This is a genomic window from Magnetospirillum sp. SS-4 (assembly GCF_902729425.1).
Lineage (GTDB): Bacteria > Pseudomonadota > Alphaproteobacteria > Rhodospirillales > Magnetospirillaceae > Phaeospirillum.
Genome location: NZ_LR746530.1, coordinates 203,180 through 257,657 on the forward strand (window position 1 = coordinate 203,180; position 54,478 = coordinate 257,657).

61 protein-coding genes (2 of these 61 cut by a window edge) are annotated in these 54,478 nt (G+C 67.9%); 26 read left to right on the plus strand and 35 right to left on the minus strand.

Annotation, left to right across the window (positions count from 1 at the left end):
* The 7 genes from MTBSS4_RS19540 to MTBSS4_RS19570 all read right to left on the minus strand — a co-directional run.
* A protein-coding gene (locus tag MTBSS4_RS19540) for a [protein-PII] uridylyltransferase (protein WP_173985038.1) crosses the window boundary here: on the minus strand, positions 1-1,672 show its 5' portion. 1,091 nt of this gene lie to the left of the window's left edge; 1,672 of the gene's 2,763 nt are visible here — the first part of the coding sequence; it begins with the start codon at positions 1,670-1,672; the stop codon falls past the left edge of the window.
* 117 nt (positions 1,673-1,789) lie between these two features.
* Positions 1,790-2,794, minus strand: coding sequence for an inorganic phosphate transporter (locus MTBSS4_RS19545; protein ID WP_173985039.1), 1,005 nt, complete (start codon positions 2,792-2,794; stop codon positions 1,790-1,792).
* A gap of 3 nt (positions 2,795-2,797) precedes the next feature.
* A complete protein-coding gene (locus tag MTBSS4_RS19550; RefSeq protein WP_173985040.1) occupies positions 2,798-3,439 on the minus strand; it encodes a DUF47 domain-containing protein in 642 nt (213 codons plus the stop codon).
* 86 nt (positions 3,440-3,525) lie between these two features.
* Positions 3,526-5,301 carry a single-stranded-DNA-specific exonuclease RecJ gene (gene recJ / locus MTBSS4_RS19555; protein WP_173985041.1) on the minus strand — a complete coding sequence of 592 codons (1,776 nt, stop codon included), beginning with the start codon at positions 5,299-5,301 and terminating at the stop codon, positions 3,526-3,528.
* Complete coding sequence (gene glpX / locus MTBSS4_RS19560; RefSeq protein WP_173985042.1) at positions 5,298-6,287, minus strand: class II fructose-bisphosphatase; 990 nt, start codon at positions 6,285-6,287, stop codon at positions 5,298-5,300. The genes recJ and glpX overlap by 4 nt, the downstream gene beginning before the upstream one ends.
* A 21-nt stretch (positions 6,288-6,308) precedes the next feature.
* Positions 6,309-7,595: a homoserine dehydrogenase gene (locus MTBSS4_RS19565; protein WP_173985043.1), complete on the minus strand. Its 1,287-nt coding sequence runs from the start codon at positions 7,593-7,595 to the stop codon at positions 6,309-6,311.
* Positions 7,596-7,705: 110 nt separating this feature from the next.
* The gene (locus tag MTBSS4_RS19570; RefSeq protein ID WP_173985044.1) at positions 7,706-8,821 is read right to left on the minus strand and encodes a hypothetical protein; all 1,116 of its coding nucleotides are present in this window, start codon (positions 8,819-8,821) and stop codon (positions 7,706-7,708) included.
* 215 nt (positions 8,822-9,036) lie between these two features.
* Here MTBSS4_RS19570 and MTBSS4_RS19575 point away from each other — a divergent pair, with 215 nt between their 5' ends.
* Entirely contained in the window at positions 9,037-10,833 is a 1,797-nt protein-coding gene (locus MTBSS4_RS19575; protein WP_173985045.1) for an alpha/beta hydrolase, read from the plus strand.
* A 42-nt stretch (positions 10,834-10,875) separates the two neighbouring features.
* On the opposite strand, the gene MTBSS4_RS19580 is transcribed toward MTBSS4_RS19575, so the two are convergent.
* Positions 10,876-11,847: an NADPH:quinone oxidoreductase family protein gene (locus MTBSS4_RS19580; RefSeq protein WP_173985046.1), complete on the minus strand. Its 972-nt coding sequence runs from the start codon at positions 11,845-11,847 to the stop codon at positions 10,876-10,878.
* A gap of 12 nt (positions 11,848-11,859) precedes the next feature.
* Positions 11,860-12,690: a hypothetical protein gene (locus tag MTBSS4_RS19585; RefSeq protein WP_173985047.1), complete on the minus strand. Its 831-nt coding sequence runs from the start codon at positions 12,688-12,690 to the stop codon at positions 11,860-11,862.
* 97 nt (positions 12,691-12,787) lie between these two features.
* Between MTBSS4_RS19585 and MTBSS4_RS19590 the strand changes: the two genes are divergently transcribed.
* Positions 12,788-13,042: a hypothetical protein gene (locus tag MTBSS4_RS19590; protein ID WP_173985048.1), complete on the plus strand. Its 255-nt coding sequence runs from the start codon at positions 12,788-12,790 to the stop codon at positions 13,040-13,042.
* 12 nt (positions 13,043-13,054) lie between these two features.
* On the opposite strand, the gene dnaQ is transcribed toward MTBSS4_RS19590, so the two are convergent.
* Genes dnaQ through MTBSS4_RS19615 form a run of 5 tightly spaced genes read right to left on the minus strand, consistent with a single transcriptional unit; the run spans position 13,055 to position 16,593 of the window.
* The gene (gene dnaQ / locus MTBSS4_RS19595) at positions 13,055-13,741 is read right to left on the minus strand and encodes a DNA polymerase III subunit epsilon (protein ID WP_173985049.1); all 687 of its coding nucleotides are present in this window, start codon (positions 13,739-13,741) and stop codon (positions 13,055-13,057) included.
* A complete protein-coding gene (gene coaE, locus MTBSS4_RS19600; protein ID WP_173985050.1) occupies positions 13,741-14,337 on the minus strand; it encodes a dephospho-CoA kinase in 597 nt (198 codons plus the stop codon). Before coaE ends, dnaQ begins: the two co-directional genes overlap by 1 nt.
* Positions 14,334-15,170, minus strand: a complete 837-nt coding sequence (locus tag MTBSS4_RS19605; RefSeq protein ID WP_173985051.1) for a shikimate dehydrogenase — start codon at positions 15,168-15,170, stop codon at positions 14,334-14,336. The genes coaE and MTBSS4_RS19605 overlap by 4 nt, the downstream gene beginning before the upstream one ends.
* Complete coding sequence (locus MTBSS4_RS19610; protein ID WP_173985052.1) at positions 15,167-15,757, minus strand: Maf family protein; 591 nt, start codon at positions 15,755-15,757, stop codon at positions 15,167-15,169. The genes MTBSS4_RS19605 and MTBSS4_RS19610 overlap by 4 nt, the downstream gene beginning before the upstream one ends.
* Complete coding sequence (locus MTBSS4_RS19615; protein ID WP_173985053.1) at positions 15,754-16,593, minus strand: pyruvate, water dikinase regulatory protein; 840 nt, start codon at positions 16,591-16,593, stop codon at positions 15,754-15,756. The genes MTBSS4_RS19610 and MTBSS4_RS19615 overlap by 4 nt, the downstream gene beginning before the upstream one ends.
* A 393-nt stretch (positions 16,594-16,986) precedes the next feature.
* On the opposite strand from MTBSS4_RS19615, the gene hemE reads away from it, so the two are divergent.
* From hemE to rho, 4 genes are all read left to right on the plus strand, one after another.
* The gene (hemE, locus tag MTBSS4_RS19620) at positions 16,987-18,039 is read left to right on the plus strand and encodes a uroporphyrinogen decarboxylase (RefSeq protein WP_254432667.1); all 1,053 of its coding nucleotides are present in this window, start codon (positions 16,987-16,989) and stop codon (positions 18,037-18,039) included.
* Positions 18,027-19,040: a ferrochelatase gene (gene hemH / locus MTBSS4_RS19625; protein WP_173985054.1), complete on the plus strand. Its 1,014-nt coding sequence runs from the start codon at positions 18,027-18,029 to the stop codon at positions 19,038-19,040. The genes hemE and hemH overlap by 13 nt, the downstream gene beginning before the upstream one ends.
* Positions 19,034-19,480 (plus strand): protoporphyrinogen oxidase HemJ, encoded by a 447-nt coding sequence (hemJ, locus tag MTBSS4_RS19630; protein WP_173985055.1) that lies wholly within the window; start codon positions 19,034-19,036, stop codon positions 19,478-19,480. The genes hemH and hemJ overlap by 7 nt, the downstream gene beginning before the upstream one ends.
* 199 nt (positions 19,481-19,679) lie before the next feature.
* On the plus strand, positions 19,680-20,936 hold the full coding sequence (gene rho / locus MTBSS4_RS19635; protein ID WP_173985056.1) for a transcription termination factor Rho: 1,257 nt from the start codon (positions 19,680-19,682) through the stop codon (positions 20,934-20,936).
* 43 nt (positions 20,937-20,979) lie between these two features.
* Here the strand turns inward: rho and scpB are convergent, their stop codons facing one another.
* Genes scpB through MTBSS4_RS19660 form a run of 5 tightly spaced genes read right to left on the minus strand, consistent with a single transcriptional unit; the run spans position 20,980 to position 25,644 of the window.
* The gene (gene scpB / locus MTBSS4_RS19640; protein ID WP_173985057.1) at positions 20,980-21,759 is read right to left on the minus strand and encodes a methylmalonyl-CoA decarboxylase; all 780 of its coding nucleotides are present in this window, start codon (positions 21,757-21,759) and stop codon (positions 20,980-20,982) included.
* 20 nt (positions 21,760-21,779) lie between these two features.
* Positions 21,780-22,166 carry a hypothetical protein gene (locus MTBSS4_RS19645; protein WP_254432668.1) on the minus strand — a complete coding sequence of 129 codons (387 nt, stop codon included), beginning with the start codon at positions 22,164-22,166 and terminating at the stop codon, positions 21,780-21,782.
* Positions 22,167-22,222: 56 nt separating this feature from the next.
* On the minus strand, positions 22,223-23,200 hold the full coding sequence (locus MTBSS4_RS19650; protein WP_173985058.1) for a quinone oxidoreductase: 978 nt from the start codon (positions 23,198-23,200) through the stop codon (positions 22,223-22,225).
* Positions 23,197-23,646: a methylated-DNA--[protein]-cysteine S-methyltransferase gene (locus tag MTBSS4_RS19655; RefSeq protein ID WP_173985059.1), complete on the minus strand. Its 450-nt coding sequence runs from the start codon at positions 23,644-23,646 to the stop codon at positions 23,197-23,199. The genes MTBSS4_RS19650 and MTBSS4_RS19655 overlap by 4 nt, the downstream gene beginning before the upstream one ends.
* A gap of 33 nt (positions 23,647-23,679) precedes the next feature.
* Complete coding sequence (locus tag MTBSS4_RS19660) at positions 23,680-25,644, minus strand: thioredoxin domain-containing protein (RefSeq protein ID WP_173985060.1); 1,965 nt, start codon at positions 25,642-25,644, stop codon at positions 23,680-23,682.
* An 86-nt stretch (positions 25,645-25,730) separates the two neighbouring features.
* Between MTBSS4_RS19660 and MTBSS4_RS19665 the strand changes: the two genes are divergently transcribed.
* From MTBSS4_RS19665 to MTBSS4_RS19705, 9 genes are all read left to right on the plus strand, one after another.
* The gene (locus MTBSS4_RS19665) at positions 25,731-25,979 is read left to right on the plus strand and encodes a DUF6489 family protein (RefSeq protein WP_173985061.1); all 249 of its coding nucleotides are present in this window, start codon (positions 25,731-25,733) and stop codon (positions 25,977-25,979) included.
* Between the two features lie 2 nt (positions 25,980-25,981).
* Positions 25,982-26,329, plus strand: coding sequence for a ferredoxin (locus MTBSS4_RS19670; protein ID WP_173985062.1), 348 nt, complete (start codon positions 25,982-25,984; stop codon positions 26,327-26,329).
* Entirely contained in the window at positions 26,326-27,636 is a 1,311-nt protein-coding gene (gene mnmE, locus MTBSS4_RS19675; RefSeq protein WP_173985063.1) for a tRNA uridine-5-carboxymethylaminomethyl(34) synthesis GTPase MnmE, read from the plus strand. Before MTBSS4_RS19670 ends, mnmE begins: the two co-directional genes overlap by 4 nt.
* A gap of 50 nt (positions 27,637-27,686) precedes the next feature.
* Positions 27,687-29,528 (plus strand): tRNA uridine-5-carboxymethylaminomethyl(34) synthesis enzyme MnmG, encoded by a 1,842-nt coding sequence (mnmG, locus tag MTBSS4_RS19680; protein WP_173985179.1) that lies wholly within the window; start codon positions 27,687-27,689, stop codon positions 29,526-29,528.
* Between the two features lie 14 nt (positions 29,529-29,542).
* Positions 29,543-30,136, plus strand: coding sequence for a 16S rRNA (guanine(527)-N(7))-methyltransferase RsmG (gene rsmG, locus MTBSS4_RS19685; RefSeq protein ID WP_173985064.1), 594 nt, complete (start codon positions 29,543-29,545; stop codon positions 30,134-30,136).
* Positions 30,123-30,935 (plus strand): ParA family protein, encoded by an 813-nt coding sequence (locus MTBSS4_RS19690; RefSeq protein WP_173985065.1) that lies wholly within the window; start codon positions 30,123-30,125, stop codon positions 30,933-30,935. The genes rsmG and MTBSS4_RS19690 overlap by 14 nt, the downstream gene beginning before the upstream one ends.
* A gap of 4 nt (positions 30,936-30,939) precedes the next feature.
* Positions 30,940-31,884: a ParB/RepB/Spo0J family partition protein gene (locus MTBSS4_RS19695; protein WP_173985066.1), complete on the plus strand. Its 945-nt coding sequence runs from the start codon at positions 30,940-30,942 to the stop codon at positions 31,882-31,884.
* Positions 31,885-31,987: 103 nt separating this feature from the next.
* On the plus strand, positions 31,988-32,344 hold the full coding sequence (locus MTBSS4_RS19700; RefSeq protein ID WP_173985067.1) for a hypothetical protein: 357 nt from the start codon (positions 31,988-31,990) through the stop codon (positions 32,342-32,344).
* 6 nt (positions 32,345-32,350) lie between these two features.
* Positions 32,351-32,836 carry a YchJ family protein gene (locus tag MTBSS4_RS19705; RefSeq protein WP_173985068.1) on the plus strand — a complete coding sequence of 162 codons (486 nt, stop codon included), beginning with the start codon at positions 32,351-32,353 and terminating at the stop codon, positions 32,834-32,836.
* Between the two features lie 22 nt (positions 32,837-32,858).
* On the opposite strand, the gene cobO is transcribed toward MTBSS4_RS19705, so the two are convergent.
* Positions 32,859-33,464 (minus strand): cob(I)yrinic acid a,c-diamide adenosyltransferase, encoded by a 606-nt coding sequence (gene cobO, locus MTBSS4_RS19710; RefSeq protein ID WP_217425586.1) that lies wholly within the window; start codon positions 33,462-33,464, stop codon positions 32,859-32,861.
* Between the two features lie 152 nt (positions 33,465-33,616).
* On the opposite strand from cobO, the gene pstB reads away from it, so the two are divergent.
* Positions 33,617-34,381 (plus strand): phosphate ABC transporter ATP-binding protein PstB, encoded by a 765-nt coding sequence (gene pstB, locus MTBSS4_RS19715; protein ID WP_254432669.1) that lies wholly within the window; start codon positions 33,617-33,619, stop codon positions 34,379-34,381.
* Positions 34,382-34,392: 11 nt separating this feature from the next.
* The gene (gene phoU / locus MTBSS4_RS19720) at positions 34,393-35,100 is read left to right on the plus strand and encodes a phosphate signaling complex protein PhoU (protein WP_173985070.1); all 708 of its coding nucleotides are present in this window, start codon (positions 34,393-34,395) and stop codon (positions 35,098-35,100) included.
* Here phoU and MTBSS4_RS19725 read toward each other — a convergent pair whose 3' ends face one another.
* The 4 genes from MTBSS4_RS19725 to MTBSS4_RS19740 form a co-directional block, all read right to left on the minus strand.
* A complete protein-coding gene (locus MTBSS4_RS19725) occupies positions 35,101-35,901 on the minus strand; it encodes a 1-acyl-sn-glycerol-3-phosphate acyltransferase (protein WP_173985071.1) in 801 nt (266 codons plus the stop codon).
* Positions 35,898-36,716 carry a GNAT family N-acetyltransferase gene (locus tag MTBSS4_RS19730; RefSeq protein ID WP_173985072.1) on the minus strand — a complete coding sequence of 273 codons (819 nt, stop codon included), beginning with the start codon at positions 36,714-36,716 and terminating at the stop codon, positions 35,898-35,900. Before MTBSS4_RS19730 ends, MTBSS4_RS19725 begins: the two co-directional genes overlap by 4 nt.
* A gap of 26 nt (positions 36,717-36,742) precedes the next feature.
* Positions 36,743-37,174 (minus strand): Fur family transcriptional regulator, encoded by a 432-nt coding sequence (locus MTBSS4_RS19735; protein WP_173985073.1) that lies wholly within the window; start codon positions 37,172-37,174, stop codon positions 36,743-36,745.
* 104 nt (positions 37,175-37,278) lie between these two features.
* Complete coding sequence (locus MTBSS4_RS19740; protein WP_173985074.1) at positions 37,279-37,698, minus strand: MucR family transcriptional regulator; 420 nt, start codon at positions 37,696-37,698, stop codon at positions 37,279-37,281.
* A 97-nt stretch (positions 37,699-37,795) separates the two neighbouring features.
* Between MTBSS4_RS19740 and MTBSS4_RS19745 the strand changes: the two genes are divergently transcribed.
* Entirely contained in the window at positions 37,796-38,044 is a 249-nt protein-coding gene (locus MTBSS4_RS19745; RefSeq protein ID WP_173985075.1) for a sulfurtransferase TusA family protein, read from the plus strand.
* Between the two features lie 31 nt (positions 38,045-38,075).
* Here MTBSS4_RS19745 and MTBSS4_RS19750 read toward each other — a convergent pair whose 3' ends face one another.
* Together MTBSS4_RS19750 and tsaB are read right to left on the minus strand one after the other, a co-directional pair.
* Positions 38,076-38,528 (minus strand): GNAT family N-acetyltransferase, encoded by a 453-nt coding sequence (locus tag MTBSS4_RS19750; protein WP_254432670.1) that lies wholly within the window; start codon positions 38,526-38,528, stop codon positions 38,076-38,078.
* Entirely contained in the window at positions 38,525-39,172 is a 648-nt protein-coding gene (tsaB, locus tag MTBSS4_RS19755) for a tRNA (adenosine(37)-N6)-threonylcarbamoyltransferase complex dimerization subunit type 1 TsaB (protein ID WP_173985076.1), read from the minus strand. The genes MTBSS4_RS19750 and tsaB overlap by 4 nt, the downstream gene beginning before the upstream one ends.
* Positions 39,173-39,212: 40 nt before the next feature.
* On the opposite strand from tsaB, the gene ddpX reads away from it, so the two are divergent.
* Positions 39,213-39,788: a D-alanyl-D-alanine dipeptidase gene (gene ddpX / locus MTBSS4_RS19760; RefSeq protein WP_173985077.1), complete on the plus strand. Its 576-nt coding sequence runs from the start codon at positions 39,213-39,215 to the stop codon at positions 39,786-39,788.
* Between the two features lie 2 nt (positions 39,789-39,790).
* Here ddpX and rdgB read toward each other — a convergent pair whose 3' ends face one another.
* Together rdgB and rph are read right to left on the minus strand one after the other, a co-directional pair.
* A complete protein-coding gene (gene rdgB, locus MTBSS4_RS19765) occupies positions 39,791-40,393 on the minus strand; it encodes an RdgB/HAM1 family non-canonical purine NTP pyrophosphatase (protein ID WP_173985078.1) in 603 nt (200 codons plus the stop codon).
* Positions 40,390-41,109: a ribonuclease PH gene (gene rph, locus MTBSS4_RS19770; RefSeq protein ID WP_173985079.1), complete on the minus strand. Its 720-nt coding sequence runs from the start codon at positions 41,107-41,109 to the stop codon at positions 40,390-40,392. The genes rdgB and rph overlap by 4 nt, the downstream gene beginning before the upstream one ends.
* Before the next feature lie 139 nt (positions 41,110-41,248).
* Here rph and hrcA point away from each other — a divergent pair, with 139 nt between their 5' ends.
* Both hrcA and grpE read left to right on the plus strand, forming a co-directional pair.
* Positions 41,249-42,310 (plus strand): heat-inducible transcriptional repressor HrcA, encoded by a 1,062-nt coding sequence (gene hrcA / locus MTBSS4_RS19775; protein ID WP_173985080.1) that lies wholly within the window; start codon positions 41,249-41,251, stop codon positions 42,308-42,310.
* A gap of 20 nt (positions 42,311-42,330) precedes the next feature.
* Positions 42,331-42,927, plus strand: a complete 597-nt coding sequence (gene grpE, locus MTBSS4_RS19780; protein WP_173985081.1) for a nucleotide exchange factor GrpE — start codon at positions 42,331-42,333, stop codon at positions 42,925-42,927.
* Between the two features lie 27 nt (positions 42,928-42,954).
* On the opposite strand, the gene MTBSS4_RS19785 is transcribed toward grpE, so the two are convergent.
* The 5 genes from MTBSS4_RS19785 to MTBSS4_RS19805 are packed head-to-tail and all read right to left on the minus strand — an operon-like array spanning position 42,955 to position 49,156.
* Positions 42,955-44,358 carry a mannose-1-phosphate guanylyltransferase/mannose-6-phosphate isomerase gene (locus tag MTBSS4_RS19785; protein WP_173985082.1) on the minus strand — a complete coding sequence of 468 codons (1,404 nt, stop codon included), beginning with the start codon at positions 44,356-44,358 and terminating at the stop codon, positions 42,955-42,957.
* Positions 44,355-45,314 (minus strand): NAD-dependent epimerase/dehydratase family protein, encoded by a 960-nt coding sequence (locus MTBSS4_RS19790; RefSeq protein WP_173985083.1) that lies wholly within the window; start codon positions 45,312-45,314, stop codon positions 44,355-44,357. Before MTBSS4_RS19790 ends, MTBSS4_RS19785 begins: the two co-directional genes overlap by 4 nt.
* Complete coding sequence (locus MTBSS4_RS19795; protein WP_173985084.1) at positions 45,311-46,288, minus strand: glycosyltransferase family 4 protein; 978 nt, start codon at positions 46,286-46,288, stop codon at positions 45,311-45,313. The genes MTBSS4_RS19790 and MTBSS4_RS19795 overlap by 4 nt, the downstream gene beginning before the upstream one ends.
* The gene (locus MTBSS4_RS19800) at positions 46,285-48,447 is read right to left on the minus strand and encodes a bi-domain-containing oxidoreductase (RefSeq protein ID WP_173985085.1); all 2,163 of its coding nucleotides are present in this window, start codon (positions 48,445-48,447) and stop codon (positions 46,285-46,287) included. The genes MTBSS4_RS19795 and MTBSS4_RS19800 overlap by 4 nt, the downstream gene beginning before the upstream one ends.
* A gap of 25 nt (positions 48,448-48,472) precedes the next feature.
* Positions 48,473-49,156, minus strand: a complete 684-nt coding sequence (locus MTBSS4_RS19805) for a YggS family pyridoxal phosphate-dependent enzyme (protein WP_173985086.1) — start codon at positions 49,154-49,156, stop codon at positions 48,473-48,475.
* Between the two features lie 30 nt (positions 49,157-49,186).
* Here MTBSS4_RS19805 and MTBSS4_RS19810 point away from each other — a divergent pair, with 30 nt between their 5' ends.
* A complete protein-coding gene (locus MTBSS4_RS19810) occupies positions 49,187-49,798 on the plus strand; it encodes a thiamine phosphate synthase (RefSeq protein WP_173985087.1) in 612 nt (203 codons plus the stop codon).
* Here MTBSS4_RS19810 and ribA read toward each other — a convergent pair.
* Positions 49,790-50,902, minus strand: coding sequence for a GTP cyclohydrolase II (gene ribA / locus MTBSS4_RS19815; protein ID WP_173985088.1), 1,113 nt, complete (start codon positions 50,900-50,902; stop codon positions 49,790-49,792). The two genes, MTBSS4_RS19810 and ribA, sit on opposite strands and share 9 nt — an antisense overlap.
* Positions 50,903-51,056: 154 nt before the next feature.
* Here ribA and MTBSS4_RS19820 point away from each other — a divergent pair, with 154 nt between their 5' ends.
* A complete protein-coding gene (locus MTBSS4_RS19820; protein WP_173985089.1) occupies positions 51,057-51,710 on the plus strand; it encodes a response regulator transcription factor in 654 nt (217 codons plus the stop codon).
* Here the strand turns inward: MTBSS4_RS19820 and MTBSS4_RS19825 are convergent.
* Entirely contained in the window at positions 51,705-52,496 is a 792-nt protein-coding gene (locus MTBSS4_RS19825; protein WP_254432671.1) for an exodeoxyribonuclease III, read from the minus strand. The genes MTBSS4_RS19820 and MTBSS4_RS19825 overlap by 6 nt on opposite strands.
* 512 nt (positions 52,497-53,008) lie before the next feature.
* Between MTBSS4_RS19825 and MTBSS4_RS19830 the strand changes: the two genes are divergently transcribed.
* The 3 genes from MTBSS4_RS19830 to leuS all read left to right on the plus strand — a co-directional run.
* A complete protein-coding gene (locus tag MTBSS4_RS19830; RefSeq protein WP_173985091.1) occupies positions 53,009-53,347 on the plus strand; it encodes a P-II family nitrogen regulator in 339 nt (112 codons plus the stop codon).
* Between the two features lie 218 nt (positions 53,348-53,565).
* Complete coding sequence (locus tag MTBSS4_RS19835; protein WP_173985092.1) at positions 53,566-54,093, plus strand: DUF3576 domain-containing protein; 528 nt, start codon at positions 53,566-53,568, stop codon at positions 54,091-54,093.
* A gap of 38 nt (positions 54,094-54,131) precedes the next feature.
* Positions 54,132-54,478, plus strand: partial view of a leucine--tRNA ligase gene (gene leuS, locus MTBSS4_RS19840; RefSeq protein ID WP_173985093.1) — the 5' end (the start) only. It continues 2,242 nt past the right edge of the window; 347 of the gene's 2,589 nt are visible here — the first part of the coding sequence; its start codon is at positions 54,132-54,134; the stop codon falls past the right edge of the window.

Below are 54,478 nucleotides of genomic sequence, written 5' to 3' on the forward strand. Positions count from 1 at the left end.
GGCGCGGCCCCAGCTTCAGCGCCACCTCGGCTCCCAGCACCGAATGGTCGCCGTTGCGGCCCTTGGCGATGTCGTGCAGGAAGGCGGCGACATAAAGCGCCCGGCGCGACGCCACCTGGTGGATGACCTCGCTGCTGGCCGGCGCCTCGGCGGTCAGCTCGCCGGCCTCGATGGAATGCAGGATACCCAGCGCCTGCACCGTATGCTCGTCGACGGTGAAGACGTGGTACATGTCGTATTGCATCTGCGCCACCACCCGCCCGAAATCGGGGATGAACCGGCCCAGAACTCCGGCCTCGTTCATGTGGCGCAGCGCCACCTCGGGATTCTTGCGCGACGTCAGCATCTCGATGAACAGGCGGTTGGCGTCCGGGTCGGCGCGAAGGGCGGAATCGATACGCTTCAGCGAACGGTGCACCCGGTCCAGCGCCTTGGGATGGATGTCGACCTCGTGCTCCAGGGCGGTGTGGAACAGGCGGATCATCGCCACCGGATCGGTCTCGAACTGGTCGTCGCGGGCGGTGTCCAGGCGGCCGCCCTCGACGATGAAGCCGGCGATGGAGGCGCGGCGCGAAAACAGGCGGGACAGCTGAAGCCGCCGGGGCTTGCGCTTGTGCTGCTCCTCGGCCAGGGCGCAGAACAACCGGGTCAGGTCGCCCACGTCCTTGGCGATCAGGAAATAGTGCTTCATGAACCGCTCGACGCCCCTGGACCCGCCGCGGTCGGCGTAATGCATGCGCGAGGCGATTTCCTGCTGCACGTCGAAGGTCAGGCGGTCCTCGGGCCGGTCGGTCAGGTAGTGCAGATGGCAGCGCACCGTCCACAGGAACGTCTGGGCCTTGGCGAAGCCCTTGGCCGCCGGACGCGAGATGATGCCGGCCTCGGCCAGTTCGGCGATGTCGTTGATGCGGTACATGTACTTGGCGATCCAGTACAGCGTGTGCAGGTCGCGCAGACCACCCTTGCCCTCCTTGACGTTGGGTTCCAGCACATAGCGCGAATCGCCCATCTGGGAATGGCGGGCATCGCGTTCGGCCAGCTTGGACTCGACGAATTCCACCGCCGTGTTCGCCATGATCTCGGTGCGGTAGCGGTTCCACAAATCGCGGAACAGCGCCTGATCCCCCCATAGCCAGCGCATCTCCAGCAGCGCGGTGCGGATGGTGAGATCGTCCCTGGCGTTGCGGATGCACTCTTCGGCCGAACGGGTGGAGTGACCGACCTTCAACCCCACGTCCCACAGCATGTAGAGGATGTATTCCACCACCTGTTCGTGATAGGGCACCCGCTTGTAGGGCAACAGGAACAACAGGTCGATGTCGGAATGGGGCGACAGCTCGCCGCGGCCGTAACCGCCCACCGCAACCAGGCTCATGGCCTCGCCCGAGGTCCGCACGCCTTGGGGAAATTCATGGTCGGCGGCGAAATCGTGGACCAGACGGACCAGCTGATCGATCAGGAAACAGGTCTCGCGCACCGTGGCGGCGCCGTCGCCGTGGCCGTCGAAGCGGCGCCGGACCTCGCCGCGGCCGCGGGCCAGCACCTGCTTGAACAGGTCCAGCACCTTCATCCGGCGCTTGTTCTTGGGCAGGTCCAGGGCCGCGAGCCCGGCTAGGTCGGCGATGACGGCCCGACGGTCGATGATGGCGCGCTGGTCGGCGATCTTGATCATGGCGGGAAAACACGACGACGTTGAGCCGGAGCCTTCGAGTATAGAAGGCGGTCGCGTTCCGCCGCCAGACCTATTCGAAGGCAGTCAGGTCGATTGCCCAAGGAGTGGGCAATCGTCTCACCACCACGAGGTGGACAGCCAATAGAACAGGGCGGCGATGCTGCCCGCCGCCGGAATGGTCAGCACCCAGGCGATGACGATGTTGCCGGCCACATGCCAGCGCACCGCCGACAGCTTGCGGGCGGCGCCGACTCCGACGATGGCGCCGGTGATGGTGTGGGTGGTCGACACCGGGATGCCCATCCAGGTCGCGGCGAACAGGGTGATGGCGCCCCCGGTTTCGGCACAGAAGCCCTGGACCGGCTTCAGGTCGGTGATCTTGGACCCCATGGTCTTGACGATGCGCCAGCCGCCGAACAGGGTGCCGAGACCCATGGCCAGCTGGCAGGTGATCGCCACCCACAGCGGCACATGGAACTGAGGGCCCAGCATTCCCTGGCTGAACAGCAGCACGGCGATGATGCCCATGGTCTTCTGGGCGTCGTTGCCGCCATGGCCGAGCGAATACATGGCGGCCGAGAAGAATTGCAATATCCGGAATCGGGAATCCACCGCGAACGGCGGGATGCGGCGGCATATCCACGAGACCGACAAGATCAGCAGCATGGCCAGGATCAGCCCGACCAGCGGCGACAGCACGATGGCGGATCCGGTCTTGATCAGGCCGGTGGGAACCAGCGACGCGACCCCGCCCTTGGTGACGCCGGCGCCGACGATGCCGCCGATCAGGGCGTGCGAGCTGGACGACGGAATCCCCAGCAGCCAGGTGATGATGTTCCAGGCGATGGCCCCCATCAGGGCGCCGAAGATCACATGGGTATCGATGATGCCGGGCGAGACGATGCCGGTTCCCACCGTCTTGGCGACGCTGTGGGTGAAGAACAGGATGGCGATGGTGTTGAAGAACGCCGCCCAGACGACGGCATAGGACGGCGGCAGCACCCGTGTCGCCACCACGGTGGCGATGGAATTGGCGGCGTCGTGCAGGCCGTTCAGGAAGTCGAACGCCAGCGCCACGATCACCAGGGCGACGATGATCGGAAAAGCGACCGAGGCCTCCATGGCCTACACCTGCTCGATGACGATGGTCTCGATGACGTTGGCGACGTCGTCGAACCGGTCCGACACCTTTTCCAGCCGCTGATAGATCTCCTTGCGGGTGATCAGCCTGACCGGGTCCTTCTCGGTGGCGAACAGGGCGCGCAACCCCTCGTGCTGACGGGCGTCGGCGGCGCTTTCCTGGCGGCCGATGTCGTCGCACAGCTTGTTGATGGCCTCGGAATTGCGCGAGATGCCGTCCAGCAGCGGAATGGCCTGTTCCAGCAGGCGGGCGCATTCGACGATACCGGCGGCCAAGGCCCGCATGTCGGGATTGAATTCGCGCACGCCGTACAGGTCGATGCGCTGCGCCACGTCCTCGATGCCGTCCACGGTGTCGTCCATGGTGGTGATCAGGCCGTGAATCTGGTCGCGGTCGAAGGGGGTGATGAAGCTGCGGTGCAGTTCCAGCAGGGTCTTGCGGGTGATGGCGTCGGCCTCGCCCTCGTAGGCGCAGATCTGGCGGAAGTGAAGCGCCATGTCGGCGCCTTCCGCCATCATCTTCTCCAGTTCCCGGGCGGCGGCGTGAACCTTGGCCGCATGCTCGATGAAAAGCTCGACGAACTTCCCTTCCTTGGGCATCAAGGAGCGGAACAGGCGGAAGAACATCGGAATCGTCCCCGGCAATTTGCGCTGCGCCCGTAACCGGGCGCCGCTTCATTACCATAGATGACGGTTTTGTTACACCGGCTTTCTCAGCGGGCCGGGGCGGCGTCGTCCACCACCAGCTGAACGCTGGACAGTCCCTGCCAGGAATCGACCCGCAGGGCGCCGGCCAGATGGAAGCTGGCGCCCGACGACGACAGCAGGGCGTGACCCATCTCGCTGTCGGCGGCGCGAAAGGCGATGGCCTTGAGCCGCTTGCCGCCGGCCCCGGCCAGCATCAGTCGGACATGACCCGATCCGACCACGTCGGCCTTGGCGATGCGGGCCGCCGAGATGGCGAAGCGCGGTTCGGGATTGCCGGAACCGAACGGTCCCACCTGAGCCAGGGTCTCCACCAGATCGACCGAGGCCGCGCCGGCATCCAGGGCCCCGTCGAGTTCCAGCAGCGGCACCAGCTCGCCGCTCAACTGCGCCCGCAGTCTGGCGGCGACAAAAGCCTGAAACTCGCCCAGCCGCTCGCGCGACAAGGCGAAACCGGCGGCCATGGCGTGACCGCCGCCGGCCTTGAGCAGGCCGGCCTGACGCGCCGCGATGACGGCGGCGCCGAGATCGAGGCCGGCGACCGAGCGGCCCGAGCCCTTGCCCTCGCCGCCCTCCAGCGCCACCACGCAGGCGGCGCGGCCGTAGCGTTCCTTCAGCCGGCCGGCGACGATGCCGATCACCCCCTGGTGCCAGCCCTCCCCCGCCGCCACCAGCAGCGGGCTGCCGTCGTCGGGCCGCGATTCCACCTGCTCGATGGCGTCGCGCAGCACCGCCGCCTCGATTTCCTGGCGATCCTTGTTGTAGCCGTCCAGCTGGCGGGCGAGTTCGACGGCCTCGGCCGCATCCGTGGTCGACAGCAGCCGGGTTCCCAGCTTGGCCTCGCCCACCCGGCCGCCGGCATTGACCCTCGGCCCCATGATATAGCCGAGGTGGTAGGCGCCGGGCGTCTCCTTGACGGCGGCGATGTCGGCCAGGGCGGCAAGGCCGGCGTTGCCGCGCCGGGCCATGACCTTGAGTCCCTGGGTGACCAGCGCCCGGTTGACCCCCACCAGCGGCACCACGTCGCACACCGTGCCCAGCGCCACCAGGTCGAGCCAGCGCATCAGGTCGGGCGCCGGCCGCGCCGCGAACCGTCCGGCCTGCTTCAGGCCGCGATTGAGTCCGACCGCCAGCAGGAACGCCACGCCCACCGCGGCCAGATGGCCGTGCGGGCTGTCCTCGTCCAGGCGGTTGGGATTGATCACCGCCAGCGCCCGGGGCAGCGCCGCCTCGGCGACGTGGTGATCCACCACGATCATGTCGAGCCCGGCCTCGGCGGCGGCGGCCAGCGGCTCGAAGGCGGTGGTGCCGCAATCCACCGTCACCACCACCCCGGCGCCCTCGGCCTTGAGGCGCAGCAGCGCGGCGGCGTTGGGGCCATATCCCTCCTTCATGCGGTCGGGAATGTAGACCCGCGTCCGGGCGCCGGCCGCATCCAGATAATTCTTGAGCAGCGCCGACGAGGTGGCGCCGTCCACGTCGTAATCGCCGAAGATGCCGATCAGCTCGTCGCCGACCACGGCGGCCACCAGCCGCTCCACCGCCCGGTCCATGTCCCTGAGATGCGAGGGATCGGGCAGCAGGTCGCGCAGCGTCGGATTGAGGAAGGCCTCGGCCTCGTCCAGCCCCACGCCCCGCGCCGCCAGGACGCGGCCGACCACCTCGGGCAGGGCGTGGCGCTGCGACAGGGCGAGGGCCAGACGCTCGTCGCCGGGCCGCGCCTGCCAGCGCCGGCCGGTCAGCGAGCGCTCGACGCCCAGGAAGGCGGCCGGCGGCGGCGTCATGGCAGCAGATGGCTGCGGTCGAGATCGTGCTGAACCGTAAGATGGCGAATGGTGCCGGTCACCGAACGCATCACCAGCGAATGACTGACGGCGCGGTTGCCGGGCAGCAGCCTGGCCCCCTTCAGCACATGGCCGTCGGTGATGCCGGTGGCGGCGAACATGACGTCGCCCCGGACCATCTCGTCGATGTCCCAGTTGCGGCGGGGATCGGCGATGCCGATCTTGCGCAGCATCCGGTTGTCGTCCTCGGTCCGGGCGAGAAAACGGCACTGCATCCGCCCGCCCAGGCATTTGAGGCCGGCGGCGGCCAGCACGCCCTGGGCGGCACCGCCCGATCCCATGTAGACGTCGATGCCGCTTTCCGGCAGACCGGCGGCCAGCGCGCCCGACATGTCGCCGTCGTCGAACAGCATCACCCGGGCGCCGGCGGCGTAAAGCCGTTCGATCAGGTCGGCATGGCGCGGCCGGTCCAGCACGCTGACCGTCAGATCGGTGACGGCGCGGCCCTTGGCCTCGGCGATGCGGGCCAGATTCTCCTCCGGCGAGCAATCCAGGTCGATCACCCCGGTTGGAACCTCGGCCCCCACCGCGATCTTGTCCATGTAGGAATGCTGCGGCACCTTGAGGAACGATCCCTCTTCGGTCATGGCCACCACCGACAGGGCATTGTGGGCGCCCCGCGCGCAGATGGAACGGCCCTCCAGCGCCGTCAGGACGATGTCCACCTTGGGACCGCTGCCGGTGCCGACCTTCTCGTCGGTATGCAGCGGCTGGCTGGCGTCGTCGCCCTCGCCGTTGACGATCACCCCGTCCATGGTCAGACGGTTCAGCGCGGTGCGCATGGCGGCGCAGGCGGCCTCGTCAGCGCTTTTCTCATCGCCGCGCCCGGCATGGCGGGCGGCGGCCAGGGCGCTGGCCTCGGTGACCCGCACCACCTCAAGGGCCAGATTGCGGTCGAGAATCGCGGACACGGAAGATTCGGCCATCACAACCTCCCGAACGGGCTCTTACAGATTCTCGATACGGATCACCTGGAGATCGGCAACCGAAGCCAGCGCCCTGATGCGGCCGATGGCCTTCAGCATGGCGGCCTCGCCGGTCTCGTGGACGGTCATCACCACCGGCACGGTCTCGGACGGGGCCCGGCCACGCTGGATGATCTGCTCCATGGACACCTTCTCGTCGCGGAGCGCGGCGGCGATGTCGGCGAACACCCCCGGTTCGTCCCTGACCATCAGGCGGATGTAATAGGCGCTGCGGTGAGCGCCGGCGGCGGCGGTCGGCAGCGACGCCAGCCGTTCCACCGGCACGCCGAAGGCCGGCATGGTCCGGCCGCGGGCCAGATCCATCAGGTCGGCCGCCACCGCCGACGCGGTGGGCCGCGCCCCGGCGCCGCGGCCTTCCAGCACGGTGCGGCCGACGAAGTCGCCCTCGGTGACGATGGCGTTGAACGGGCCGTTGACGTGGGCCAGCGGAAACGACAGCGGCACCATGGCGGGATAAACACGGGCCTCGATTCCGGATTCGGTCAGGCCGGCGACGCCCAGCAGCTTGATGCGGTAGCCCAGTTCGTCGGCATAGCGGATATCCAGCGCCGAGACATGGCGGATGCCCTCGCACGCCACCCGGTCGAGATCGATCGGGGTGGCGAAGGCGAGACTGACCAGGATGGCCAGCTTGTGGGCGGTGTCGATACCGTCGATGTCGAAGCTGGGATCGGCCTCGGCATAGCCCAGCGCCTGGGCCTCGGCCAGCACGTCGGCGAAGTCGCGTCCCGAATCGCGCATAGTCGACAAGATGTAGTTGCAGGTGCCGTTGAGGATGCCCATCACCTTGGTGACCCGATTGCCGGCCAGACCTTCGCGCAGCGACTTGATGATGGGGATGCCGCCGCCCACCGAGGCCTCGAACCCGATGTTCGCGCCGGTGGATTCGGCCAGCCGCGCCAGCTCGATTCCATGATGGGCGATCATCGCCTTGTTGGCGGTCACCACCGAGCGGCCGCGCCCCAGCGCCATCCTGACCACGTCGAGGGCAATGCCATCGGCGCCGCCGATCAGCTCGACCAGCACGTCGTAATCGCACTCGCGCGCCATGACGCGGGCGTCCTCGAAGAACGGCACGCCGTCCAGCGGCAATTCCGGCGGCCGGACCAGGGCGGCGGCCCCCACCACGGCCAGCGGACGGCCGGCGCGGGCGGCCAGCAGGTCCGCCTGATCGTGCAGAAGCTGGACGGTGCCGCCGCCGACGGTTCCCAGACCGGCGACGGCGATTTTCAGGGGGGCTTTATTCATGATTCACATCCCTCGGGCACCGGGTTGGCGCAGGGGTTCAAGATAACGGCATCCGCCGACGGGCGAGGCGGAAGCCGCGTGATCCGGTGGAAAGTCCCGATCCATCTCGTTCAGTACTCGATGGAAATCCTGGCGCCACTGTCGTCGGGACCGCCGGACAGGCCGGCCGAATCGGAAGCGGTCACCACCTTGCGGGCCGGCACCCCCAGGCTGGCCAGGGTCCGGGCCACCGTCCGGGCGCGGGCACCGGCCACCATTTCCGGGCTCAGGCCGACAAAGGAGACGGCCCCGGGCGAGGACAGGCCAAGCACGCGGACCACGCCGCCGGTACGCTTTTGCAGCTGGGCGACCTCGCGCAGGGCGGCGCGGTCGGATTCGGTCAGGTCGCCGTCCTTGCCGAACTGGACCGAGGCCACCTGGAACGAGGCGGCCGGTCCCGACGGAATGACCGCGCCCTTGGCGCCCCGGGCGGTCTTGACCCCCTTGGGGGGAATCAGCTGCGGCGCCGCGGCGCCATGGTCGACGGCGTGACCGGCCGGCATGGCGTTGCCGTAGCCGGCGGCATAGCTGACCGGCGCCCCCGCCGGAACCGCATAGGTGTGAACCGGCTGATTGTAGGACGATTCCGGCCGCGACGGCGGAACCGCGGCGAAGGGATCGTTCTTGTTGGTGGCGGCGGCGGACTGGGCCAGCCGCTGCTGATAGTGGTCTTGCAGCAGCGAGCGGCGGGTCGGCACCGTCTCGGGAATCTCGGGACGTGGCGGCGGGCCTCCCATGGCGACCTGCGGCGGCGCCTGGGGGCCGTCGTCACGCGCCGTGGCCATCGGCCGGTCCAGCGACGGAACGCCCTGGGCCGTCTGGGTCGTGGCCGGCGGCGTCTTGCGCGCCAGCTGCTTGGTGGGGGACGGCTCGCGCTTCACCGCTTCGGCATACTTGGAATTATCCCGATCGGCGACCAGGCCCTTGGCCAGCTCCTTGCGCCCGGTCGCGGCGGCCGGCTGGGAATTGACGCTGGGGAAGCTGCCGTCGGGCCGGCGGGGCGAGGCGACCTCGGGTTCCTCGTCATCGCTGAAGCTATCGGCGACCCCCTTGTACCACTCGACGGGATTGACCGCATCGGGAACCCAGGAACAGCCGGCGATCAGCGCGACCGCGACAACGCTTTTCCCGACGATGATGGCGCGCCCCTCGTGACGCCGGCGCCAAGCCTCGATGCAATCGATCATGGACGAACTGCAGCCCCCGGTATCGAGATTATATTTTGATCGGACCGATTTTTACGGCAAGTTCACGTTTATCAGGCCATGGATCGAAAGTATATAGAACTATGGCACGGGCCGAATGGGATTGGGGGTGCACCAGTTCCCATCGGCCGAATCCCGCGAAACGGCACGCCGCCGGCCGGGATTACACTCTGGATGCACCGTAATGAGGGGTACTTATGGCCGAACAGACGGGTACCGAAACCAAGATGGTCGATCCGGCCGAACTTTCCAAGGCGATGACCAGCATCGCCGAGCGCAGCCAGCGCATCGTCACCGATTTCCTGACTCGCCAGGCCTCGGACCCCAATTTCGGGTCCGCCGATCCTCTCAACATCGGCAACGCCTTCCTCGAGATGACGGCCAAGCTGATGAGCGATCCCGCCAAGATGGTCGAGGCCAATCTCAGCCTGTGGCAGGACTACATGACCTTGTGGCAGAACACCGCCCGGCGAATGCTGGGCGAGACGCCCGAGCCGGTGGTCAGGCCCGATTCGGCCGATCGCCGGTTCAAGGACGAGATGTGGGAGCAAAACGAGATCTTCGACTTCATCAAGCAGTCCTACCTGCTGTCGGCCCGCTGGATGCAGGGCGTGGTGAAGGATGTGGAGGGCCTCGACGACCACACCGCCAAGAAGCTGGATTTCTATACCCGCCAGTTCGTCGACGCCATGGCGCCGACCAATTTCGTCGCCACCAATCCCGAGGTGCTGCGCGCCACCGTCGAGACGCGGGGCGAAAACCTGCTGAAGGGCCTCAACAACCTGCTGGACGACCTGGAACGCGGCAAGGGCAACCTCGCCATCAAGATGACCGATTACGACGCCTTCAAGGTGGGCGAGAACATCGCCGTCACCCCCGGCAAGGTGGTCTACCAGAACGACCTGATCCAGCTGCTGCAATACACGCCCGCCACCGAACAGGCGTTCGAGAAGCCGCTGCTGATCGTACCGCCGTGGATCAACAAGTTCTACATTCTCGATCTCAGGCCGAAGAACTCGTTCATCAAGTGGGCGGTGGACCAGGGTCATACCGTGTTCGTCATCTCGTGGGTCAATCCCGACGAATCGCTGGCCGACAAGGATTTCACCTCCTACCTGAAGGAAGGCACCCTGGCCGCGCTCGACGCCATCGGAAAGGCCACCGGCGCCAAGCAGGTAAACGCCATCGGCTATTGCCTGGGCGGAACCCTGCTGACCTGCACCCTGGCCTACATGGCGGCCAAGAACGACGACCGCATCGCGTCGGCCACCTTCTTCACCACCATGAGCGACTTCAAGGAACCGGGCGAACTGGGCGTCTTCATCGACGAGGAACAGCTGACCGCCCTGGAAAGCAAGATGGCCGAGACCGGCTATCTCGACGGCCGCGACATGGCGACCACCTTCAACATGATGCGGGCCAACGACCTGATCTGGTCGTTCGTGGTCAACAACTACCTGCTGGGCAAGGACCCGTTCCCGTTCGACCTGCTGTACTGGAATTCGGATTCCACCCGCATGCCGGCCGCCATGCACAGCTTCTACCTTCGCAAGATGTACCAGGAAAACAAGCTGATCGAGCCGGGCGGCATCGAGCTGGCCGGGGTCAAGATCGACCTGACCACCATCAAGACCCCCATCTACATGCTGTCGACCCGCGAGGACCATATCGCGCCGTGGCAGAGCACCTATGCCATGACCCAGCACGTCTCCGGCCCGGTGAAGTTCGTGCTGTCGGCCTCGGGCCATATCGCCGGCGTGGTCAATCCCCCCGCCGCCAACAAGTATTGCTATTGGACCAATGCCAAGAAGCCCAAGAATCCCGAGGTCTGGCTGGCCGGCGCCGCCGAGCAGCCCGGATCGTGGTGGACCGACTGGCAGGCCTGGGTCTCCAAGTTCGCGGGCAAGCCGGTCCCGGCCCGGGTGCCGGGGTCGGGCAAGCTGAAGGCGATTGAGGACGCGCCCGGCTCCTACGTCAAGAACCGGCTGGTGTAGAGCGCGGCGAAGCCGGCGCCGGATTACTCCGGCGCCGGTTTTCTATGCGCCGGTGGTCAGCACGATCTTGCCGGTGGCGGCGCGGGTCTTCAGCATGTCGATGGCGGCCACCGCCTCGTCCAGCCCCATCACCTTCGAGACATGGGGGCAGAGCCGGCCCGCCGCCCACCACTCCAACGCCTCGGCCATGGATTCCCGCACCATGTCCGGCGCCAGGCCGCGATAGGCGCCCCAGTAATAGCCGATCACCGTGACGTTCTTGACCAGCAGGATGTTGGCGGGAATCTGCGGCACCGTGCCGCTGGCGAAACCGATGATCAGGATGCGGCCGTCGGCGGCGATGCAGCGCAGCGAGGCGTCGAACACGGCGCCGCCCACCGGGTCGTAGATCACGTCGGCCCCCCGGCCGCCGGTCAGGGCCTTGACCCGCTCGCGGATATCCTCGGCCTTGTAGTCGATGCCGAAATCGGCGCCATGCTCCAGCGCCACCTTGACCTTGTCCGGCCCGCCGGCGGTGCCGATGACGGTGGCGCCCAGCGCCTTGCCCACCTCGACGGCGGTCAGGCCGACACCGCCGGCAGCGCCGTGCACCACCAGAATCTCGCCCGGCCCAAGGCCGGCCTTTTTCAGTCCGAGATGCGAGGTGCCGTAGGCCACCGGGAAACCGGCGGCGGTAACGAAATCCAGGGCGTCGGGCAGGATGTGGACGTCGGTCCAGTGAGCCACCGCCTCCTCGGCGAAGGCGCCGCCGGTGACGTTGGCCATCACCCGGTCGCCGGGCCGGCACGACGTCACCCCCTCGGCCACCTCGACCACCACCCCGGACAATTCCATCCCCGGCACGAAGGGGGGCTCCATCTTTTCCTGATACTTGCCGCCGGTGATCAGGGAATCGGCGAAATTGACCCCGGCGGCGTGGACCTTGACGCGCACGCCGCCATTGATCATGGCGGGCGAGGGAAATTCGGTCACGACCAGGGGCTGGCCGAACGCGGGGCAGATGACGGCTTTCATGGGAGAGGTCTCTTAGATGGTGGGACGGCCGGGGGCCAGTTTCTGGAACTGCCAGGATTGCTTCAACATAGTGAACAAGATGATCTCGGTCAGCTGGTTGCGGCTCATGCCGCCGGCCAGTTGGCCGCGGGCGTGGCGAACCAGGTCGGGATGGGCCTTGGGCGAGGACAGCAGGTTGGTCACCAGCTCCTTGCGCACCAGCGGCGGGTATTTGAGAATCTCGGCGAACAGCGACAGCTTGACCGCCACCGGGATGTATTCGCTGACGAACAGGCGGTCGACGCACAGGGCGTAGATGCCGAAATCCAGCTTGCCGGCGACGTTGCGGGTGAAGTCGAGGAATTCGTCCAGGAAGGCCCCTTCGGAAATCCGCTTCTCGGTCAGCATCCTGATGATGTCGAGAAAGGCGCGGTAGCGGACGCGGGCCGGACCGATGGTGCCGCCCAGTTCGGCCGCCAGTTCGCGAATCTGGGAGTCGCGGAAATTGGCGGCGATCAGCGCCTCGGCCGAGTCGCGGACCGATTCGTCGAAGGCGGTTTCCTCGATCAGCTGGAACAGTCGCTCGTACTTGTGGCGGTCGCGCGGCTTGACCTTGTTGGCCGCCACCGACAGCGGAATGATGGCGGCGCGGGCCACCTGACCGTCGCGGGCGACGATGGCCGCCATGGTCATGGCGGTATAGTCGACGATGCTGCCGTTCAGCAGGTCGTCGGTAATGACCAGCCGCTCGCCCGGCGCCATGCTGAGATTGGTGTTGAGCGCGCCGCATTCCATGAAATGGCTGGCCAGATCGGTCGGTCTGGCGAGCAGGGGATCGGCGATGGGGGCGGATGCGGCGACCATTGGCCCATTGAGCCACAAGATCGAGTGGTGGGCAAGGATATTGGCGCAGCATCTTCTTTCCCACTGCGGGAGAAGGTGCTAGGATGGCCCGTTTATCGTGCGGCGGGGTCTTGCGGACATGGTGGATGTTTCTCGTGGAATCGGCTCGGCGGGGCTGGGCGGCCCGGCCGGCGGCATTCGCGATTCCTTCAACCGCGAGTCGCGGCCGGCCCGCGACGTCGCCGCCATCGGTCCCGGCCTCGGCGCGTCTCCCAACGGTCCGCGCGGCCGGCGCATGCTGGCCCCCGACACTCCGCTGGACAGCCTGGACCGCGGCGCGCCGCGCGGCACCTATATCGACCTTCTGATATAGGGCTCGACGCTCCTATTCCTTCAGCCAGATCGCGTTCTTCAGCTTGCCGACGAAGGCGGCGTGCGCCGCCGTCTCGGCCTCGGTCGGGGCATGCGGCCGGGGAGGGCGGGCCTGGCGCGGAGCGCGGGGCGAACCGTTGGCGGCCGAACCGCCGTCGCCCTTGCCCATCGCCAGTTCCAGGCCGGGTTGACGGCCGCCGATCAGCTGAAGATAGACCTCGGCCAGCAATTCGGCGTCCAGCAGCGCCCCGTGATGGGTGCGGTGGGTATTGTCGATCTCGAACCGGCGGCACAGGGCGTCCAGGTTGGCCTGGGCGCCGGGAAAGCGCTTGCGCGCCATGGCGACGGTATCGATGGAACGGCTCATGGGCAGGGTGGGAAAGCCCAGCCGCGTCAGTTCGGCGTTGATGAACCGCATGTCGAATTCGGCATTATGGATCACCAGCGGCGAATCGGCGATGAAGTCCAGGAAATCGGCCACCACCTCGGCGAAGACCGGCTTGTCCGACAAGAAGGCCGCCGAAAGGCCATGGACCTTGAAGGCTTCTTCCGGCATGTCGCGTTCGGGATTGAGATAACGGTGGAACACCTCGCCGGTGGGCAGGTGGTTCATCAGTTCGACACAGCCGATTTCCACCATGCGGTGCCCGGTCAGGGGATCAAAGCCGGTGGTTTCGGTATCCAGCACGATCTCGCGCATCAACATTCCCCTTCCCACATCCGCTTCACCATCCGCTTCAGCCGGCGAATGGCGAACGGCCGGCCCAGGCCGGTCTGTATCACGAAATCGGCCCGCCTGCGTTTCTCCGGGTCCGGCATCTGCTTGGCGCGGATGGCGGCCAGCCGCTCCGCGGTCATGCCCGGCCGCGCCAGCACCCGCTGCGCCTGGAGAAAGGCCGGGCAACTCACCACCGCCACCTTGTCGCAGCGGCGGCCGCCGCCGCTTTCGAACAGCAGCGGGACGTCCAGCACCACCAGGCGGACATGGCGGCGGCGCTGGCGGGCCAGGAACTCCCGCTCGGCGCGGCGCACCAGCGGGTGGACGATGGCTTCCAGCCGCTTCAGCGCCGAATCGTCGCCGAACACGATGCCCCCCAGGGCGGCACGGTCGACGGCGCCATTCCTGACCACGCCGGGAAAGGCGGCCGCCACCTTGGCCACCGCCGCGCCGCCCGGCGCGAACAGGGTGTGGACGGTGGCGTCGGCGTCGTGAACCGGCACCCCCAGCCGGCGCAGCATGGCCGCCGCCGTGGTCTTGCCCATGCCGATGGAGCCGGTCAGGCCGAGAATCTTCATCCCAGCACGAAACTCCGCAACTCGTCGGTGACCTCCGGCCGTACGCCGAACCAAGCCTCGAAACCGGGCACCGCCTGGAACAGCAGCATCCCGAGCCCGTCCACCGCCGGATTGCCCCGGGCGCGAGCGCGGGTCAACAGATCGGTTTCCAGCGGCACGTAGACGATATCGTTGACCACCGCCGCCGCCGGCAGGGCGGCAAGGTCGAGATCAAGCGGCGGCTGGCCGGTCATCCCCAGGGTGGTGGTGTTGACCAGCAGGGCGGCGCCGTCGAGGGCGGCATGGCGTCCGGCCCAGTCCACCACCTCGACCGGTCCGCCCAGGTCCGCCGCCAGACTCTCGGCCCGGTCGCGGCTGCGATTGGTCAGACGGATGGCGGGAACACCGGCATCGGTCAGGGCCGCCACCACGGCGCGGGCGGCGCCGCCGGCCCCGATCACCACCGCCGGGCCGGCGGCGAGACTCCAGGCGGGGCAGCCGCGCCGCAGATTCTCGTAAAATCCGAAGGCATCGGTGTTGCGGCCGATCAGGCGGCCGTCCTCGCCCGCCACCAGGGTGTTGACGGCGCCGATGCGTCGCGCCAGCGGTTCCAGTTCGTCCACCAGCGCCAGCACCGCCTCCTTGTGGGGAACGGTGAGGTTGGCGCCGCGAAATCCCATGCGCGGCAAGGCGCGGATCACCATCTCGAGGTCATCCGGCGCCACCGCCAGCGGCACATAGGCGCCGTCGATGCCCAGCCGGTCCAACCAATGGCCGTGCAGGCGCGGCGAACGCGAATGCGACACCGGCCAGCCCAATACGCCGGCCAGCCTGGCCCGGCCCGAGAGCATCATGGGATCAATTCTCCGTTTTCCCGCAGAAAATCCAGCAGGGGAAGCAGCGGCAGACCGAGCACGGTGAAGAAATCCCCCTCCACCTTGAGGAACAGCTGCGCCCCCAGTCCTTCCAGCCGATAGGCCCCCACCGTGGTCAATGCCTCGTCGCCGGTACGGGCCAGATAATCATCAAGGAAGGCTTCGGAAAAATTGCGCATGGTCAGCAGGGCCGGCTCGGTGTGATACCACAGCCGCGACCCGTCCCTGATCGCCACCACCGCGCTGGTCAGCCGGTGGGTGCGGTGCCGCAGTTCCAGCAATTGCTGCCGGGCCTCCGCCAGATCGCGCGGCTTGTCGAACCATACCCCGCCGTGGTCCAGCATCTGGTCGGCGCCGATGACGATGGCGCCGGGATGGCGGGCCGACACCCGCACCGCCTTCAGCTCCGCCAGGGTTTCGGCCACCCGGGCGGGATTCGCGGTCTCCAGCCGCAATCCGGCCTTGACCGCGCCCTCGTCGATGGCGGCGACATCGACCGCCAGCGACACCCCCGCCGATTCCAGCATGGCGCGCCGGGCGGCGCTGGCCGAGGCAAGCACGATCATGATTGTCCCTTCGCCGCCTGTTCCCGCGCTTCCTGATGCCGGGTGTAAAGCTGGATAATGGCGGCGGCGGCTTCCTCGATGGAACGCCGGGTCACGTCAACCACCGGCCAGCCGAGGCGGGAAAAGATGCGCCGTGCCGCCTGAACCTCCTCCTTCACCCGTTCGAACTGGGCGTATTCGGCCTCCTCCTGCTGGTTCAGCAGGCGAAGCCGGGACCGCCGGATGTCCGACAGGCTTTTCGGGTCCTTGGTCAGCCCCACCACCAGCGGCTTCCTGGCCCGCTCCAGCTCGGGCGGCAGCGGCACCCCCGGCACCAGCGGATAATTGGCGCATTTCAGGCCGCGATTGGCGATGTACATGCAGGTGGGGGTCTTGGAGGTGCGCGACACCCCGACCAGCACGATATCGGCGTTTTCCACCAGCTCGATCAGCTGGCCGTCGTCATGGGCCAGGGTGAACTGCATGGCGTCGATGCGATGAAAGTATTCGGCGTCCAGCTGGTATTGCCGGCCGGGCAGCGCCTTGACCTCGGTGCCCAGATAGGCCGACAGCCCGGCCATCACCGGGTCCAGCAGCGAAATGCACGGAATGTTGCGCCGGCGGCAGGCTTCCTCCAGCAGGCCGCGAACCGCGCCGTCCACCAGGGTGAACAGCACCGGGCCGGGATTTTCCTCGATGCCGGCGATGGCGCGTTCCACCTGACCCTGGGTGCGGACCAGCCACCAATTGTGCTGGATGGGGTGAACCCCCTCGAACTGCACCAGACAGGCGCGGGTCACCGAGGTGACGGTTTCGCCGGTGGCGTCGGAAACCAGATGAAGGTGAAAGTCCTGCATGCCTGTGGATAACCCGCAAGTGCGGGGATAACCGGGGGTCCGGCGGCAACGGGCCAAATCGCTCCCCGCTGACGCCAAATCCGCCCGACCGGTCATCCGCCTGTCGAAAACAATATCGACCGTCGCCGAGGATAGCGTGAATTCATCGGTTTCACATCCGATTTCCCCGGCTTGTCCCGATCCCCGGCGCAATGATCGTCCTTGGGAATCAAGGCGATCGCCGCGCCATCCACAAGGCTTGCCGCCATCGCCGCCATCTCGGGACCGCAGTGTGGAAAACATGGGTGGCGCGGCGCATCCCCATCTTCCACAGGCACCCACTTGCCACAGCCACCTTTTCTCTAAACCCTAAAGACTGTAAGAGAGGACGAACCCGAACCAAGGCGGTCTCCCGTGTCGACATCCATTTCCACGTCCACCAAGCCGTTCCTGCGAGCTCTTGCCGGCGAGACGCTGACCCCCCCGCCTTTCTGGCTGATGCGACAAGCCGGACGCTACCTGCCGGAATACCGCGCCACCCGGACCGAAGCCGGCAGCTTCCTCGACCTGTGCTACAATCCCGCCCTGGCCACGGAAGTGACCCTGCAACCGCTGCGCCGCTACGGATTCGACGCCGCCATCCTGTTTTCCGACATTCTGGTGATTCCCGACGCCCTGGGCCAGCAGGTCGCCTTCCGGGAGGGCGAGGGACCGGTGCTGACGCCGATTCGCTCGGCAATGGATCTGGACGGTCTCGACCTCTCGGGCCTCCACGACCACCTTGCCCCCGTCTACAACACCGTTTCCAACCTGTCCAAGGCCATTCCGGCCGCCACCGCCCTGATCGGCTTTGCCGGCGCGCCGTGGACGGTGGCCACCTACATGATCGAGGGCAGCGGCTCCAAGGACTTCGCCAAGGCCAAGGGCATGATGTTCGGCCAGCCGGAGCTGTTCGGACGGCTGATGGCGCTGCTGACCCAGGCCACCGGCGATTATCTGATCCGCCAGATCGACAGCGGCGCCGAGGCCATCCAGATCTTCGACACCTGGGCCGGCGCCCTGCCCGAAGACCAGTTCGACCGCTGGGTGATCGGCCCGACCCGGCAGCTGGTCGAGCGTATCCGCGCCGAGCGGCCGGGGATTCCGGTGATCGGCTTTCCCCGTCAGGCGGGGTATCTCTACAAGCGCTACGTCGCCGAGACCAAGGTCAGCGGCGTGTCGCTGGACCCGTCGGTGCCGCTGGACTGGGCGGCGGCCGAGTTGCAGCCCCATTGCACCGTGCAGGGCAATCTCGATCCGCTGCTGCTGGTGGCCGGCGGCGAGGCGCTGGATTCCGGCATAGACCGGGTGCTGCGGGTGCTGGGCAAGGGGCCGTTCATCTTCAATCTCGGCCACGGCATCGTGCCGCCGACGCCGCCCGACAACGTGGCGCGGCTGGCCGAACGGGTGAAGGGATGGCGGGGATGAATCCGGGAACAAGAACGGCGGTCGTCCTGTTCAACCTCGGCGGTCCCGACAGTCCCGAGGCGGTAAAGCCGTTTTTGTTCAACCTGTTCAACGACAAGGCGATCATCGGCGCGCCGGGGCCTATCCGCTGGCTGCTCGCCAAGTTCATCTCCGGCCGGCGGGCGCCGATGGCTCGCGAGATCTACGCCCATATCGGTGGCCGGTCGCCGCTGGTGCCCGAGACCGAGGCGCAGGCCCGCGCCCTGGAGCATCGGCTGGGCAAGGGCTACCGCTGCTTCATCGCCATGCGCTACTGGCATCCCTTCGCTCACGAGGCGGTCGCCGCCATCAAGGACTGGGGCGCCACCGAGATCGTCCTGCTGCCGCTTTACCCGCAGTTTTCCACCACCACCACCGGTTCGTCGCTGGCGCAATGGCGGCGCGAGGCCGGACGCGCCGGGCTGGCCGCGCCGACCCGGCAGGTATGCTGCTATCCGGTTCAGCCGGATCTGGTGGCCGCCATGGCCGATCTGGTAAGCCGGGGTTATGCCGAAGCCTTGGCCAAGGGCAGGCCCCGCGTCCTGTTCTCGGCCCATGGCCTGCCGAAAAAGGTGATCGAGCGCGGCGACCCCTATCAGGCACAGGTGGAACAGACCGCCGCCGCCGTGGCCGCCGCCGCCGGCCTCGCCGATTCCGACTGGTCGATCTGCTATCAGAGCCGGGTCGGCCCGCTGGAATGGATCGGTCCCAGCACCGAGGCCGAACTTGAGCGTGCCGGCCGCGACGGGGTGCCGGTGGTGGTGGTGCCGGTGGCCTTCGTCTCGGAACATTCCGAAACCCTGGTGGAACTGGACATGGAATACCGTCACCGCGCCGGGGAACTGGGCGTGCCCGGCTATGTGCGGGTGCCGGCGCTGGGGTGCCATCCGTCGTTCATCCGGGGGCTGGCTGATCTGGTGCGCGATCCCGGCCGCTTGGCCGGACAAGCCTGCCGCCAGGCGGGAAAGGTCTGCCCATGCTGAGCGGAGAGGCCTATCTGTGGGTCAAGGCGGTCCACGTCATCGCGATCATTTCGTGGATGGCCGGCCTGCTCTATCTGCCCCGGCTGTTCGTCTATCACTGCGACGTTCATCCCAAGTCCGAGACCTCGGAAACCTTCAAGGTGATGGAGCGCCGGCTGTTGAAGGCCATCATGACTCCGGCCATGGTGGTGGCCTGGATTCTCGGCCTGGTCATGGCGGTGGACGGCGGCCTGTTCGCCCAGCACTGGTTTCATGTGAAACTGCTGGCGGTCTGCCTGATGACCGGATTTCACGTTTTCCTGGCCCGCTGCAAGACCGAATTCGCCGAGGACCGCAACCGCCGCGGCCAGAAATTCTATCGCGTCGTCAACGAGGGGCCGACCCTGCTGATGATCGTCATCGTCATCCTGGTGATCGTCAAGCCGGCGTTCGGCCATTAATCCCGTTTGACAGCGGCCCGGCGATTGTCTAAAGCTGAGCCCAATTCCCAAGGGCCGCAACCGGCCCATCCCCGGATTTACCCGCCCTCTTCGGATCGTTCGCATCCGTCGCCGTTGATCGGCACCAGGCTTGCTTGGTCGAGCCCGCGTATTTCGCGCCGATTCCTCCCACGTCAGGGTCTTGAACGGACAGCCTTCCATGCATCTCCAGGAATTGAAGAAAAAAACACCGGCCGAACTGCTGGCCTTCGCCGAGGAACTAGAGGTCGAGAACGCCAGCACCCTCAGGAAGCAGGACATGATGTTCGCCATCCTGAAGCAACTGGCGGACAACGACGTCGCCATCTACGGCGATGGCGTTCTGGAGATCCTGCAAGACGGCTTCGGCTTCCTGCGCAGTCCGGAAGCCAATTACCTGCCCGGTCCCGATGACATCTACATCAGTCCCAGCCAGGTTCGCCGTTTCGGCCTGCGCACCGGCGATACCGTCGAGGGCCAGATCCGCAGCCCCAAGGACGGGGAACGTTATTTCGCCCTGCTGAAGGTCAACAACATCAATTTCGAGGACCCGGAAAAGGTCCGCCACCGCATCAACTTCGACAACCTGACGCCGCTTTATCCCGACGAGAAGCTGAAGCTGGAGATCGAGGACCCTACCCGCAAGGACCTCACCACCCGCGTCATCGATCTGGTGGCCCCCATCGGCAAGGGCCAGCGCGCCCTGATCGTGGCGCCGCCGCGCACCGGCAAGACGGTGATGCTCCAGAATATGGCCCACGCCATCTCCCTCAACCATCCCGACGTCTACCTGATTGTTCTGCTGATCGACGAACGTCCCGAGGAAGTGACCGACATGGCCCGCTCGGTGCGGGGCGAGGTCATCAGTTCCACCTTCGACGAGCCGGCGTCGCGTCATGTCCAGGTCACCGAAATGGTGCTAGAGAAGGCCAAGCGGCTGGTGGAGCACAAGCGCGACGTGGTGATCTTGCTGGATTCCATCACCCGGCTGGCGCGGGCCTACAACACCGTGGTGCCCAGTTCGGGCAAGGTGCTGACCGGTGGCGTCGACGCCAACGCCCTGCAACGTCCCAAGCGCTTTTTCGGCGCGGCCCGCAATATCGAGGAGGGCGGCTCGCTGTCCATCATCGCCACCGCCCTGATCGACACCGGTTCGCGCATGGACGAGGTGATCTTCGAGGAATTCAAGGGCACCGGCAATTCCGAGATCATCCTGGACCGCAAGCTGTCGGACAAGCGCACCTTCCCGGCCATCGACATCACCAAGTCGGGCACCCGCAAGGAGGAACTGCTGGTGGACAAGGGCGTGCTGTCCAAGATGTGGGTGCTGCGCCGCATCCTGATGCCCATGGGCGTGGTCGACGCCATGGAATTCCTGGTGGACAAGCTGAAGCATTCGAAGAACAACGGCGATTTCTTCGAGGCGATGAACTCCTGATTCACGTGAAACAAAACCCCCGGAGATGATCCGGGGGTTTTTGCTATTCGCCCTGGAACACCGGCGGCCGCTTTTCCTGGAACGCCCTGACGCCTTCCTGATAATCGTTGCTGTCGTAAACCTCGCGGCGCATGCCCTGAACCCGCTCGAACATGCGGGGCGTGATGGAATGGGCCGAGGCCAGCACCCGCAATTCCTCCTTCATCACCGCGATGGCCAACGGCGCCATCCGTTCGATGCCGCGGGCCATTTCGACGCAAAAGCCGGTGATCTCGTCGGGTTGCTTCAAATGGTTGATCAGGCCGACCAGCAGGGCGCGCTCGGCATCGATGGGCCGGGCGGTAAAGGCCATTTCCTTGACGGTATGCAAGGAGGCGGCGTTCATGAAGGTCAGCAGGCCGGTGACGTTGTAGGGAATGCCCAGCTTGGCCGGAGTGATGGCGAAGGTGGAATCCGGCGTCGCCACGATGATGTCGCAGGCCAGGGCCATTTCGCAGGCGCCGCCCCAGACGCCGCCCTCGATCAGGGCGATGATGGGGGCGGGAAATTCCTCGATGGCGCGGATCACCACCCGCAAGGGATCGCTCCAGCCCAGCGGGTCGCGATGGGATTTCGGCAATTCCGAGATGTCGTGGCCGGAAGACCAGATGCGGACGCCCGGTTCCGCCCGCAGGATGACGCAGCGCGCCCCGACGGCGCGGGCCTGATCCAGGCCCGCCAGGATGCCGTCGATCATGGCTTCCGACAGGGCGTTGCGCTTGGGCTGGTTGGTCATGGTAAGGACGGCCAGCCGGCCGTCGATTCCGACGTCGATCAGGGACATGGATATGGGGGCTTTCCCAGTCAGGAGTGGCCGGACGTGCGGCGGCGGCGATGGCGGCGGTGATGTTCCTGCAACAGTTCGTCGCTGGGGCCGTCGTCGTCGGACCGGCGCCGCGTCAGCATGTGAAAGGCCGCCGCCAGCAGAATGGGCGGAACCACCACGATGGACAGGCGGCCGAGCATGGCATAGAAAGTACTGTTGGTGCTTTGGATGACGATGCTTTCCTTGCACTCGTAACGCTGCTTGAAGGTGCCGGTGCAATCCTTCAGGCGCTCTTGCACCGAGCTCGACGAGTGGTTTTCCACATCGGATTCGGATATGTTGCCGAACTGGTCCCAACCGGCCCAGGCCATCCAGATCAGGCTGATTCCGGTCACCGTCCACTTGCCAAGCTTGGACCCTCTCAAATCGTCCTCCTGCGGGTCATGGCCTTTGCCGCGATCCGTAGTCTAATACTTTTTCCTTACGAGGGTAACAACAGCGTCGAACCGGTGGTTCTGCGGGCCTCCAGGTCGCGATGGGCCTTTGCCGCCTCGCTCAAGGGGTAGGTCTGGTTGATTTCCACCTTGACCGCGCCCGTGGCCACCACCTCGAACAGTTCGGCGGCGCCGGCCACTAGGTCGGCCCGTTTGGCGGTATAGGTCATCAGCGACGGCCGGGTGAGGAACAGCGAGCCCTTGGCCCCCAGCAGGCCGGTGTCGAAGGGCTCGACCTTGCCCGAGCTCTGGCCGAACGAGACCATCATGCCCAGCGGGCTCAGGCAGTCCAGCGACTTGAGGAAGGTGTCGCGGCCCACCGAATCGTAGACCACCGGCACGCCGGCGCCGTTGGTGATCTCCCTGACTTGGGCCACGAAATCCTCGGTCTTGTAGAGGATGGCGTGGTCGCAGCCATGGCGGCGGGCCAGTTCGGCCTTGTCCTCGGAACCCACCGTGCCGATGATGGTGGCGCCCAGATGTTTCGCCCATTGGCAGGCCAGCAGGCCGACACCGCCGGCGGCGGCATGGATCAGGACGGTGTCGCCGGCCCGGACCGGATAGGTGCGGCGCAGCAGGTATTGCGCGGTCATGCCTTGCAGCATCATGGCGGCGGCCTGCCGGTCGGTGATGGAATCGGGAATCCTCACCAGACGGTCGGCCGGCATGACCCGGCGCTCGGCATAGGCGCCCAGCGGCGGATTGGCATAGGCGACCCGGTCGCCCAACTGGAATTCGGCGACATCCTCGCCGATGGCCTCCACCACGCCGGCTCCTTCCAGGCCGGGAACGAAGGGCAGGGGCGCCGGATATAATCCGGTGCGATGATAGACGTCGATGAAGTTGAGGCCGATGGCGGTCTGGCGCAGCAGCACCTCGCCCCTGGCCGGAGAGGGGACCTGGACCTCTTCCCAGGTCAGGACTTCGGGACCGCCGGTGGCGTGAACCCGGATGGCATGGGTCATGGTCGCATTCCTTCGAGACGCAGCAGGAATTCCTTGGTCTCGATGCCGTCGATACCGGAATAGCCACCCAATCCGCCGCCCGCCGCCAGTACCCGGTGACAGGGAATCACCACCGGAATGGGATTGCGGCCGCAGGCGCCGCCCAGGGCACGGGGCGCGGTTCCAAGCCTGTCCGCCAACTGGCCGTAGGTGAGGGTGGCGCCAAAGGGAATTTCGGACAGCGCGTTCCAGACCCTGCGCTGGAACGGAGTGCCGTGGGGCGCCAGCGGCAGGTCGAACGTCGTGCGCCTGCCCTCGAAATACTCCTCCAGCTGGTCGCGGGCCTTCAGCAGCAGCGGGCTGTCCTCGTTCTCGGGCAGCCAGCCCCAGTCTATGGCGACGATGGCGCCATCGGCCTCGAACAGGGCCAGGGGACCGATGGGGGTGTTGAAGGCAAGCTGTGGCATGGCGCACCCGTTGATGTTGGGTCGAACCCGATGCTATCGCGACGCCAGGGCCTCGCGCAATCGCTCGGGATCAGAGATGGGGGCCGAGCAGACGGAATCCCGGCAGATTATCGCCGCCGCCGGCCCATTGGGGTCGCGCAGCAGCAGATGAACGCGTCCGCCGCCGGTCGCCGCCGCCCGCAGCAGGGAACGGGTCGTCGGGTCGTCGTCCGCCCCGGTCACCGTCACCGTCACCGGATCGGCCAGCATCTCGAAGGCATCCAGCAGCGAGGTCATGTTGGGCAGCTGATCCGGCACCGCCGCGCTGAAGGCGGCCAGCACCGCCTCGGCCCGGTCGCGCCATTTGGTCTCGCCGGTGGCCAGCGCCATCAGCGCCAGCGCCTCGGCCATGGCGCCGTTGCCCGACGGCACCGCCGAATCGAAGCAGGGCTTGGTGCGGATGATGATGTCGGTGGTGTCGTCGGCCGACAGCAGATAGCCGCCGTCCCCGGCGTCCCAGAAATGGGCATGGGCGGAATCCAGCCAGTTCCGGGCGTGATCCAGCAGGGCGCCGTTGTCGCTGGCGCTGAACAGGGCGATGGCGGCCCGGGCCATGTGGGCGTGGTCGTCGATCACTCCGGCATGGACCGCCTGGCCCAGGCGCAGGGCGTGGGCCAGGCGATGGCCGGGCCGGCTCATGCCCGCCGTCACCACCGCGAAGGCGGTTTCCGCCGCCGCCAGCCAGTCCGGGCGGTCGAAGGTCTGGGCGGCCTCCACCAGGGCGGCGATCATCATGCCGTTCCAGTCGGCCAGCACCTTGTCGTCGCGGCCGGGCCGCACCCGCCTGTCGCGATGGGCCAGCAGGACCGCCTTGGCGGCGGCCAGGGGCTCGTCATCGCCGCCGCCCCGGGAATGGTTGCGATGAAGGATAGTGCGGCCTTCCCAATTGCCGCCCGGCGAGACGTCGTAAAGCTGGGCGAAGCGCCGCGCCGAATCCCGGTCCAGCAGCGTTTCGATCTCGGTGGCGGTCCAGGTGTAGAACAGGCCTTCCTCGCCCTCGCTGTCGGCGTCCAGCGCGGCGGCGAAGGCGCCGCCCTCGGCGGTCATGTCGCGCAGCAGCCAGCCGATGGTCTCGAACACCCGCGTCCGGTACAGGACCGAACCGGTTCCCTTCCACGCCCGGCACAGCAGCGACACCAGTTGGGCGTTGTCGTAAAGCATCTTCTCGAAATGCGGCACCAGCCAGGACTGGTCGGTGGAATAGCGCATGAAGCCGCCGCCCAGGTGATCGTAGATGCCGCCCTGGCAGATATGGTCCAGGGTCAGCGTCACCGCGCGGCGCAGCCGTTCGTCGCCGGTGCGCAGCCAGGCGTTCCACAGGAAGCGGAACAGGCCGGGCTGGGGAAATTTGGGCGCACCCACCGTACCGCCGTCGTCCAGGTCGATCATGCGCAGGATGTCGAGGGCGCCGTTGTCGAGCACGCCGAGATCGAGGCCCATGGCCCCGGGCGAACTGGCGAGCCGTGCAAGCGCCTGACGCAGTTGCCCGACATTGTGGCGGATCTTGTCGGGGTCGCGGTGCCAGGTGTGGCTGATGCCTTCCAGCACGTCGGGAAAGGCGGCGCGGCCGTATTTGGCGGTGGCGGGGAAATAGGTGCCGCCCCAGAACGGTTCTCCGTCGGGAGTCAGGAACATGGTCAGCGGCCAGCCGCCGGGCTGGCCCATCATGGCCAGGGATTGCTGGTAGAGCGAATCCAGGTCGGGGCGTTCCTCGCGATCCACCTTGATGTTGACGAACAGGGCGTTCATCAGGCCGGCGATGCCGGCATCCTCGAAGCTCTCGTGCGCCATCACATGGCACCAGTGGCAGGCGGAATAGCCCACCGACAGCAGAATGGGCTTTCCGGTCGCCTTGGCCTCGGCCAGCGCATCCGGCCCCCAGGCCCACCAATGCACCGGATTGGCGGCATGCTGAAGCAGATAGGGGCTGGTCTCGGCGGCCAGTCGGTTATGGGTCATGAAGGGGAACTCCCGAGGGACATTGCGCGGCTTGGTCTCTGGGCTTAGTTTGGGTGCGAGGCCCACTTGATCAAGGCAGGATCACCATGAAGATCACCGTGGACGTGGATTGCACCCCCGAGGAGCTGCGGACCTTCTTCGGCCTGCCCGACGTGCGGCCGATGCAGGACGCCCTGATGCGCCAGATCCAGGATCAGATGGCCGCCAACCTGCACGCCATGGAACCCGAGGCCCTGTTCAAGGTCTGGCTGCCGGCCGGCGTCCAGGGCATGGAGCAGATGCAGAAGATGTTCTGGTCGCAGTTCGCCTCCGGCACCCGCCCCAAGGAGAAGTAGTCTTGAGCCCCACCGTCGATCCGCCGCCCTATTTCCGGCTGCACGTCTTCATCTGCACCAACCGCCGTCCCGACGACAATCCCCGGGGTTCGTGCGCCCAGCGCGGGTCCGAGCCGCTGCGCGAGCATCTCAAGGACGCCCAGAAGCGTCTGGGTCTCAAGGACGTGCGCGTCAACTCGGCCGGCTGCCTCGATCGTTGCGGCGCCGGCCCGGTGATGGTGATCTATCCCGAGGGCATCTGGTACGGCTTCAGCACCGTCGCCGACATCGACGAGATTCTGGACACCCACATCGTCAAGGGCGGCCGGGTCGAGCGGCTGATGGTGGACAAGCCCGCCAAGGCGGAATGACCGCGACCATCTATGCCCTGGCCTCGGCCGCCGGCCGGGCCGGCGTGGCGGTGTGGCGGCTGTCGGGCGACGGGGCCGGCCCGGCACTGGCCGCCCTGACCGGCCGGCCGCTGCCGGCTCCCCGCCGGGCGATGCGGGTCCGCCTTGCCGATCCGTCCGGCGACGTCATCGACGACGGTCTGGCGCTGTGGTTTCCGGCGCCCCAGAGCTTTACCGGAGAGGACGTGGCCGAGCTGCATCTGCATGGCGGCCGCGCCGTCGCGCAAGCCCTGGCCGAGGCTCTCGGCCGATTGGGCCTGCGCCCGGCCGAGCCGGGCGAGTTCACGCGCCGCGCCTTCCTCAACGGCAAGATGGACCTGACCCGGGCCGAGGCCATCGCCGATCTGGTCGACGCCGAGACGGCGGCCCAGCGCAGGCAGGCGCTGCGTCAGATGGATGGTGGCCTTGCCCGGCTGGCCGATAGCTGGCGGGAACGGGTGGTCGGCCTGCTGGCGTGGCTGGAGGCCGAGATCGACTTCGCCGACGAGGATATTCCCGCCGGGCTGATGGACCAGGTGGCGGGGGCCGCCGCCGCCCTGGCCGGCGAACTGGCCGGCCACCTCGCCGACAATCGCCGGGGCGAACGGCTGAGGGACGGCATCCACATCGCCATCCTGGGCGCCCCCAACGCCGGCAAGTCCAGCCTGCTCAACCGGCTGGCCGGGCGCGACGCCGCCATCGTCTCGGCCCAGGCCGGCACGACGCGGGACGTGATCGAGGTTCACCTCGACCTGGGCGGCTGGCCGGTGGTGCTGGCCGATACCGCCGGCCTGCGCGACGCCGCCTGCGACGTCGAGGCCGAGGGGGTGCGCCGCGCCCTGGCCCGCGCCGAGGCGGCCGACCTCAAGCTGGCGGTGCTGGACGGCGCGACCCTGGACTTGGCGACGCTGGCCGTGATAGACGACGCCACCCTGGTGGTGGCCAACAAGGCCGATATCGGCGCTTGTCCGGATCGGGTGGCCGGCCGGCCGGTGCTGGCGGTCTCGGCCAGGACCGGCCAGGGCATCGACGCCATGGTTCGCGCCCTGGAGGACCGGGTGGCGGCCCGGTTCGCCGTGACCTCGGCCCCCATGTTGACGCGGGTGCGGCACCGGGCGGCGGTGGAGGAATGCCGCGAGGCGCTGGCCCGCTTCGACCCCCGCGCCGGGGCCGAGCTGGCGGCCGAGGACCTCCGACTGGCGGCCCGCGCCATCGGCCGCATCACCGGGCGAATCGAGGTGGATGACATCCTGGACGTCATCTTCCGCGAGTTCTGTATCGGGAAGTAAGCTCCTACCTATAGGGTCTGTTTCACGTGAAACAAACAAGCTCTTGCGATGTGATTGTGGTGGGGGCGGGACATGCCGGCTGCGAGGCCGCCGCCTCCGCCGCGCGGACCGGCGCCGCCACCCTGCTGGTCACCCAGCGCCTGGACACCATCGGCGAAATGTCGTGCAACCCCGCCATCGGCGGCCTGGCCAAGGGCCAGCTGGTGCGCGAGATCGACGCCCTGGACGGCCTGATGGGACGGGTGATCGACCGGGCCGGCATCCAGTTCCGCATCCTCAACCGCAGCAAGGGACCGGCGGTGCAGGGACCGCGCGCCCAGGCCGACCGCAAGCTCTATCGCCTCGCCATGCGCGACGCCCTGGACGAGACCGGAAACCTCGGCCTTCTCGAAGGCTCGGTGGAGGATCTGGTGGTCAGGGCGGGACGGGTTGCCGGGGTGGTGCTGGCCGATGGCCGGACCATCGCCTGCGGCGCGGTGGTGATTACCACCGGAACCTTCCTGCGCGGCCTGATCCACATGGGGGAAAAGACCTGGCCGGCGGGGCGCATCGGCGACGCGCCGTCGCTGGGCCTGTCGGGTGCGCTGGAGCGGATCGGGCTGCCGCTCGGCCGGCTGAAGACCGGCACGCCGGCCCGGCTCGACGGTCGCACCATCGACTGGAAGTCGCTGGACAGCCAGGCCGGCGACGACCCGCCGGTGCCGTTCTCGTTCCTGACCCAGCGGATCGCCACGCCGCAAATCGCCTGCGGCATCACCGCCACCACGCCGGCGACCCACGCCGTCATCCGCGCCAACCTGCACCGAGCACCCATGTATTCCGGTCAGATTCAGAGCACCGGGCCGCGCTATTGCCCCAGCATCGAGGACAAGGTGGTGCGCTTCGCCGACCGCGACCGCCACCAGATCTTCCTGGAGCCGGAAGGCCTCGACGACCACACCGTCTATCCCAACGGCATCTCCACCTCGCTGCCGGAAGAGGTGCAGCGCGCCATGATCGCCACCATTCCCGGTCTGGAGCGGTGCGCCGTGATCCGGCCCGGCTACGCCATCGAATACGATTTCGTCGATCCGCGCTCGCTGTCGCGCTCGCTGGAGACCCGGGCGATGGGCGGCCTGTTCCTGGCCGGCCAGATCAACGGCACCACCGGCTACGAGGAGGCCGGCGCCCAGGGCCTGCTCGCCGGCCTCAACGCCGCCCGCAGTTGCGCCGGCTCCGCCCCGCTGATCCTGGATCGCGCCGACGCCTATATGGGGGTGATGGTCGACGATCTGGTGAGTCTCGGCACCAGCGAGCCCTACCGCATGTTCACCTCGCGGGCGGAATACCGGCTGCTGCTGCGCTCCGACAACGCCGATTCGCGCCTGACCCCCAAGGGAGAGGCGATGGGCTGCATTCGCAGCGAGCGGTCGGACCGGTTTCGCAAGAAAAGTGCCGCCATCGCCCGGACCAGGGCGGTGCTGGACAGCCTGCGGGCGTCGCCCAACGTGCTGCGCGGTCACGGCCTTGGCGTCAACCAGGACGGGGTGGCGCGTTCGGCATGGGATCTTCTCGCCTATCCCGACCTGACCCTGGCGCGGCTGGCGGAGGTGTGGCCCGAACTGGCTGGCATCGAGCCCGACGTGGCCGAGCGGCTGGAGATCGAGGGCAAGTATGCCGGCTATCTCCAGCGGCAGGAGGCCGACATCAGGGCCTATCGCCGCGAGGAGGGCCTGGCGCTGCCGGCCGATCTGGATTACGGCCTTATCGGCTCGCTGTCCAACGAGGTTCGCCAGAAGCTGGCGGCGGCCCGGCCCGAGACCCTGGCGGCGGCGGCCCGCATTCCCGGCATCACCCCGGCGGCGGTGACGGCGTTGCTGGGCCATGTCAAGCGGCAGGGAGGAATTGTGTGACCCCCGAGGAATTCATGACAAAATCTGGTGTTTCACGTGAAACACTCGATCGCTTGTCCCACTACGCCGACCTGCTGGTGAAGTGGCAGGCGCGGATCAATCTGGTGGGGCCGGACACGCTGCCCGATTTGTGGCGGCGGCATTTCCTCGATTCCGCCCAGCTGTTCCGGCTGATCCCGCCCGAGGCCCGCCGGCTGGCCGACCTGGGCAGCGGCGCCGGCTTTCCCGGGCTGGTGCTGGCGGTGATGGGGGCGCCCGACGTTCATCTGGTGGAAAGCGATTCCCGCAAATGCGCCTTCCTGCGGGAGGCCGCCCGCGTCACCGGGACCGGCGTCACCATTCATAACCAGCGCATCGAGAAGGTGGCGCCGCTGGCCGCCGACGTCGTCACCGCCCGCGCCCTGGCGCCGCTGGGCCAGTTGCTCGGTTGGGCCGAACCGCATCTGGCCGGGGGCGGGCGGTGCCTGTTCCTGAAGGGCAGGGGGGTGGAAGACGAATTGACCGCCACTGCGAAAGAATGGAATATCGCCCTCGACCGGAGTCCATCCGAGACCGACCCGGCCGGTCAGGTCCTTCAGCTTCGAGAGGTATGCCGTGGCCGATCATAGCCCGAGCAACGCGGCGGCCAAGCCGGCCCGCGTCATCGCCATCGCCAACCAGAAGGGCGGGGTGGGCAAGACCACCACCGCCATCAATCTGGCCACCGCCATGGCGGCGACCAAGAAAAGCGTGCTGATCATCGATCTCGATCCCCAGGGAAACGCCAGCACCGGGCTGGGCATCGACCGCAACGCCCGCGAGGTCAATTCCTATCATGTGCTGATCGGCGAGGCGGCGCTGGCCGAATCGGTGATCGCCACCACCATTCCCGGCCTGCATCTGGTGCCCTCGGGGACCGACCTGTCGGGGGCCGAGATCGAACTGGTGGAGTTCGACCGGCGCGAGCACCGGCTGCGGCAATCGCTGGCCGGATCGCTGGACGCCTATGATTACGTCCTGATCGATTGCCCGCCGTCGCTCAACCTGCTGACGCTGAACGCCCTGGTGGCGGCCGACGCGGTGATGGTGCCGCTGCAATGCGAGTTTTTCGCCCTGGAGGGCGTCAGCCATCTGGTCAAGACCATCGAGCGGGTCCGCCAGGCCTTCAATCCCGGCCTTGAATTGCAGGGTATCATCCTGACCATGTTCGACAAGCGCAACAACCTGTCGGACCAGGTGGCGGCCGACGTGCGCGACTTCTTCGGCGACAAGGTCTACAAGACGGTGATCCCGCGCAACGTGCGGGTGTCGGAAGCGCCCAGCCATGGCAAGCCGGTGCTGCTCTACGACATGAAGTGCAGCGGGGCCGAGGCCTATATCCATCTGGCCTCGGAAGTGCTGAAGCGCGAACGCGAATTAAGGGGTTGAGATCGTGGCTGACGAAAAGAAAAAAGGTCTGGGGCGCGGCCTGTCCGCCCTGCTGGGCGATCACGCGGCCTCGGCTATCCAGGCGGTGACCAGCGCGGCGGCGGCCGGGCCGGAGGGGGCGGCGGCCATCAAGGGCTTGCGGCTGATGCCGGTGGGGCAGTTGCAGCCGGGCAAGTTCCAGCCGCGCCGCAGCTTCGACGAGGACCGCATCAACGATCTGGTGGAATCGGTCCGCGAGAAGGGCATCCTTCAGCCGCTGCTGGTGCGTCCGCTGCCCGGCCAGCCCGGCCGGTTCGAGATCATCGCCGGCGAACGGCGCTGGCGGGCCGCCCAGGGCGCCAAGCTGCACGAGGTGCCGGTCATCGTCCGCGAGCTGTCGGACCGCGAGGCCCTGGAGGTCGCCCTGGTCGAAAACCTCCAGCGTCAGGACCTGACGCCGCTGGAGGAAGCCGACGGCTATCGCCGCCTGATGGAGGATTTTTCCCACACCCAGGAGGAACTGGCCAAGGCGGTGGGCAAGAGCCGCTCGCACGTCGCCAACATGATCCGGCTGCTGGCCCTGCCCGACCCGGTGAAGGCCATGCTGGAAAAGGGCGAGCTGACGGCGGGTCACGCCCGCGCCCTGCTGACCGCCGCCGATCCGCTGCGTCTGGCCCGCGACGTGGTCGGCCGGGCGCTGAACGTGCGTCAGACCGAAAAGCTGGTCAACGACGAGGGCAAGGCCAGGCCCACCAGCGGCGGCCGCCCCGCCAATGCCGGCCGGGATCCCGACATCGCCGCCCTGGAACGCGACCTGACCGCCGGCCTGGGCTGCCGCGTCACCATCCGGTCGCTGGGCAAGGGCGGCGAGCTGACCATCGCCTATGGCTCGCTGGAACAGCTCGATGACGTGCTGGCGCGGCTGGCGCGGTCGCCGGTCCGGTCCGACAACGATCTGGACGAGGTTTAGCTCCTGGCCGCATCTCCCTGAATTTCCAGGCTATGAAGGCGGGCCATGCCTTTGTACAATGCCATCGGGATGGCTGTGTCGGGTCAGGCAGGGAGGGGGGGCGATGTCGTCAGCCGAGGGAAGCGGGCCGCTGGACGAATTGCTGGCGAACATTCCGCCGGCGGTGGTTGAAACCTTCACGCCGGAACAGCGGGCGGCGTTGTGGAACGCCGCCAAGCCGGTCAGCTGGCGCAAGCATCCCATCAATATCCGAATCACCTTTCCCTTTGTCGGCGGCCGCTATTTCGTCACCATCGTCGGCGGCTTCGAGCGCCGGGCGCTGGACCGCATCGAGCGCGACCGCAAGATGCACCCCCTCAAGACGGCCGGCAACGTGCTGTTCATGCTGGGGGTGGGGGGGGCCTTCTATCTCGCCGCCGTCATCGGCATGTTCATGTTCTCCAACCTGATCGAGTTCTAAGCCATCATGAGCGATTGTCCCTGCGGCTCCCGCCGGAGCTTCGAAGCCTGCTGCCAGCCCTACATCGCCGGCATTGCCATCGCGCCGACGCCGGAGGCGCTGATGCGCTCGCGCTATTCGGCGTTCACCGTCGCCGACGTGGATTACCTGGAAAACTCGCTGGCGCCCGACCAGCGCGACGATTTCAGCCGGGCCGAAACCCTGAAATGGGCGAAGAACTCGGAATGGCTGGGGCTTGAGGTGCATCTGACCTCCGGCGGCGGCGAGGATGATGCCGAAGGCTTCGTCGATTTTACCGCCCGGTTCCGCATGGACGGCCGCGCCGAGGCCCACCGCGAAATCGCCCGGTTCCGCAAGGATGGCGAGCGCTGGTACTACGTGGACGGCCAGGTGCCGAAGCCCGAACAGCGCCGCGTCGCCGTCAAGGCCGGCCGCAACGATCCCTGCCCCTGCGGTTCCGGCCAGAAATACAAGAAGTGCTGCGGCGCCTGAGTTTCGGCCTTAAGCGGGGAGGCTAGAACTCGACCCCCTTCTGGGCCTTGATGCCGTCCCGGAAGGGGTGCTTGATCATGGCCATCTCGGTCACCAGGTCGGCGGCCTCGATGACGGCGGGCTGGGCGTTGCGGCCGGTCAGCACCACATGCTGGTCGGCGGGGCGGGCGGCGATGGCCGCCAGCACGGTCTCGGCCGGCAGGTATTCGTAGCGCAGCGCCACGTTGATCTCGTCCAGGATCACCATGGCATAGGCGGGATCGGCCAGCAGGCCGGCGGCCAGATCCCAGGCCCTGGCGGCGGCCTCGACATCGCGGGCCCGGTCCTGGGTTTCCCAGGTGAAGCCCTCGCCCATGGCGCGGAAGGTGACCAAATCGCCGAAGCCCTCCAGGACCCGCCGCTCGGCGGTGTCCCAGGCGCCCTTGATGAACTGGACGATTCCCACCTTCATGCCGTGGCCGACACAGCGGATGGCCATGCCGAAGGCGGCGGTGGACTTGCCCTTGCCGGCGCCGGTGTGCACGATGACCAGACCCTTGGCGCCGGTCTTGCGCGCCATCAGCCTGTCGCGGGACGCCTTTTTCTTGGCCATCTTGTCGCGGTGTCGGGAATCGTTATCCTCGGTCATCGGAAGATCCATTTTGCTGGAGTGGCCCCACATATGGGGGTGAATCACTTATACCGCCATAACCGTGGTGACATAAATCCTTCATGCTTTTTGGATTGCGTCACGGAGGGGCACCGCTATAACCGGGGCCACGGAGCCGCAAGGATATGGGCATGCCTGATGCCAAGATGACCGCCCGCCGCCTGTCCGTCCATTACGGCGACAAGAGGGCCCTGCACGAGGTCGACCTCGATGTCGCGGCCAACGAGGTGACGGCGCTGATCGGTCCGTCGGGCTGCGGCAAGTCGACGTTCCTGCGCTGCCTCAACCGCATGAACGACACCATCGACGGCGCCCGGGTCAGCGGCGAGGTCATCTTGGACGGCGAGCCGCTCTACGGTCCGTCCGGAATCGATCCGGTGCTGTTGCGCGCCCGGGTCGGCATGGTGTTCCAGCGGCCGAACCCGTTTCCCAAATCCATCTACGACAACGTCGCCTTCGGGCCGCGCCTGCACGGGCTGGTGTCCGAGGCCGACGCCCTGGACGCCCTGGTGCGGACCAGCTTGGAGCGGGCGGGATTGTGGAGCGAGGTCAAGGACCGGCTGCACGAGCGCGGCACCGGCCTGTCCGGCGGCCAGCAGCAGCGGCTGTGCATCGCCCGGGCCATCGCGGTCGAGCCCGAGCTGATCTTGATGGACGAGCCGTGCTCGGCGCTGGACCCCATCGCCACCGCCCGTATCGAGGAACTGATCGACGAACTGCGCCAGACCTACACCATCGTCATCGTGACCCATTCCATGCAGCAGGCGGCGCGGGTGTCGCAGACCACCGCCTTCTTTCATCTCGGCCGGATCGTCGAGGTCGGCGCCACCGAACAGGTGTTCACCGCGCCGGCCAGCGAACTGACCCAGGGCTACATCACCGGCCGCTTCGGCTGAGGAGGATCGTCATGCCGCATATCGTCAAGTCATTCGACGCCGAACTGGCCAAGCTCGACGAGGGCCTGGCCCGCATGGGCGGCCTTGCCGAGAGCCAGCTGGCCGCCGCCATCGAGGCGCTTGACGCCCGCGACAGCGAGCAGGCCGCCGCCGTCATGCGCGCCGACGCCAAGGTCGACGACGGCGAGCATTTCATCAACGAGCAGACCGTCAAGGTGCTGGCGCTGCGGGCGCCGGTGGCCGACGACCTGCGCACGGTGGTCACCTCGCTGAAGGTGGCCGGCGAGATCGAGCGCATCGCCGATCTGGCGGCCAACGCCGCCAAGCGGTCGCTGGTGCTGAACCAGTTGCCGCCGGTGGCGCCCATGCGTTCGCTGATCCGCCTGGGGCGGCTGGCCCTGGCCCTGGTCAGGGAGGTGATGGACGCCTATCTCGGCCGCGACGCCGAGCGGGCGCTGTCGCTGCGCGAGCGCGACCAGGAGCTGGACGACGTCTATTCCGCCCTGTTCCGCGAGATTCTGACCTACATGATGGAAGATCCGCGCACCATCACCTCGTGCTCGCACCTGATGTTCATCGCCAAGAACCTGGAACGCATCGGCGACCACGCCACCAACATCGCCGAGCTGGGCTTTTACCGGGTCACCGGCCGCATGGTCACCGAGGGGCGGACCAAGAAGGACGTCTCGGCCTATATCGGCGCCGACCTGCCGGAATAATCAGGTCTCGCGCCCCGCCAGCAGGCGGGAGACGCCGTGCGACACCACCTTGTGGCAGTGCAGCGCCAGTTGCTTGCGCGAGCCGAACTCGGCCAGGGTGACCGGCGGGTGGAATTCCACCTCGACGGTGATGCGGCCCATGCCGAGCGCGCCGATCAGGTGGCCGGCCAGGGTCATGTCGCCGTACCAGGCGAAGAACGGCCGCAGCGCCCGGCTGATCGGCAGGCCGTCCAGCCGGGTATAGGCGATCGAGACCGGCTGGACCGGCAGGGGCCTGGTCTGGCCGTCGGCTCCCGCCACGTCCTGCTCCGCCACCGCCAGGAACGAGCTTTTGAAGGGCAGCACCCGGTTGCCGTCGTTGCTGGTGCCCTCGGCGAACAGGATCAGGGAATCGCCGGCTTCCAGGCGGTCACGGATGACGTTGCGCTCGCGCGCCGAGGCGCTGGGGCGGCGGTCGATGAACACGGTGCGCGAGATGCGGGCCAGGAAGCCGAAGCCGGGCCAGCCCGCCACCTCGCTCTTGGCGACGAAGAAGGCGCGCACCACGCCGCCCAGGACGATGATGTCGAGATAGCTGGCGTGGTTGGGCAGGAACACCACCGGACCATCGCCTTCCAGCGGCCGGCCCCGCACGATCACGCGATAGCCGATCAGGCGGGCGACGATGCGCCAGTAAAAGCGGGTGTAGTCGGGTCCGCGGCGCGGCGCGACCAGTTGCAACGCCAGATATGGCGGCAGCAGCAGCAGGGTCCAGACGACGAAGCCGAGGAATCTGAGGCCGGCGATGGTGGGTGAGATCATGTCGGTTCCGATTCCGGAGCGGCGTCGCGGACGTTCCGATCGTAATGCGCCCGGTACTTGGCGGTGATCAGGTCGGTCTTGACCATGACGCAGATATCGGTGGTGTTGAACTGGTGGTCGATGACGGCGCCATCGCCGACAAAGCCGCCGAGGCGGAGATAGCCCTTGATCAGCGGCGGCAGCTGGGCCAGCGCCCGCCGGGGATTGAGGCTGTCTCCGGCGGCCAGGTTCATGTCGACGTAGAGATGGGGCAGGGCGCGCGGCCGGATCGGCTCGGGCGCCAGATGATGGTGGTGCAGATAGCCGAGATGGCCGGCCAGCGCCGACGGGTCGGTACCGGGCAGGCTGGCGCAGCCAAACATCAGCTCGATGCCGTGATCGAACACATAGGCGGCGATGCCGTCCCACAGCTTTTTCATGGTGGCGCCGTCGCGATGGTCGGAATCGACGCAGGACCGCCCCAGCTCCATGAAATTGCCGCCCCGTTCCAAGATGTTGGAGATGTCGTATTCGCTGGCGGTGTAGAAGCGGCCAAAGGCCTCGCCCACCCGGCGGCGGATCAGACGATAGGTGCCGACCACGCCGGCGGCGCCCGATCCCTTGGCGCGGTCGATCACCAGCAGATGGTCGCTGACGGCGTCGAATTCGTCGAAATCGGCCAGCCGGTCGCGCATGGCGGGGGTGGGCCTGGCCCCCATCTCCTCGTAGAACACGCGATAGCGCAGCGCCTGCGCCGCGGCGACCTCCCCGGCGGTTTGGGCCAGCCTGACCTCAAGCCTGTCGGAAGCGCCCTCGGTCCGATTGTCTGAATCCATGAATCCTCGGGTGGCGCGGAATGCGGCTATTCTTTGCCGGGTTCTTCGCCGGCGGCCAGCGGCACGCCGTACAGCTCCAGCCGGTGGCCGACCAGCCGGTAACCATAGCGCTTGGCGATCTCGCGCTGAAGAGCCTCGATCTCGGTACTGGTGAACTCGATGACCTTGCCCGAATTCATGTCGATCAGATGATCGTGGTGATCGCCGGCGGCTTCCTCGTACCGGGCGCGGCCATCGCCGAAATCATGCCGTTCCAGGATGGAGGCCTCCTCGAACAGCCGCACGGTGCGGTAGACCGTGGCGATGCTGATGTGAGGGTCGATCATGGTGGCGCGGCGGTAGACCTCCTCCACGTCGGGGTGGTCGGCGGAGTCGGACAACACGCGGGCGATGACGCGACGCTGGTCGGTCATCTTCATGCTCTTGTCGATGCAGCGCTGCTCGATGCGTGAAACCATGTTCGTTCCGTCGGATCACATGAGGAGGCAGTGTCTCTCCAATTCGAGGGCGCCGCAAGGGCCATGGAACCCCCCGACGCCCCGGAACGGGTGGAAAGCGGGCGTCAGACCGCCCGCTTGCGCTTGCGCGGCTTGGTGCCCAGGCCGATCTTCTTGGCCAGGGTGGACCGGTGCTGGGCGTAGTTGGGGGCCACCATGGGATAGTCGGCGGCCAGGCCCCAGCGATCCCGGTATTCCTCCGGGCTCATGTTGTAGGCGGTCTTGAGGTGGCGCTTCAGCATCTTCAGCTTCTTGCCATCTTCCAGGCAGATGATGTAGTCGGGGGTCACCGACTTCTTCACCGCCACCGCCGGCTGGGGGCGCTCGGGCGCCGTGGGGACGCTGCCGACCGACGACAAGGTGCGATAGACCTCCTGAATCAGATGGGGGAGATCACTGACCGCCACGCTGTTGTTGGCGACGTGCGCCGCCACGATCTCGGTGGTGAGCGAAAGCAGGTCGCTGGTGTTCGAGCGCTCCGACATCTAGAGCATGCCTCCATATTCGATGATTGGCCTTATATAAATCGTTCAATCACCCCTGGCAATAACCATTACGACAAACGAAAGTGACGTTGATCGCATGACTGATAAGCCCAACTACAGCCTTGACATCACTGGGGAGGTCTGCCCAATGACCTTCGTCAAGACCAAGTTACTCGTGGAGCGAATGGCTTCCGGAGAGATGTTGGAAGTTCGTCTCAAAGGTGCGGAACCATTGGGAAATGTACCGAAATCCATCGCCGAGCTGGGCCACGAAATCATCTCGACGACAAGAGAGCCGGGCGAGGGGCCAGAGGGAATCCATCGCCTCCTAATTCGTAAGAAATAACGGCATTTCAAGGGCAGGGTTAGTAAATTTATTATGCCTTGATTGAAAGGTCGCACCCCATGGTGACGGCGTCGACACCGGCATAATATCCCTTGCGCGTTCCGGTCCGCCGGAAACCATGGCGGTGGTAAAGGGCCAGGGCGGCGGTGTTGTCGGCGGCGGCCTCCAGGAACATGTGGGCGGCGCCCCGGCTTCGCGCCCCGGTCATGGCGGCGCTCAGCAGCCGTCCGCCCAATCCGGCCCGGCGCCAGGGCGGCAATACCGCGATGGTCAGAATCTCGGCCTCATCGAGGATGTTCCGCCACAGCGCCAGCCCGGCCGGCCCGGCATCGTCGTCGACGGCGATCAGTCCCTCGGTTCCCGGCATGGCCAGCACCTCGGCCATGGAGCGGACGCTCCAGGGATCGGCGAAGCAGATCCGGTGCATGCCGGCCAGCAGCTCGGCATGCACCAGGGCGGCGGGGACGAGGTCGATGGCGCTCACGGCACGGTGACGTCGGGCGGGCGCAGATACAGCGGCTCGGGCGACAGCGCCGTGCCGGCGGTCCAATGGCGGGCGGCCAGTTCGGCGACCAGGGCTGCGTCGGGCCAGCCCGGCGCATCGGCGGCGACGCCATCGGCCAGCAGGGGCAGCAGGCCGGCGGCGCCGTCGCCCGCCACCACCACCGGCATCCGGTAGCGTTCGGCCGCCTGGGCGGGTAGCAGTGCCTCGACCTCGCCCAGGGGGGTGAGGTCGGGGGCATAGGCCTGGACCCAGGCCTCGTCCCGCCGGGAATCGATCACCGAGAGCAGGGTTCGGCTCCGGCGCTGGGCCACGGGAATGGCGGCGGCCACCGCCAGCGGCGTCGATATGCCGGCCAGGGGCAGGTTTGAGGCCAGGGCGAGGCCGCGGGCGGCGGCCAGTCCGATGCGCAGGCCGGTGAAGGCGCCCGGCCCCACCGTCACCGCCAGCAGGTCGAGGTCGGCGAAGCCGAGGCCGGATTCGGCCATCGTCTCGGCCACCATGGGCATCAGGGCCTCGCTCTGGCCCCGCGCCATGACGGCAAGGCGGCGGGCCATGACGGCGCCGTCGCGCCAGAGGGCGGACGAACAGGCCGAGGTCGATGTGTCGATGGCAAGGACGATCATGGCGCCGCTATAGTCAAACCGGGCGAGAAAGGGAAGACGAATGACGAATCCGCTGGTCGCGATCACCCCGGCAGACCTCGATGTCCATATCACCCTGGCCTATGCCGGGGATGACAATTTCACCGGCCGGCCGGTCTATCGCCGCGACGCCGGGTGCTGGCTGGTGCCCGAGGCCGCCCGGAAGCTGGGCCTCGCCGCCGGGCTGGCGCGGCCGCTGGGCCTGCGTCTGCGGGTGCTCGACGCCTTTCGCCCGCCCGAGGCGCAGCGGCTGTTGTGGGCTCATACCCCCGATCCGGATTTTCTCGCCGACCCCCGCGTCGGGTCGCTGCATTCCCGCGGCACGGCGGTGGATCTCGACCTGATCGACGCCGCCAGCGGCCGGACACTGGACATGGGCGGCGTCTTCGACGAATTCACCTCCCGATCCTATCACGCCAACCGCGACGTCCCGGCCGAGGCCCAGCGCAACCGGCTGCTTCTGCTCGGCCTGATGACCGCCGCCGGCTGGGAATACTACAGCCACGAGTGGTGGCATTATCAATTGCCGGACGCCCGCGCCCGCTATCCGCTGCTGTCCGACAGCGTGCTGGGGACCGATGGGATGATGCCAAGATAGGCTTATCCCCCGAAGCAGGCGGCGACCAGCTTGCGGAAGGCGTCGGCGCGGTGGCTGATGGCGTGCTTGGCGCCGGCCTCCATCTCGCCGAAGGTCAGGGTGCCGGCGATGGGCAGGAAGATGGGATCGTAGCCGAATCCCCCGTCGCCTCGCGGCGGCCAGACGATCTCGCCCTCGACCGTGCCCTCGAAGGTCTCGCAATGGCCGTCGGGCCAGGCCAGCGACAGGGCGCAGACGAAGCGGGCGCGGCGGTCGGCTTCGTTGCCCAGCGCCTGGTTGACCTTGGCCATGGCGCGGGAGAAATCCTTGTCCGGCCCGGCCCAGCGGGCGGAATAGATGCCGGGCGCGCCGGCCAGGGCATCGACCGCCAGTCCGGAATCGTCGGCCAGGGCCGGCAGGCTGGCGGCCCTGGCGGCGGCATGGGCCTTCAGCTCGGCATTGGCGGCGAAGGTCTCGCCGGTTTCCTCGGGCTCGGCCAAGCCCAGTTCGCCGGCCGAGATCACCTGGACGCCGAAGGGGGCCAGCAATTCGCCGATCTCGCGGACCTTGCCGGCATTGTGGCTGGCGATGACCAGGGTTCCGCCCTGGAACCGGCGCGCGGTCATGCCAGCCCCAGCGCCTTTTTCTGAAGCATCACCAGCTCGCCGACGCCCTTGTCGGCCAGGGCCAGCAGTTCCAGGAACTGGGCGTGGCTGAACGGGCGCTCCTCGGCGGTACCCTGGACCTCGACGATGCCGCCCTGGCCGGTCAGCACGAAATTGGAATCGGCCTGGGCGCCGGAATCCTCGGGGTAATCCAGGTCCAGCACCGCGACGCCCTCGTAGATGCCGCAGGAGACGGCGGCGACGTGATCGGTCAGCGGCACGGCCTTGAGGGCGCCGTCGGCCACCAGCTTGCCGAAGGCGAGGTGCAGCGCCACGAAGGCGCCGGTGATCGAGGCGGTGCGGGTGCCGCCATCGGCCTGGAGCACGTCGCAATCGACCTTGATCTGGCGTTCGCCCATGGCGACGAGATCGGTAACCGAACGCAACGACCGGCCGATCAGGCGCTGAATCTCGTGGGTGCGGCCCGATTGCTTGCCCTTGGCGGCCTCGCGGTCGGTGCGGGTATGGGTCGAGCGCGGCAGCATGCCGTATTCGGCGGTGACCCAGCCCTTGCCGGTATTGCGCAGGAAGGGCGGCACCCGCTCCTCGATGGAGGCGGTGCACAGGACGTGGGTGTCGCCGAAGCGGGCGAGGCACGATCCCTCGGCATGGCGCGACACGCCGGTTTCGAGGATGACGGTGCGAAGCTGGTCGGGAGCGCGGCCGGAGGGTCTCATGGGGACTCGGATTCCTGTGGCGGGTTCGGGCGGGCACCCTAACCCGCCATGGCCCCGCCGTCCATATCCGCCTCGTCTGTTTGCCTTGCGCTGTCTCCAAGGCGGCACTAGATATTGGCCGCACTCGAAGAGGAACGACATGGTCCGCGGCAAGGCTCCCGTCATCACCGAGCTGAACGAGCGCTCGCGCGAGGTATTCCGAAAGATCGTCGAGGCCTATGTGGCCACGGGCGAGCCCATCGGCTCGCGCACCGTGTCGCAGCGCCTGACCCAGGCGCTGTCGCCCGCCACCATCCGCAACGTCATGGCTGACCTGGAGGATTACGGGCTGCTCTACGCGCCGCACACCTCGGCCGGGCGGCTGCCGACCCAGGCGGGGATGCGGCTGTTCGTCAACGGCCTGCTGGAGGTGGGCCGCATGGCCGAGGACGAGCGCTCGCGCATCGACGCCCAGTGCCACGCCGCCGGCAAGAGCATGGAACAGGCGCTGACCGAGGCGCTGAGCGCCCTCTCGGGTCTGGCGCGCTGTGCCGGCGTGGTGGTGGCGCCCAAGGTCCAGCGGGTACTGAAACATGTGGAATTCGTCTGGCTGGGCCGTCATCGCGCCCTGGTGGTGCTGGTCACCGAGGACGGCATGGTGGAAAACCGCATCGTCGACCTGCCGGGCGGGGTCGAGATGTCGACCCTGATCGAGGCCGGCAACTTTCTCAACGCCCGGCTGGCGGGGCGCACCCTGGACGAGGTCAAGGACGAGATCGTGGCCGAGCTGGAGCAGCACCGCTCCCAGCTCGATTCGCTGACGCAACGGGTGGTCGAGGCCGGGCTGGCCACCTGGGCCGGCGGCGACGACAAGGGGGCGCTGATCGTGCGCGGCCAGTCGCACCTGCTGGAAGACGTTACCGCCGTCGAGGATCTGGAGCGCATCCGCACCCTGTTCGAGGCGCTGGAAACCTCGGAACAGTTCCTGCGGCTGGTGGATCTGACCCAGACCGCCGACGGCGTCCAGATCTTCATCGGGGCCGAGAACGAACTGTTCGGCGTCACCGGCTGCTCGATGATCGTGGCGCCCTATCGCGATTCCCGCGAACGCATCGTCGGCGCCATCGGGGTGATCGGGCCGCAGCGCATCAACTACGCCCGCATCATTCCCATGGTCGATTACACCGCCAAGGTGATCGGCCGTCTTATCGGACAACCTTGAGAGACTGAAGGCAGCATACCATGACCCAGGACCAGACCAGCGAACAGCCGGTGGAAACCACTCCGGCGGCCGAGGCCGCTCCCGCCGAGGCTCTGGCGGAGCAGCCCGCCGCCGACCGGATGGCCGAGCTGGAGGCCGAACTGGCCAAGTTGAAGAACGACGTGCTCTACGCTCGCGCCGACACCGAGAACGTGCGCCGCCGGCTGGAGCAGCAGGCCGAGGATCGCGGCAAGTACGCCGTCGGCAATTTCGCCAAGGACGTGCTGGCGGTGGCCGACAATCTGCGCCGCGCCCTGGACGCCTTGCCGGCCGACCTGCGCCAGGCCAACGAGGGCGTCGATGCCCTGGCGGTCGGCGTCGAGATGACCGAGCGGGATCTGCTGGCCACCTTCGAGCGCTATGGCATCCGGCCGGTGGCGGCCCAGGGCGAGCGCTTCGACCCCAACCTGCATCAGGCCATGATGGAGATGGAGGACGCCAGCCAGCCGGAGGGGACCGTGGTGCTGGTGATGCAGGCCGGCTACACCATCCACGACCGTCTTTTGCGCCCGGCCCTGGTGGGGGTGTCCAAGGGCGGTCCCAAACCGGCCGGCGCCAATATCGACACCACCGCCTGACGGCCGGACCGGGGAGCGCGGCCCGCCCTATTCCGCTCCCCGGCCATAGGCGTCTTCCAGGCGGACGATATCGTCCTCGCCCACGTATTCGCCCGACTGGACCTCGATCAGGCGCAGCGGCACCTTGCCGGGGTTTTCCAGCCGGTGCGGCGTGCCGGCCGGAATGAAGGTGGATTCGTTCTCGCGCAGCACGAACGAGCGGTCGCCGCAGGTGACCATGGCGGTGCCCTTGACCACCACCCAGTGTTCCGACCGGTGCCAGTGCTTTTGCAGCGACAGTTTCGCCCCCGGATCGACATGGATGTGCTTGACCTTGAAGCGCTCGCCCTGCTCGATGGTCTGGAACCAGCCCCACGGCCGCCAGCCCCGGCTGCCCTGGGTCGCCTCGGGACGGCCACCGCGCTTCAGCGCCTCGACCACCGCCTTGACCTCCTGGTCGCGGGACTTGTCGGCCACCAGTACCGCGTCGTCGGTCGCCACCACAACCAGGTCGCGGCAGCCGACCACGGCGACCAGATGATCCTGGCTGCGCAGATAGCAATCGGCGGAATCCAGCACCAGGACGTCGCCCCTGACCACGTTGCCGGCGGAATCCCGGGGCGATTCCTGCCACAGCGCCGAGAACGAGCCGATGTCCGACCAGCCCATCTCCACCGGCACCACCGCCACCTTGTCGGACCGCTCCATCACCGCGTAATCGATGGACCGGCTTTCGATGCCGGCGAAGGCCTCGTCGTCGAGACGGAAGAAGAACAGATCTCCGCGTCCCCGGTCGAGGGCGGCGCGGCAGCCGGCCACCATGCCGGGGGCATGGGTCTCCAGCTCGGCCAGGAACATTCCCGCCGGCAGCAGGAAGATGCCGCTGTTCCAGGTGTATTCCCCGGATTCCAGATAGGCCTGGGCGGTGGCCAGGTCGGGCTTCTCGACGAAACGTTCCACCGCGTTGCCGCCGGGCAGCGGCGCGCCGGCCTTGATGTAGCCGTAACCGGTATTGGGGCCGGTGGGCCGGATGCCGAAGGTGACCAGCCGGCCGGCCTCGGCCAGCGGCACCGCCGCCTCGACGGCGCGGCGAAAGGCGGGCACGTCGGCGATCAGGTGATCCGACGGCATCAGCAGCATCAGCGCCCCGGGGTCGTCGGCGGCCAGCATCAGCGCCGCCACCGCCGCCGCCGGGGCGGTGTTGCGTCCCATCGGCTCGATCACCACGGCGCGGGCCTCGATATCGACCTCGCGCAGCTGTTCGGCCACCACGAAGCGGTGTTCGTGATTGCATACCACCACCGGAGCAAGGTCCAGGCGCTGGGCGGTTTCCTGCAACAAGGTGCGTTCGCCGGTCAGCTTCAGCAATTGCTTGGGCATCAGCTCGCGCGACAGCGGCCACAGCCGGGTTCCGGCGCCGCCGGACAGAATGACGGGCACGACCTTGGTCATGGGGACATCTCCTTGTCGCGCCACCAGCCGGCGATGGCGGCGAGGCCCTGGTTCAGCGTTCGCGGCGGATTCCAGCCGAGGTCGGCGGCGATGGCGGCGCCGCTGACTTCCAGCGACGCGGTGACCCGCTGGATGGCGGCGCTCTTGCCGGTCAGGGTTCCGGCCAGCCGCAGCAGCGCCACCGGCACCGGCAGCAGCCGGGCCGGCCGGCCCAGGGCGGCGCCGATGCGGCGGATCAGCTCGGGCGTCGAAACCGTTTCGCTATCGCATAGAGTATAGACGCGAAAGCCGCCGGCCGCCGGCGGCGCCTCCAGGCAGGCGCGGATGGCGTCCACCAGATTGTCCAGCCCGATCAGCGAGCGGCGGTTGTCGACCAGCCCCAGCGGCAGCGGCACGCCGCGCGCCACCAGATCGATCAGGGCGCGGAAATTGCCCTTGACGCCAGGGCCGTGGACCAGCGGCGGCCGCAGCACCGTCACTGCCATGCCGGTGCGGGCGGCGATGCCGGCCAGGCCCCGTTCGGCTTCCAGCTTGGAGACGCCGTAGGGATCGACCGGCGCCGCCCCGTCGGGACCGAAGGGGGCGGCGTGGGTCTCCTCGCCGTTGGCCTTGATGCTGCTCATGAACACCAGATGGCGGATTCCGGCCTCTGCCGCCTGCTCGGCCAGCCGCAGGGTGCCGGCCACGTTGGCGGCGCGGAACTCCGCCAGGGGGTCGGCGGCGCGGTCGTGCATGACATGAACGCGGGCGGCCAGATGCACCACCGCCGACATTCCGGCCAGGGCCGCGCTCCAGTTGGTGGTGGGCGACAGGCCGGCGACCCGGCGCGATTCGATGCCGTCGGGCAGGCGGGCGCCGGGCCGGGCGGCGCCGGCGACCGGAAGGCCAAGCTCGGCCAGCCGGCGGCACAGCGGCCGGCCGACGAATCCGCTGGCACCGGTCACGAGGACGGTCATCGCAGGATTCCTCCGGCCCAGCGGGTCAGCAGGGTCAGCATCGCGGCCACCACCGCCAGGGCGGCCAGCGACCCGGCGGCGGCGTCGACCCGTGCCGCCAGCACGGCGCAGCCGATCAGCAGGATGTTGCCGCCCAGGATGGCCAGGGCCACCTGGGCATGGCTGCGCCCGCCCCTGACGGCGCGCTGGTAGAAATGGCGGCGATGCGCCTGCCAGATCCTCTCGCCGTCCCTGAGGCGCCACAGCAAGGTGATGGAGGCGTCGGCCAGGTAATAGGCCGGCAGGATCAGGGCGGCGGCCAGCTGGCCGGCGCAGGCCAGGTGAATCAGCAGCCCGCCCAGGACGAAGCCCAGCGGAATGCTGCCGGAATCGCCCAGGAAGATGCGGGCGGGATGCCAGTTCCACACCAGGAAGCCGAGGCCGGCTCCCGCCACCGCCAGGGCCTGCGGCGTGGTGGCGGCGCCAAGGGCGGCCAGCCCCAGGCCGATGGCGGCGGTCTCGATTCCGGTGATGCCGTCGATGCCGTCCATGAAATTGAACAGATTGACGAACCACAGCCAGCCCAGGCCGGTCAGCAGCCGGTCGGCCCACAGCGGCACCCCGCCCTGGAACACCATCTGTTCCGGCTCCAGCCCCAGCAGATAGGCGGCGATCACCACCGCCTGCATCAGGAAGCGGGGCAATGGCGCCAGTCCCCTGCGGTCGTCCAGCCACGACACCGCCATCAAGATCAGGGCGCCGGCGGCCAGCACGGCGGGATAGCCGGGGGTCCGGTAGGCCAGCAGGATCAGCATTACGGCCACCACCGGCGTCACCGCCAGCCCGCCGCCGCGCGGCGTCGGCAGGGTGTGGCTGGAGCGTTCGTTGGGATGGTCGAGAATCTGGCGGTGCCGCAGCCACGCCAGGACGACGCGGGTGGCGGCCACGCTGAGGGCGAACGATGCCAGGCCGACGGCGAGGGCCGTTGCGGTCATGGCTCGCCGGTTACCCGGACCCGCCCGCCGTCGCGCAGGGAATCCAGCACGGCGATGGTGGCGAGGCTGGTTTCCATCAGCTCGGTCTCGTCGGCCGGGGCCGGTCCGCCGGTCCGAACCGCCCCGACGAAGGCTTCCAGTTCGGCGCGGTGGCCCTTGTCCTGGCCCAACGCCTTTTCCACCCGGGTCTTGCCGGCCTCGGTCACCGACAGGGTCAGGAAATTGTCGATGGCGACAACCGTTCCGCCGGCAAAACACTCGAAGCGTTCCTTGCTGTGGGCCGAATCGCCCTGGGCGGTGTAGACGATGGTGGCCAGCGAGCCGTCCTGGAAGGTCAAGGTTACCGCCAGATCGTCACAGCCGCCATGGGTCACCCGGGCGGCATCGGCCTGCACCGTGGCGATGGGTGAGGCCACCAGGACGCGGGCGAGGTCGATGAAATGGCACAGCTCGCCCAGGATGCGGCCGCCGCCCTCTTCCGCCGCATTGACCCAGCTTTCCGCCGGCAGCGCTCCGGCGTTGACGCGGAGCACCAGCACCTTGGGGCCGGCGTGGCGGGCCAGATGGGCGCGGGCCTTGACGGTCATGGGGGCGAAGCGGCGGTTGAATCCCACCAGGAAGAAGCCGGCCGAACCCTCGCGGGCGGCGCTCACCTGCTCCAGCTGCCCGCGATCCAGCGCCAGCGGCTTTTCCACCAGCACCGACTTGCCGGCCGCCAGCACGCGGGCCACCATCTCGGCGTGGTTGGCGTGGCGGGTCGCCACCAGCACGGCGTTGATGGCGGGATCGTTCAGCACCGAATCCATGTCGGTGGTGGCGCTGGCGAAGCCGAAGGTCTGCTGGCCGTGCTCGGCGCTGGCGCCGCGCTGGGTGCAGATGGTGCGCATCTCCACCCCTGGCAGCCGCGCCAGCTCGGGCAGCAGCACGGTGCGGGCGAAATTGCCGGCGCCGATCACGCCGAGCACGCAGGCGCCGGCCTTGCCGCGCGGCGCGGGGAAGATTCCGGTCGGCCGGGTCTCGGCGGCCCCGCCGTAGGTCAGCACCACGCCGAGATGGGGTTCGGTTCCGGCGGTGACCAGCCGATAGGCGGTCTCGGCCTGTCCGAAGTCGAAACGATGGCTGATCAGGGCGCCGACGTCGAGCCGGCGCGGCAGGGCCGGGTCCATCAGGCGCACCACTTCCCGCAGATTCTCGGTCTCGGTCCAGCGCACCCAGCCCACCGGATATTTGACGCCGCGCCCCTCGAAATCGTCGTCGTAGCGGCCGGGGCCGTAGGAGCGCGATACCGTCAAGCTCAGCTCCTTCTTCATGAAGGCGGCGTAGTCGAAGGTGGTGCCGGTCTTGCCCACCAGCACCACGCGGGCGCGGTCGCGGGCCAGTTCGGCGGCCAGGTCCAGCGGATCGGAGGATTCAGTGGCCGCCGCGATCAGGACGGAATCGCAGCCGATGCCGCCGGACAGGGCGGCAACCGCCTCGGCCAGGCCGGGCTCGCCTAAAATCCAGGTCAGTTCGGCCCCCAGGGTCTTGGCCAGGGCCAACCGTTGCGGATTGGTATCGATGGCGACGACGCGGGCGCCCTGCAAGGCCAGCAATTGCACCGCCAGTTGGCCGATCAGGCCGACGCCCAGCACCGCCGTCACATCGCCCAGCTGCGCCGACAGCGAGCGGATGCCGGCCATGGCGATGGCGCCGACGGTGCCGAAGGCGGCGTGCTCGTCCGGAACGCCATCGGGAATGGCGGCGGCCAGATTGCGCGGCACCACGTTCAGTTCGGCATGGTTGGCCAGTCCGGCCCCGGCCATGGCCACCCTTTGGCCGACCCGGAAGGCGCCTTCGAGGCCGGCGCCCACCGCCACCACCTGGCCGGCGGCGGAATAGCCCAGCGGCAGCGGCTCGTCCAGCCGCGCCATCACCGCCTTGAAGGTGGACAAGATGCCGTCGCGCCGGGCCTTGTCGATGACCTTGCGCACCAGGTCGGGCCGCTCCTTCGCCTTGCCGGCCAAGCTTTTGCGGGCGAAATCGATCACCATGCGCTCGGTGCCGGCGCTGATCAGGGACGCCCGGCTGGCCACCAGCAGATGGCCGGACCGGACCCGGGGCTCGGGCACGTCGCGCAAGCTCAGCTTGCCGGTTCTGGCGCTCTGGATGACCTGTTTCATGGGAGGAATTCTTAGCCCGGATTCTTCACACTGTCACCTGGGCTCGGTCCCGGTGGCCGAAAATGGCCGAGCCCACCCGGACATGGGTGGCGCCCAGGGCCACCGCCCGGGGATAATCGCCGCTCATGCCCATGCTGAGCAGCGTCAGGCCGTTGCGGGCGGCGATTTCGGCCAGCAGGCGGAAATGCGGATCGGGGTCGTCCCCGTCTGGGGGAATGCACATCAGCCCCTCGACCCGCAATCGGTAGACGTCGCGGCACAGCGCCACCAGGGCGTCGGCCTGATCCGGGTCCACCCCCGCCTTCTGCGGTTCGCGGCCGGTATTGACCTGGACCAGCACGCGGGGCGAGCGGCCCGAGCGGGCGATCTCGTCGGCCAGGGCGCGGGCCAGCTTGGGCCGGTCCACCGTCTCGATCACGTCGAACAGGGCCACCGCGTCGCGTACCTTGTTGCTTTGCAACGGCCCGATCAGGTGCAGTTCCAGGTCGGGATGGGCCGCCTTGAGGGCGGGAAACTTGGCCTTGGCCTCCTGCACCCGGTTCTCGCCGAATATCCGCTGGCCGGCGGCGACGGCCTCGGCCACCGCCTCGGCGGGATGGGTCTTGCCGACCGCCACCAGGGCGACGGCGGCGGGGTCGCGGCCGGCGGCTACCGCCGCCTCGGCGATGCGGGCCTTGACGGCGGCCAGGGCGGCGGTGATGGCGGACAAGATCGGGAATGCTCCTCTATACTTCCTGACATGACCCTAGCAAACGCCGCCCGTTCCCTCAACGCATCCCGCCATCGCCGCTGGCGGGGGCCGGCGCTGCTGCTGGTCACCGACGAGGTCCGGCTGCCCGACCCGCTGCCGGCGATGATGCGTCTGCCGCCCGGCGCCGGCGTGCTGCTGCGCCATTACCGGTCGCCAGACCGCCAGGATCTCGCCCGATCGGTCGCCGCCCTGGCGCGGCGCCGCCGGCTGGTGCTGCTGGTGGCCGGCGACTGGCGGCTGGCGGCGCGGCTGGGGGCCGACGGCCTGCATCTGCCGGAGGGACTGGCCCGCCACGGCGTCCTCGCCCCCGCCCTGGGCTGGCTGAGACGGCGGAATCTGCTGCTGAGCGTGGCCTGCCATTCCCGGAGCGCCCTGGGCCGCGCCGCCCGGCTGGGGGCCGATTCGGCGCTGCTGTCGCCGGCCTTCGCCACCCGCAGCCATGCGGGGGCGACGCCGATCGGGCCGGTCCGTTTCGGGTTGTGGAGCCGCGCCGCCCGGCTGGCGGTGATCGCGCTGGGCGGCGTCGACGGGCGCGGCGCAAGGCGGCTGCCCGGGGGATCGGCCGCCGGGCTGGCGGCCATCGGCGGTTTTCTAGAATAGATGTCCGCCGCGGCTGGCCTTGGTGGCCAGATAGCCGCGATTGTGGTCGTTGGACGGAAAGACGTGCGGCACCCGCTCGGCGACCTGGATGCCGTGGCGGGCCAGCGCCTCGACCTTGCCGGGATTGTTGGTCAGCAGCCGCACGCCGCCGATTCCCAGCAGGCGCAGCATCTGCGCCGCCGGCAGATAGACTCTCTCGTCGTCGTCGAAGCCCAGTTGCAGATTGGCGTCCAGGGTGTCGAAGCCCTCGTCCTGCAACTGATAGGCGCGCAACTTGTTGACCAGGCCGATGCCGCGTCCTTCCTGGGCGAGATAGAGCAATACGCCGCTGCCGGCCTGGGCGATCTCGGCGATGGCGCCGCGCAGCTGGTCGCCGCAATCGCAGCGCAACGACCCCAGCAGGTCGCCGGTGAAGCATTCGGAGTGCAGCCGCGTCAGCACCGGCTGGTCCGGATCGGGATCGCCGATGACGATGGCGAGGTGCTCGATGCCGCCGTCCGACGGGCGGAAGGCGACGATGCGGGCGTTTTCAGCGTTTTCCAGCGGTACCCGGGCCTCGCTGACCTGACGCAGGCTGCGGGCGGCGGTGGTCTGGTAGGCGGCGATGTCGGCGGCCTCGACCGCGATGACGTCGGCGGGGGGAAGTCCGGTCGCGGCGATCACCGCCGCCGGCAGCAGCCGCGACAGCTTGGCCAGCGACACCGCCGCCGGACCAAGTCCGGCCGCCGGTTCGACATCAAGCCCGGACAGATCGGGGATTCCCAGCGAGCGGGCGCAGGGATCGGCGAGGAAGGCTATCGTTTTCGTATCGAAACCAGTCTTGCCGCTGATTCGGTAGACCCCGGATTCGGCCTCGGTCAGGCCAAGGACGCCGGCGCGCCGCCCGGTCAGCAGCAGGACCGGCGTGCCGCCCGAGGCCGAGGCCAGCCGCGCCAGGGTTTCGTCCGCCACCGCCTCGGCGGCCAGCATCAGCACGGCGGCGCCGGAATCGCGCACCAGGACCAGACCGCCCCGGCGCAGTTCGGCGATGGCGCGGTCCACCGTGATCAGGGGCTGGGGAGCTGGCGTTTCCGGTCGGGGGGCGATGTCGAGATGCCGGGTCACGGACGATGTTCCAGGGGCTGGGGCGAAACGAGGGCCGAACCATACAGGCTTTCCGCCAGGGGCAAAAGGGCCTTGGGCAGTGGGTGTCTATGCCGTCGCCGCCCCATGCGATATGGTGATGCCGTCATACCGCTTCCGATGGGGGACGGGGTTCATGGGCGGCTCATCCCGCATTCTCCTGATCATCGCCGACCCGATGCTGCGCCAGACCGTGGCCGAGCATCTGGGCGGCCCGGCCGGACTGGCGGTGACCGAGGCCGGTTCGGTGGCCGAGGTCCCGGCCACGGCCATCGGCCACGATGTGGTGGTGATCGACCAGGACGGCCTTGCGCCCGATTCCTGCCGCATCCTGCGCGAGGCCGGCGTGGCCGCGCCGCTGCTGCTGCTGTGCGGTCCGGGGGGCGCGCCTCCCGGCTGCGTCGCCGACGCGGTGCTGGCCAAGCCCCTGCGGCTGGGGGGGCTGGCCGCCCGTGTCGCCGAATTGCTGGCCCGCCGGCCCGCGCCGGCCGGGTTGCGCCTCGGTCCCTGGCTGTTCCAGGCCGAACGGCGCCTCTTGAGCCGGGCCGGCGGCGGCGGTGTCCGCCTTACCGGCAAGGAGGCGGCCATCCTGGATCGGCTCGGCCGGGCGAACGGGCAGGTGGTGCCGCGCGAGATTCTGCTGGAGGAGGTGTGGGGCTATTCCGCCGCCATCGCCACCCACACCCTGGAAACCCATATCTACCGGCTGCGTCGCAAGATCGAATCGGAGCCGGCCGCCGCCGGCCTGCTGGTGACCGAAAGCGGCGGCTACCGCCTCGCCCTGCTATAGCTCCACGTCCACCATCACCGGCACATGATCGGATGGCTGGACCCACGAGCGGACTTCCCGCGCCACCAGGGCGGCGCGCAGGCCGGCCGCCAGAGCCGGCGTCACCCAGACATGGTCGAGCCGGCGGCCGCGATCGTTCTTCCGCCAGTCGGGCGAGCGATAGCTCCACCAGGTGAACAGGCGCTCGGACGGCGGCACGAAATGGCGCACCGCGTCGACGAACGGCACCGAGGCTTGCAGGGCGTTCAGCAGGTCCACCTCCGCCGGGGTGTGGCTGACCACGCGCAGCAATTGCTTGTGCGACCACACGTCGGTTTCCAGCGGCGCGATATTGAAGTCACCGGCGACGATCACCTTGTCGGCGGGGCGGACCGAGCCTTTGAACCAGGCGGCGACTTCTCGGACGAACTCCAGCTTGTGGGCGAACTTGTCGTTGGCCTCGGGGTCGGGAATGTCGCCGCCGGCCGGAACGTAGAGGCTGTGGACCTGGACGCCGTCTTCGAGCACCGCCACCAGATGGCGGCGGTCGTCGCGTCCGCACCACGACGGCGTCCGGATCTCGGCGATGGGCAGGCGGGACAGGATGGCGACGCCGTTATAGCCCTTCATGCCGTGGAAGGCGACGTGGGGATAGCCCAGCTCGCGGCACTCGGCCAGTGGAAACAAGGCGTCTTCCACCTTGATCTCCTGAAGGCAGATCAGGTCGGGGGACATGAAGGAGACCAGCCGCCGCAGATGATCGATGCGCAGGCGGATCGAATTGATGTTCCAGGTGACGAGGCGCAAGGCGGCAATCCCCCATGTCCGAGAATAAGCAGGCCGCCGATAGCACGAAAAGAGCGCCCGGTCAGGGGGGTAACCGGGCGCTCTATTGGCTCCGTGAGGAGCGTGGGGTGGCAGGGGAGACCGACCCCACCGGCCAGACCGTTGCAGTCTCGGCCGTCCTTTTTGGAATCTGGTGCGGCCGGGGCAGGTTCCCAGCCATAGCTTTCGCATGACAGATATGCATGAAACGCATATGTCGATGGCGTAGCGCAGGAAACAGGCAGGCTGGGCGATTGTCGCCTAATATTAAGGCAGATGCTTCGTCCCGTCGGCGGACGAAACGGCGGAAACGCTGGGAAGACCAGCCGGCGCGGCCGCCGGCGCGGCGCGGCACGGTCCTTGAAAGGGAAGGGGGGCGGAAGAAGCGCAAGGCGGCTTGCAACCGATCAACCGTGGTCCACAATCCGGTCCGCCCTCAGTCAGGCGGCATTTCCGCGCCGGAACGGACCCTTGGAATTCAATGGGGACGACAGATGAAGCTGATCATGGCCATCATCAAGCCCTTCAAGCTGGACGAAGTCCGCGAGGCGCTCACGCCGCTTGGGGTGCAGGGCCTGACCGTGAGCGAGGTCAAGGGATTCGGCCGCCAGAAGGGACAGACCGAAATCTATCGCGGCGCCGAATACGTGGTGAACTTCCTGCCCAAGGTGAAGATCGAGGTCGCCGTCAACGACGATCTCGCCGATCGCGTGGTGGAGGCCATCCAGACCGCCGCCCGCACCGGCAAGATCGGCGACGGCAAGATCTTCGTCTCCGACATCCAGCAGGCCTTCCGCATCCGTACCGGCGAAAGCAACGCCGAGGCGCTGTAGCGGCCCGCGTCCCGGCGCTCATCCATCCGATCGGACCACCCGGCCGGCGCCCTTGCATCGGCCGGGTGGCGTTTTGCCTGGGGATGTCGGATTCCACGCTTGCCGCCGGGGGGTGTCTCGTTGCATTCTCGGCCGGCGGAATCGGTTTGTCGGTTTCGCGGGCCTTTCGTGCGCCAACAGGCCGTTTCCTGCGGGGATGCGGCGGGATGAAAAGTGACATGATGAGGAAGAATTTCGCCGCCGTCGCCACCCTTGCCGCCTTCGGCGCCGCGATCTCGCTGTCGGCCTGCGACAAGACCGAGGCCATCTATCCGACCTACGAGAAGAATCAGAACGCGCCTCGCATGTCCAACGAGAAGCGTGAAACCATCTTCGGGCCGGAGGGATTGTTCGGCAAGTCCAAGCCGGAAGGCGAGGGAGCCGGCATCGGCGTCAACGCCTTCCTGTGGCGGGCCTCGCTCGACACCATCTCGTTCATGCCCATCACCACGGCCGACGCCTTCGGCGGCACCATCATCACCGATTGGTACCAGCTGCCCGAGACGCCCAACGAGCGCTACAAGGTCAACGTCTTCATCATGGACCGCACGCTCCGCGCCGACGGCGTCAAGGTGTCGCTGTTCAAGCAGGCCCGCGATTCCGGCGGCAACTGGGTCGATGTCCGGGTTGATCCGCGCATGGCCACCGACCTGGAGAACTCGATCCTGACCCGGGCCAGGCAGCTGCGCGTCGTCTCGACCGAATAGACCTTCCGCCTCTTCCTGTCATCAGCAACGGACCAACCATGTCGCGCCCAGACGGCACCACTGGCGAACGCTATAACGTCAAGGAAACCGAAGCCAAGTGGCAGCGCGTCTGGGACGAGCGCCGCTGCTTCGAGGTGTCCGAGGACCCCGCCCGCCCCAAGTACTATGTGCTGGAGATGTTTCCCTATCCGTCGGGGCGCATCCACATGGGCCATGTCCGCAACTACACCCTGGGCGACGTGGTGGCCCGCTATAAGCGCGCCCGCGGCTTCAACGTGCTGCATCCCATGGGCTGGGACGCCTTCGGCCTGCCCGCCGAGAACGCCGCCATCGCCAACAACGTCCATCCCGCCAAGTGGACGCGGGAAAACATCGCCGCCATGCG

Coding starts and splice junctions, on each gene's coding strand:
- mnmE (WP_173985063.1), top strand. CDS start 26,326: ATGACCGCGACCATCTATGCCCTGGCCTCGGCCGCCGGCCGGGCCGGC.
- MTBSS4_RS19830 (WP_173985091.1), top strand. CDS start 53,009: ATGAAGCTGATCATGGCCATCATCAAGCCCTTCAAGCTGGACGAAGTC.
- MTBSS4_RS19545 (WP_173985039.1), bottom strand. CDS start 2,794: ATGGAGGCCTCGGTCGCTTTTCCGATCATCGTCGCCCTGGTGATCGTG.
- ddpX (WP_173985077.1), top strand. CDS start 39,213: ATGACGAATCCGCTGGTCGCGATCACCCCGGCAGACCTCGATGTCCAT.
- MTBSS4_RS19575 (WP_173985045.1), top strand. CDS start 9,037: ATGGCCGAACAGACGGGTACCGAAACCAAGATGGTCGATCCGGCCGAA.
- rho (WP_173985056.1), top strand. CDS start 19,680: ATGCATCTCCAGGAATTGAAGAAAAAAACACCGGCCGAACTGCTGGCC.
- MTBSS4_RS19660 (WP_173985060.1), bottom strand. CDS start 25,644: ATGACCCATAACCGACTGGCCGCCGAGACCAGCCCCTATCTGCTTCAG.
- pstB (WP_254432669.1), top strand. CDS start 33,617: ATGCCTGATGCCAAGATGACCGCCCGCCGCCTGTCCGTCCATTACGGC.
- MTBSS4_RS19725 (WP_173985071.1), bottom strand. CDS start 35,901: ATGATCTCACCCACCATCGCCGGCCTCAGATTCCTCGGCTTCGTCGTC.
- recJ (WP_173985041.1), bottom strand. CDS start 5,301: ATGACGCCGCCGCCGGCCGCCTTCCTGGGCGTCGAGCGCTCGCTGACC.
- MTBSS4_RS19650 (WP_173985058.1), bottom strand. CDS start 23,200: ATGACCCATGCCATCCGGGTTCACGCCACCGGCGGTCCCGAAGTCCTG.
- MTBSS4_RS19730 (WP_173985072.1), bottom strand. CDS start 36,716: ATGGATTCAGACAATCGGACCGAGGGCGCTTCCGACAGGCTTGAGGTC.
- MTBSS4_RS19800 (WP_173985085.1), bottom strand. CDS start 48,447: ATGAAACAGGTCATCCAGAGCGCCAGAACCGGCAAGCTGAGCTTGCGC.
- glpX (WP_173985042.1), bottom strand. CDS start 6,287: ATGGCCGAATCTTCCGTGTCCGCGATTCTCGACCGCAATCTGGCCCTT.
- MTBSS4_RS19745 (WP_173985075.1), top strand. CDS start 37,796: ATGACTGATAAGCCCAACTACAGCCTTGACATCACTGGGGAGGTCTGC.
- rph (WP_173985079.1), bottom strand. CDS start 41,109: ATGAGACCCTCCGGCCGCGCTCCCGACCAGCTTCGCACCGTCATCCTC.
- scpB (WP_173985057.1), bottom strand. CDS start 21,759: ATGTCCCTGATCGACGTCGGAATCGACGGCCGGCTGGCCGTCCTTACC.
- MTBSS4_RS19810 (WP_173985087.1), top strand. CDS start 49,187: ATGACCCTAGCAAACGCCGCCCGTTCCCTCAACGCATCCCGCCATCGC.
- hemH (WP_173985054.1), top strand. CDS start 18,027: ATGGCGGGGATGAATCCGGGAACAAGAACGGCGGTCGTCCTGTTCAAC.
- MTBSS4_RS19740 (WP_173985074.1), bottom strand. CDS start 37,698: ATGTCGGAGCGCTCGAACACCAGCGACCTGCTTTCGCTCACCACCGAG.
- phoU (WP_173985070.1), top strand. CDS start 34,393: ATGCCGCATATCGTCAAGTCATTCGACGCCGAACTGGCCAAGCTCGAC.
- MTBSS4_RS19550 (WP_173985040.1), bottom strand. CDS start 3,439: ATGTTCTTCCGCCTGTTCCGCTCCTTGATGCCCAAGGAAGGGAAGTTC.
- hrcA (WP_173985080.1), top strand. CDS start 41,249: ATGGTCCGCGGCAAGGCTCCCGTCATCACCGAGCTGAACGAGCGCTCG.
- MTBSS4_RS19615 (WP_173985053.1), bottom strand. CDS start 16,593: ATGCAGGACTTTCACCTTCATCTGGTTTCCGACGCCACCGGCGAAACC.
- MTBSS4_RS19790 (WP_173985083.1), bottom strand. CDS start 45,314: ATGACCGTCCTCGTGACCGGTGCCAGCGGATTCGTCGGCCGGCCGCTG.
- MTBSS4_RS19820 (WP_173985089.1), top strand. CDS start 51,057: ATGGGCGGCTCATCCCGCATTCTCCTGATCATCGCCGACCCGATGCTG.
- rsmG (WP_173985064.1), top strand. CDS start 29,543: ATGACAAAATCTGGTGTTTCACGTGAAACACTCGATCGCTTGTCCCAC.
- MTBSS4_RS19570 (WP_173985044.1), bottom strand. CDS start 8,821: ATGATCGATTGCATCGAGGCTTGGCGCCGGCGTCACGAGGGGCGCGCC.
- MTBSS4_RS19785 (WP_173985082.1), bottom strand. CDS start 44,358: ATGACCAAGGTCGTGCCCGTCATTCTGTCCGGCGGCGCCGGAACCCGG.
- MTBSS4_RS19655 (WP_173985059.1), bottom strand. CDS start 23,646: ATGCCACAGCTTGCCTTCAACACCCCCATCGGTCCCCTGGCCCTGTTC.
- tsaB (WP_173985076.1), bottom strand. CDS start 39,172: ATGATCGTCCTTGCCATCGACACATCGACCTCGGCCTGTTCGTCCGCC.
- MTBSS4_RS19735 (WP_173985073.1), bottom strand. CDS start 37,174: ATGGTTTCACGCATCGAGCAGCGCTGCATCGACAAGAGCATGAAGATG.
- hemJ (WP_173985055.1), top strand. CDS start 19,034: ATGCTGAGCGGAGAGGCCTATCTGTGGGTCAAGGCGGTCCACGTCATC.
- MTBSS4_RS19565 (WP_173985043.1), bottom strand. CDS start 7,595: ATGAATAAAGCCCCCCTGAAAATCGCCGTCGCCGGTCTGGGAACCGTC.
- coaE (WP_173985050.1), bottom strand. CDS start 14,337: ATGAAGATTCTCGGCCTGACCGGCTCCATCGGCATGGGCAAGACCACG.
- cobO (WP_217425586.1), bottom strand. CDS start 33,464: ATGACCGAGGATAACGATTCCCGACACCGCGACAAGATGGCCAAGAAA.
- MTBSS4_RS19665 (WP_173985061.1), top strand. CDS start 25,731: ATGAAGATCACCGTGGACGTGGATTGCACCCCCGAGGAGCTGCGGACC.
- MTBSS4_RS19605 (WP_173985051.1), bottom strand. CDS start 15,170: ATGATGCTCTCGGGCCGGGCCAGGCTGGCCGGCGTATTGGGCTGGCCG.
- MTBSS4_RS19610 (WP_173985052.1), bottom strand. CDS start 15,757: ATGATCGTGCTTGCCTCGGCCAGCGCCGCCCGGCGCGCCATGCTGGAA.
- MTBSS4_RS19700 (WP_173985067.1), top strand. CDS start 31,988: ATGTCGTCAGCCGAGGGAAGCGGGCCGCTGGACGAATTGCTGGCGAAC.
- grpE (WP_173985081.1), top strand. CDS start 42,331: ATGACCCAGGACCAGACCAGCGAACAGCCGGTGGAAACCACTCCGGCG.
- MTBSS4_RS19705 (WP_173985068.1), top strand. CDS start 32,351: ATGAGCGATTGTCCCTGCGGCTCCCGCCGGAGCTTCGAAGCCTGCTGC.
- MTBSS4_RS19835 (WP_173985092.1), top strand. CDS start 53,566: ATGATGAGGAAGAATTTCGCCGCCGTCGCCACCCTTGCCGCCTTCGGC.
- rdgB (WP_173985078.1), bottom strand. CDS start 40,393: ATGACCGCGCGCCGGTTCCAGGGCGGAACCCTGGTCATCGCCAGCCAC.
- dnaQ (WP_173985049.1), bottom strand. CDS start 13,741: ATGCGCGAGATCGTGCTGGATACCGAAACCACCGGCTTTGATCCCCTG.
- MTBSS4_RS19580 (WP_173985046.1), bottom strand. CDS start 11,847: ATGAAAGCCGTCATCTGCCCCGCGTTCGGCCAGCCCCTGGTCGTGACC.
- MTBSS4_RS19585 (WP_173985047.1), bottom strand. CDS start 12,690: ATGGTCGCCGCATCCGCCCCCATCGCCGATCCCCTGCTCGCCAGACCG.
- MTBSS4_RS19795 (WP_173985084.1), bottom strand. CDS start 46,288: ATGACCGCAACGGCCCTCGCCGTCGGCCTGGCATCGTTCGCCCTCAGC.